This is a genomic window from Streptomyces sp. NPDC006235, from assembly GCF_040613735.1.
Classification (GTDB): Bacteria; Actinomycetota; Actinomycetes; order Streptomycetales; family Streptomycetaceae; genus Streptomyces.
On sequence record NZ_JBEXSR010000040.1, the window covers coordinates 1 to 56,473 of the forward strand.

Below are 56,473 nucleotides of genomic sequence, written 5' to 3' on the forward strand. Positions count from 1 at the left end.
CCGCTACGACAAACAGCCCGACCGCTACCTCGCCGCCATAACCCTGGCCAGCACACTCATCTGGCTCGATGCGTGATCGATAAGACGCTACCTAGCGCCGCCGTACTAGGAGGACGTCCGCAGGTCCAGCAGCTCGACGATCCCCGTGCCGTCCTCGTCGCCGTGCCCCTGGGCGAGGCGCCGCTCCATCAGCGCCATGTACGGCGTCAGCAGCTCCGGGCTCACCCGCTGCTCCTCGGCCGTGCGCAGCAGCGTGGCGTTGCCCGCGACCTGCATGGCGAGGTTGGAGACGACGTTCCGGGTGTAGTCGCCGCTCTCCAGCTGGTCGGCGGTCTGGTGCACGGCCCCGGCCATCGCGGTCAGCCAGTCCACGAGCAGCGGCGCGAAGTCCTTCGGGGCGATGTCCTCCGGGCGGATCAGCGCGAAGGCGTGCGTGACACCCGCGAACATGCCGCTCATCGCGCTGAGCAGCGCCACGTCGTGCAGCGCGGCGAAGCCCGGGTCGGCCCCTGTGTACCGGACGCCGGCCGGGACGGCGAGGGTGGCCCGGTGCTCCTCGAACAGCTCGGGGGAGCCGCTGTAGAAGACGTACCCGCCGGACTCCGGGGCCCCGATCATCGGCGGGACGGCCATGATCCCGCCGTCCAGGAAGCGGGCGCCGCGCGCCTCGGCCCAGGCGGCGCGGCTGCGGCCCTCGCCGGGCGTGCCCGTGGTGAGGTTCACCAGGTCCCGTCCCGCGAGCAAGGCCCCGTCGAGGGCCTCGCCCACGGAGACGTCGTCGAGCAGACAGACGACCACGAGCCGGTTCGCGGCCACCGCCTCCGCGGCGGTCCGGGCGACGGTGGCGCCCTCGGCGGCGAGGGGTTCGGCGCGGGAGGGGGTGCGGTTCCAGACGGTCACCGGGTGTCCGGCGGCGAGCCACGCGCGGGCCAGGGCAGTGCCCATGTCGCCGGTGCCGAGGAGGGTCAGAGGGGTGCGGGGGTCAACTGCGGTGTCAGTCATGGCGTTTAGGCTCGTCCCAGGGGGAGCGCCTGCTCAAGTACGTACTTCGAAGTGGGTGGTTACTCCGGGGGAAGGGTCCAGGCAGCGGAAGGGGAGGGCGCGGGCATGGGGACGACGGGGCGGCGGCCGGGGGCGTACGTCTGCGGGATCGACGCGGCGATGGACGTGATCGGCGGCAAGTGGAAGGTGCTGATCCTCTGGGCGCTGAACGAACGGCCGTGCCGCTTCGGCGAGCTGCGCCGCGAGCTTCCTGGGATCACCGAGAAGGTGCTCGCCTCGCATCTGCGGGAGATGGAGGCCGACGGGCTGGTGCACCGCGAGGCGTACGACGAGGTGCCGCCCCGCGTGGAGTACTCGCTGACACCCCGCGGCGTCTGCCTGAACGAGGCGCTGGAACCGCTGGGGGCCTGGGGGAGGGCCAACGTCCTGGGAGGATCACCGGCTGCCGGTGAGATGCGCGAAGACGACGACGTTCCCCTGGTACCCGGTGCCGCGTGACCAGCCGCCGCCGCAGGTGATGACGCGCAGCTCGGGGCGGCGGGCGGCGCCGTAGACCTTCTCGTCGGGGAAGTCCTTCGCCGCGTACGCCTCGACGGCGTCCACGGTGAACACCGCGACGCTGCCGTCCCGCCGGTCCACCTCGATCGTGCGGCTCTTGGCCAGGGAGCCGAGGCGGTAGAAGACGGCCGGGCCGTCGGCGTTGTCGACGTGGCCGGCGACGATCGCGGTGCCCCGCTCGCCGGGCGTGGTGCCGGCCTCGTACCAGCCGGCGAGGTTCGTCCGCTCGGCGGGCGGTACGTCGAGACTGCCGGTCCTCGTCAGGCCGAGGCCGGTGAGGGGCGCGTCCACTCGGATCGCCGGGATGCGGATGCGGTCGGGCGGCGAGGGCGGCAACGCGGGCACACCGGGTCGCTCACCGGCCCGGCCGTCCTGTCCCGCCCGGCCGTCCTGCCCGGTGCGGGCCTGCGCGGGGGAGGGCTGCGGCGGGGCGTGCGTCTCGGCACCGGTGCGCAGCAGCCAGGTCCCGGAGCACAGGGCGAACACGGTGACGGCCGCCATGGCGGCGTCGGCCGGGTTGCCGAACCTGCCGCCGTACCTGGGGAACCTGCGCATGGCCGACCCTTTCCTGATCCCCGACAGCCGCCCTGTCTCCGGCGCCCCCGGGCCCCTCTGGTCCCGGGACCCGCCCCGTACCCCCCTCCGGGCCGCGAGGGGCGTCGGACCCGGAGGGGGAGGGGACATGCGGTACCGGCGACGGACAGCGGAGGGTGCCCGTCAGATCCCGTCGCCTCTCGCCCGGCGATGCAGGAGCCAGGTACCGCCCGCGGCGGCGACGGCGAGGGCCGCCACACCGGCCGCGGTCTGCACGGGATCGGGGCCCAGGGCGCCGCCGACCCCCGTCTTCACACTCCCTCTGGGATGGACCTCCGGCCGCCCGGAGGTCAGCGTGACCACCAGGTCACCGGTGACCCGCCGGCCGCTCCCGGTGCACGTCGCCGTGATCTCGTACGTCCCCGGCTGCGCGCTCGGCGGCACCCTGAACCGCCCGGTCGCGTCCTGCTCGTGCGAGTCCGGCGCGAGGCTGAGGGAACCGGCCCCGACCGCGCCGGCGTCACCCGTCGCCGAACCACCGTCGCCGCAGGCGGCCGTGCGCACCGTGACCTGTCCGCCCGGGACCACCGAGGACGGGTGCACCTCCACGTCACCGGCGGGCTCGCCGTACGCGGGGCCGGCGGTGAGAGCCGCTGTGGCGACGGCGAGCGCGGTGCCGGCGAGCGCGGTGCCGGTCAACGGCCGGGCGGTACGGCGCATCGGTGCTCCTTCGAGCGGTTCGGTCGGTCGTGCACCTGCCCTTCCGAGGTAACGGGCAGCGGGGCGACCGCGCTCTCTGAGGGAGCGTCAGAATTGGGGTGAATGGGTGTCAGGGCGAGGCGGGCCGACGGGTCTTCATGGGCGTTTAGGCAGGTCACAGGCGATCGGCGGACGGATCGCGGAAAAGAGCCGGGCGGGCGTGTGAACGGGTGACCCGGGCGCCGCACAGGCCGGGCTTGACCTCAAGAAAGGTTGAGGTATGAGGCTGTGCGGCATGAACACAGCCGCTACGCACGCATCCACCCCTGCCCAGTCCGCGACCGAGCCCCTCGAGCCCCTCCGGGTGACCCTCGTCGTCGGCAGCAACCGCCACGGCCGCTTCGGTCCGGTCGTCGCCGACTGGCTCCTCGACCGCCTCCGGGACCGGGACGACCTGGTCGCCGAGGTCGTGGACGTCGCCGACATCGACCTGCCGACGTCCTTCGAACCGACCCCCGAGGCGACCGCCGCGCTGTCCGGCGTCACCCCGAAACTGGCCCGCGCGGACGCCTTCGTGGTCCTCACCCCCGAGTACAACCACTCCTTCCCGGCGGGCCTGAAGAACCTCGTCGACTGGCACTTCGGCGAGTGGCGGGCCAAGCCCGTCGCCCTCGTCTCCTACGGCGGACTGGCCGGTGGCCTGCGCGCCGTCGAGCACCTCCGGCAGGTCTTCGCCGAGCTGCACGCCGTGACGATCCGCGACACCGTCTCCTTCCACAACGCCGGGGCGTCCTTCGGTGACGCGGGCACCCTGCGCGACCCGTCCGGCCCGGAGGCGGCGGCCAAGGTCATGCTGGACCAACTGGTGTGGTGGGGCCGGGCGTTGCGCGAGGCCAGGGCCAAGCGGCCGTACGGGGGCTGAGGCACCGGGCCTGCCCTGCCCGCCCTGTCACCCCCGCGCCCGCCAGTCCCCGCCCGCGACCGGCCTCCCGCGAGTCCGCAGCCGTGCGGCGACGGCGGGCGCGGCCACGTACACCCAGGCCCGGACGACCGCCCCGTCCGCGTCACGTACGACCTTCCGCTCGACGCGTTCGTACAGGCTCCGCGGGTCGCCCGGCACGTAGTCCTCCAGCCGGTCCAGCTCGGCGAGCAGCTCCGCGTACCTCTCCGGTTGCGCGGTGACCAGCTCCCCGCACACCACCCCGCCGCCCGGCTCCTCGACCGCGTAGGGATAGCCCGGCCCCTCGTACAGCACCACGTCGAAGAGGCGCCCCGGTACCTCGGAGCGGGTGCGGCCGCGCAGGAAGAGGTCGTGGTTGACCTCGCCGGGACGGAGGGTGCCGTAGACGAAGAAAGGCAGGGTCACAGGAACGATTCTCCACCCTCACACACCTCCACACCGGGCCTATGGACATGACATGTCCGGGCCGCCTTAACTCGCGGTCAACATCAACGCCGCCCCCGGTCGACCCCACGCGACCGGGTGCGCCCGTATGAGGAGACCGATGAGTCGGATACGTCACGTCCGGGGTTCCCGTCTCGCCCTCGCGGGTGGTGCCGCCACCGGCACCGCCGTCCTGCTGGCCGCCGCGCTCTCGCCGACCGCCCTGGCGGAGGAGCGGCCGACCCGGTCCGACGCGATCGACAGCGCCGAGACGGTCCTCGCCGACCGGGCCGCGCACCTGGGTCTCACCTCGGCCCAGGAGACGAAGGTCCGGGACGTGGTCGTCGACGAGGACGGCACCCGGCACGTCCGCTACGACCGCACGTACCACCGACTCCCGGTCCTGGGCGGTGACTTCGTCCTCCATCTGAACCCGGACGGCACCTACCGCGGCACGAGCCGGGCCACGAAGTCGGCGCTCTCCCTGGAGAGCGTCACCCCGAAGGTGACCGCCCCGAAGGCCGCCGACCTCGCCGCGAGCCTGCTGCGCGCCGCGCACCTCGGCGAGACCCTGAAGAAGCTGACCGCCAAGCCGCGGCTGGTCGTCGACGCCCTGCACGGCGCCCCGAAGCTGGCCTGGCAGACCGACGCGGTGGCGCACGACGGGCTCGGCAACCCGGTCGGGCGCACGGTGCTGACCGACGCGACGACCGGCGACCGGATCGACGCATGGGACACCCTGGAGTCGGCGTCGGGCGACGGCAAGTCCCTGTACGGCGGCACGGTTGCGCTGGAGACGACGAAGTCCGGGTCGTCGTACCGGCTCAAGGACGCCACGCGCGGCGGCACGTACACGGGCGACGCGGCGAACAAGACGGACCAGTGCCTGCTGACGATCTGCCTGACCCGCGCCCCCGCGACGGTCTTCTCGGACGCCGACAACCACTGGGGCACGGGCGCGGCCTCCGACCGCGCGACGGTCGCGGTGGACGCCCAGTACGGTACGGACGTCACCTGGGACTACTTCAAGAACCTGCACGGCCGCAACGGCATCGCCGGCGACGGCAAGGGCTCGTACAACCGCGTCCACTACGGCAAGGACTACAACAACGCCTTCTGGGACGACAACTGCTTCTGCATGACGTACGGCGACGGCGACGGCAAGCAGCTCGGACCGCTGGTGTCGCTGGACGTGGCCGGGCACGAGATGTCCCACGGCGTGACGTCGAAGACGGCGGCGCTGACGTACTCGGGCGAGTCCGGCGGCCTGAACGAGGCCACGTCGGACATCTTCGGCACGCTGGTGGAGTTCTACGCGGACAACGCCGAGGACCGGGGTGACTGGCTGATCGGCGAGAAGGTCGTCCGCTCCGGGCTCGGCCGGGAGGCCCTGCGCCGCATGGACAAGCCGTCCGCGGACGGCAAGTCCGCCGACTGCTGGAGCAAGGAGCTGGGCGACCTCGACGTGCACTACTCCTCGGGCGTCGGCAACCACTTCGCGTACCTGCTCGCCGAGGGCAGCGGCGCGAAGACGATCAACGGCGTCGCCCACACCTCCCCGACCTGCGACGACTCCACGGTCAAGGGCATCGGCCGGGCCAAGCTGGGCAAGATCTGGTACCGCGCCCTGACGGTCTACATGACGTCCTCGACGGACTACGCGGGCGCCCGTACGGCGACCCTGAGCGCGGCGAAGGACCTCTACGGCGGCGGCAGCACGGAGCAGAAGGCCGTGGCGGCGGCCTGGAGCGCGGTCGGCGTGGGCTGAGCCCCACCGGGACACCAGCGGGCGCACCACGGGTGCGCCCGCTGCGCTATTCCCAGACCACCACGTTGCGCCGCACCGGGACGGACGAGGTGCCGGTGGCGAAGAGTTCGGGTGAATGGGCCCGGATGCGCTCGATGTCGCTGAAGACGGCGCGCAGGTGGGTGCGCATGGCGGTCCGGGCCGACGCGAGGTCGCCCCCGACGACCGCGTCGAAGATCTCCCGGTGCTGGTCGGCGAAGACCGCGGGGGAGACGTTCTCGTGCAGGCCCAGGCGGCGGGCCCGGTCCAGGTGGCCCTTGGCCGCGGCGACCGTGGTCCACACGTTGCCGTGGCCGCTCAGCCGTATCAGGCCGTGGTGGAAGGCCTCGTCCAGCTCGAAGAACTCCTCCAGACCGAGGCCCGGGCGCTGCTGACGTGCGAGGTTGTCCCGCAGTTCCGTGATCACCGAGGGGTCCGGATCGGGAGGCAGGGCGTCGAGTGAGGCCAGTTCGACGGCCTCCCGCAGGAACTGCGCGTCCGCGACCTGCGCCGGGTCCACCCGGGACACGAACGAGCCGATCTTGGGGAAGATCTGCACCAGCCCGTCCTGGGCCAGCAGGATCAGGCTCTCCCGCACCGGGGTGCGGCTCACGCCGAGGGATGCGGCCAGCTCGTTCTCCGACAGGGCGGCGCCCGGGGGGAGTTCGAGGGTCAGCACCATCTGACGCAGCTTCAGGTAGATGGAGCGCCGGCTGGTCCGCCGGTTCGTCTGGGCCATGTGCACATCCTACGTATCGCAGCAGAGGTATTGCTCCTCTGCGCGACAGATGCTTGTATACAAGCACTGCACGACAGGGGTGGGGTCCACCGCTCCCGTCGGCCCCGCCCGCTCTCAGCCGCCGTAAGGAGAGCCCCCCGTGAGCAAGATCGAGCGCGTCGAGGTCTTCGTCGCCTCCCCGGGCCGCACGTTCGTCACTCTGCGCATCACCACCACGGACGGGGTCACCGGCCTCGGCGACGCCACCCTCAACGGGCGCGAGCTGGCCGTGGCGAGCTATCTGCGCGACCACCTCGCCCCGCTGCTGATCGGCCGGGACCCGGCGCGGATCGAGGACACCTGGCAGTACCTCTACAAGGGCGCCTACTGGCGGCGCGGCCCGGTCACCATGACGGCCGTCGCCGCCGTGGACACGGCCCTGTGGGACATCAAGGGCAAGACCGCCGGGCTTCCCGTGTACGAGCTGCTCGGCGGCCGGTCCCGGGACGGCGTGCTGGTCTACTCGCACGCCAGCGGCACCGACGTGCCGTCCCTCCTCGACGACGTCGAGCGCTATCTGGAACTCGGTTACAAGGCCGTGCGCGCCCAGGCCGCGGTCCCGGACGTCGGCGGCACCTACGGCGTCCGCAAGGGCAAGCTCTACGAGCCGGCGGCCACCGACCTGCCCGACGAGCAGCCCTGGGACACCGAGGCCTACCTCGGCTTCGCGCCGACGTACCTGGAGGCCGTACGGGAGCGCTTCGGCTTCGGCTTCCACCTGCTGCACGACGTGCACCACCGCCTGACGCCGATCGAGGCGGCCCGCTTCGGCAAGAGCGTCGAGGCCTGCCGGCTGTTCTGGATGGAGGACCCCACCCCGGCCGAGAACCAGGAGGCGTTCCGGCTCGTCCGGCAGCACACGACGACGCCGATCGCCGTCGGCGAGGTGTTCAACTCCATCTGGGACGTCCAGCACCTGATCACCGAGCAGCTCATCGACTACGTGCGCACCACCGTGGTCCACGCCGGCGGCATCACGCACCTGCGCCGGATCTTCGACCTGGCCGCGCTGTACCACGTGCGCACCGGCTCGCACGGCGCCACCGACCTCTCCCCGGTCAGCATGGCCGCCGCCGTGCACCTCGACATCGCCGTACCCAACTTCGGCATCCAGGAGCACATGGGCCATCCCGACGAGGCCCGGCAGGTGTTCCGCACAGGCGTCACCTTCGCCGACGGCATGCTGCACCCCTCGGACGAGCCCGGCCTCGGCGTCGAGTACGACGAGAAGGCCGCCGAACGCTTCCCGTACCAGCGGCGCTACCTCCCCGTGGCGCGCCGTCTCGACGGCTCCGTGCACGACTGGTGAGCGGCGTGCACCGGCTGAACCGCGCCGCGCTCGGCGCACTCCCGCCCGGCTCGCGGCCCCGCGTCGACCCCGCCGGACTGCGCACCCGGATCGTCCACTTCGGCATCGGGGCCTTCCACCGGGCGCACCAGGCCGTCTACACCGAGAACGCCGCCGCGTCCTCCGGCGAGCCCTGGGGCATCGCCGCGGTCGCTCCCCGCTCGGCGGCGACCGCCGACGCCCTGCGAGCCCAGGACTGCCTGTACTCGGTCACCGAGCGCGGCCCCGAGGGCGGCGCTCCCCGTGTCGTCGGCGCGCTCACCGGCGCGTACGCGCTCGGGCGGGACGGCGCCGTCGTCGACGGCCTGCTCACCGACCCCGAGGTGACGGTGGTGACCCTCACCGTCACGGAGAAGGGCTACCGCGCCACCGGTCCGGACACGGTGATCGCACGCCTGGCCGCCGGGCTGGCCGCGCGGATGCGCTCCGGTGCCGCCCCGGTCAGCGTCGTGTCCTGCGACAACATGGCGGACAACGGCGCCGTGCTGCGCACCGCCGTCCAGGACGCCGTACGCGCCTCGGGCGAGCGGGACCGGGAGCGGATCCTGGAACTGATCGACCGGTCCGTGGCCTTTCCCGCCACCGTCGTGGACCGGATCGTCCCCGCCACCACGACGGCCGACCGCGCGGACACCGCCACCCGCCTGGGTGTCCACGACGCGCTGCCCGTCAGCGGCGAACCGTACCGGCAGTGGGTGCTGGAGGACCGCTTCACCGGCCCGCGACCCCCGTGGGAGCTGGACGGAGCCCTCCTCGTCCCGGATGTGGCGCCCTACCAGCTGACCAAGCTGCGGCTGCTCAACGGCTCGCACTCCGCCCTCGCCGTGCTCGGCATCGCGGCGGGCCGCACCACCGTCGCCGACGCGATGGCCGACGGCTGGGGCGAGCGGCTCGTCAAGGCCCTGTGCGCCGAGGTCGCCCCCACGCTGCCCGACGGCGGCCCGGACCCCGGCCGGTACGCCGACGACCTCGTCGCCCGCTTGCGCAACCCGGCCATGCGGCACCTGCTGCGGCAGATCGCCTCCGACAGCTCACTCAAGATCACCGAGCGCTGGCTGCCGGCCCTGCGCCTCCTGCGGGAGCGCGGCGCGGCCACACCCGTCCTCGAACTCGCCCTGGCGGGCTGGGTGAACCTCACCCGGGACCCGGACATCCCGGACCCCGCCCAGGCGGCACTCACCGCCTGCCGGCACACCGCAGCGGACGACACGGCCGTCGTCCGCGCGCTCCTCGCCACCGTCGGCGCGCCCGACCTCGCCGACGACTCCGCGCTCGTCACCGCCGTCGTACGGCATCTCCCGGCCCTGCGCGCCGGACATGTGGACATCTGACCGCCACCCCCCACCCCCGAGGAAGTCCCCGCTCACGAACAACGGAGTTCCCGATGAAGGACACCACGACCACGGCCGAGCCGGCCGGTGCCGTGCGACGCAGTACGCGTGACCTGACCAAGGCGGCCGTGTCCGGCTGGCTGGGCACGGCCATGGAGTTCATGGACTTCCAGCTGTACTCGCTGGCGGCCGCGATCGTCTTCAACAAGATCTTCTTCCCGGACGTCAGCCCCGCCATCGGCCTCATCGCCGCGATGGCCACCTACGGCGTCGGCTACGTCGCCCGTCTCGCCGGCGCGGTCTACTTCGGCAGAATGGGCGACCGGCTCGGCCGCAAGAAGGTCCTGACGATCACCATCCTGCTGATGGGCGCCTCGACCACCCTCATCGGTGCCCTGCCCACCTACGCGACCATCGGCATCATGGCGCCCGTCCTGCTCGTCGTGCTGCGGCTGGCGCAGGGCTTCGGCGCGGGCGCGGAGATCGCCGGCGCGACCGTGATGCTCGCCGAGTACGCCCCGACGCGGCGGCGCGGACTGGTCTCCTCGCTCGTGTCGCTGGGCACCAACTCCGGCACCCTGGCCGCCTCCGGGCTGTGGGCGGTGCTGCTCGCCGTGCTCAGCGAGGAGCAACTGCTCTCCTGGGGCTGGCGGCTGCCCTTCCTGCTGAGCTTCGGCCTGCTGCTGTTCGCGGTGTGGCTGCGGCGCAACCTCAAGGAGAGCCCGGTCTTTGAGGAGCGGCCCGACGTCGTGGACGGCGTGGCCATGAGCCGCCGCGAGGTGGAGTCGGCCGTCACCGAGGGGACGGGCGGCGACACCGGGCTGCTGGAGGCGGGCCTGAAGCAGCGCAAGGGCCGGGCGTTCTTCCTGGCGCTCGGGCTGCGCTTCGGGCAGGCGGGCAACTCCGGGCTGATCCAGACGTTCCTCGTCGGCTACATCGCCACCGAACTCGCCGCCGAGCGCTCCGTCCCCACCGACGCCATCGTCTACGGGTCGCTGCTGGGCTTCCTCACGGTGCCGGCCATCGGACTGCTCGGCGACCGCTTCGGACGCCGCAGGATGTATCTGGCGCTCACCTCGCTCACGGCCGTGGCCGCCTTCCCGCTGATGATGCTGATCACCTCGGGCAGCACGCCCGCGCTCATGGCCGGCATGATCCTGGGGCTGAACATCGGTGTCCTCGGACTGTTCGCGCTGGAGAGCGTGACGATGGCCGAACTCTTCGGCTCCCGCACCCGGTTCACCCAGCTGGCACTGGCCAAGGAGATCGGCGGCGTCCTCGCCACCGCGATCGGGCCGGTGCTCGCGGCGAGCCTCACCGCCGCCACAGGAAGCTGGTGGCCCATCGCGGCGATGCTCGTCGTCTACTCCCTCATCACCCTCGTCAGCGCGCTGTTCTCGCCCGAGACGCGCGGACGCGACCTCGTCCGGCTGGAGGACGCCGTATGACCCCCATGAAAGCCGTCGTCGTGCACGGCGCCGGTGACGTCCGGATCGACGAGCGACCCCGGCCCGAGCCCGCGCGCGACGAGGTGCTGCTCGCCATGGAGTGGGGCGGCATCTGCGGCTCCGACATCGCGTACTGGAGGAAGGGCGCCTCCGGCACCGCGGCCCTCGCCCATCCCCTGGTCCTCGGCCACGAGGTCGCCGGCCGGGTCGCCGCGCTGGGCCCGGGCGTGACCGGCCTCGCCGAGGGGCAGCCCGTCACCGTCCATCCGGCCCAGCTCGTCGGCGAGCTCCCCGAGCGGCTCGCCGGGCGCAGCAACCTCCACGCGCACGTCCGCTACTTCGGCTCGGCGGCCCTCACCCCGCACACCGACGGCGGGTTCAGCGAGTTCCGCACGGTGCCCGCGGCCCAGGTCCGGCCGCTGCCCGACGGAGTGGACACCCAGTCGGGCGCCCTGGCCGAGCCGCTGGCGGTCGCCCTGCACGCCGTCGGCCGGGCGGGCGGACTGCGGGGCCGCACGGTCCTGGTGAACGGGGCCGGACCGATCGGCTCGCTGGTCGTCGCCGCCGCCAAGCACCTCGGCGCGCGGTCGGTGTGCGCCGCCGACCTGTCCTCCGCGTCGCTCGCCGTGGCCCGCACGATGGGCGCCGACGCGACCGTCGACATCTCCCGGGGCGAGGAACTGCCGCGGGACACCGACGTCGTCTTCGAGGCGTCCGGCGCACCCGCCGCACTGGGGGCGGTCCTGCGGGCCACGGCCCGCGGTGGCACCCTCGTGCAGGTCGGCAACCTGCCGGGGACGGCCGAGCCCGCCGTCCTGGGTGACCTCGTCACCCGCGAGATCACCTGGATCGGCTCCTACCGCTTCGTCGACGAGATCGACGACGCCCTGCGCGTCCTGCGCGACGGCCTGGACGTCTCACCGGTCATCAGCCACCGCTTCCCGCTGGACCAGGCCGAGCGGGCCCTCGCGGTCGCGGCGGACCCGGCGAGCGCGAGCAGCAAGGTGATGCTGCGGCTCAGCGGACCGGTCACGGTCTGACCCGATACGGACGCCCCCGGCCCACCCACCAACGGACGCCCCCCCGGCCCACCCGCCAGGAGAACAGGAGAGCACGTTGCCCCACCCGACCGCCGGTTACCGGACCGCCGGACCCGCTCGCGCCGAACCCACCGCGGCGGACGTCGTGTGCCTGGGCGAGACCATGGCCGTCCTCAGCCCGCCGGACGACCGGCCGCTCGCCGACCAGTCCGCTCTCCGCCTCTCCATCGGCGGCGCCGAGTCCAACGTGGCCTGCGGGCTGGCCGCGCTCGGGCACCGCGCGGCCTGGCTGAGCCGGGTGGGTGACGACGCGTTCGGGCGGCGTATCCGCGTGGAACTCGCGGCCCGGGGAGTCCAGGTGGATGCCGTCGGCGTCGATCCGGCGCATCCCACGGGCGTGTACTTCAAGGACCCGGGGCCGGACGCGACCCGGCCGCTGTACTACCGGAGCGGATCGGCCGCGGCCCACATGGGACCGGAACTGGCCCGCGCGCCCGAGCTGCGGGGACCGCGCGTCGTGCACGTGTCGGGCATCACCGCGGCGCTGTCCGGCAGTTGCGCCCGACTGCTGGAGGAGATCGTCGTGCGCCGCACGCCCTGGGGCGCGGCGGCGGACCGGCCGGTCGTCTCCTTCGACGTCAACCACCGCCCGGCCCTGTGGCGGGGGCGGGCCGCCGACGCGGCAGCGGCGTTGCGGGACCTGGCCCGGGCCGCGGACCTGGTGTTCGTGGGGCGCGACGAGGCCGAGGCCCTGTGGGGCACGCGCCACCCCGACGACATCGCGAGCCTGCTCGCCCCGGCACCGCTCGTCGTCGTCAAGGACGCGGAGCACGGCGCGACCTCGTACGCGGCCGGCGGCGAGGTCACCTTCGCCCCCGCCCCGGCCGTCGAGGTGGTCGAACCGGTCGGCGCGGGCGACGCCTTCGCCGCCGGGTATCTGTCCGGTGTCCTGGAGGACGCCGACGAGGAGTCCCGCCTGCGCCGCGCCCATCGCTCGGCGGCGACGGCCCTGCGCAGCCGGGACGACATCCCCGACCTGAGCATCGCGACCTCTACGGCCCTCACGGGGCGGTGCCCTTAGGGCCGCACCGCCTCCAGCCGCACCGCGCACGCCTTGAACTCCGGCATCCGGGAGGTCGGGTCGAGCGCCGGGTTGGTGAGGGAGTTGGCGCGGCCCTCGCCCGGCCAGTGGAACGGCATGAAGACGGTGTCGGGGCGGATCGTGCTGGTGATCCGGGCGGGCGCCACGGCCCGGCCCCGCCGGGACACGACGGCCACGGGATCGCCCTCGGCCGCCCCGAGCCGGGCCGCGAGCCGCGGATGCAGCTCCACGAACGGCCCGGGCGCGGCGGCGTTCAGCTCCGCCACGCGCCGGGTCTGCGCCCCGGACTGGTACTGCGCCACGACCCGCCCCGTGGTGAGAAGCACGGGGTACTCGTCATCCGGTTCCTCGGCGATGGCCCGGTGCGAGACGGGGACGAAGCGGGCGCGTCCGTCGGGCGTGGCGAAACGGTCGAGGAAGAGGCGCGGGGTGCCGGGGTGGGCGACGCCCACCGTCTCCTCCGTCTCGGTGGAGGCCGGGCGGCCCGCCGCGCCCCGTTGCGCGGCAGGGCCACCCGCCCCGTCCTCGGCCCCCGTCGGGCCCTCCGGCTCCACCGCCGGGCACGGCCAGAACACCCCGTTCTCCTCGACGATCCTGCGGTACGTGATCCCGGAGTAGTCCGCGGGGCCGCCCGCGCTCGCCCGGCGGAGCTCCTCGAAGACCTCCTCCGGGTCGGTCGGGAAGCCCTTCTCCACTCCCAGGCGGGCGGCCAGTTCGTGCATGACCTCCAGGTCGCTGCGGACACCGTCGGGCGGGGTGACGGCCCGGCGGCGGAGCAGGACCCTGCCCTCCAGGTTGGTCGTCGTGCCCGTCTCCTCGGCCCACTGGGTGACCGGCAGGACCACGTCCGCGAGGGCCGCCGTCTCCGACAGGACCACGTCGCACACGGCCAGGAAGTCCAGGGACTTGATGCGCTCCTCGACGTGCGCGGCCCGCGGCGCCGACACCACCGGGTTGGACGCCATCAGCAGCAGGGATTTGATGTCCGTGCCCAGCGCGTCCAGCAGCTCGTACGCGCTGCGCCCCGGCCCCGGCAGCGAGTCGGGGTCCACGCCCCACACCTCGGCGACGTACCGCCGCGCCGCCGGGTCGTCGAGCTTGCGGTAGCCCGGCAACTGGTCGGCCTTCTGCCCGTGTTCGCGGCCACCCTGCCCGTTGCCCTGCCCGGTCAGGCAGCCGTACCCGGACAGCGGGCGACCCGCCCGGCCGGTCGCCAGGCACAGATTGATCCACGCGCCCACCGTGTCGGTGCCCTTGGACTGCTGTTCGGGCCCGCGCGCCGTGAGCACCATGGCCGACTCGGGCTCGCAGAACATCCGTACCGTCTCCCGCAGTTCGGGAACGGACACCCCCGTGATCCGCTCCACGTACTCCGGCCAGTGCGCCATCGCGGCGGCCCGGGCGTCCTCCCAGCCCACCGTCCGCTCCCGGACGTACTCCTCGTCCACCCGGCCCTCGGCGATCACCAGGTGCAGCAGGCCCAGGGCGAGCGCCAGGTCCGTGCCCGGCCGGGGCGCCAGGTGCAGGTCCGCCTGCTCGGCGGTCTTCGTGCGGCGCGGGTCGATGACGATCAGCGTGCCGCCGTTCTCCCTCAGCTCGTTGAAGAACCGCAGCGACGGCGGCATGGTCTCCGCGAGGTTCGAGCCGACCAGGATCACGCAGCCGGTCTTCGGGATGTCCTCCAGCGGGAACGGCAGCCCACGGTCGAGACCGAACGCCTTGATCCCGGCCGCCGCGGCCGACGACATGCAGAAACGGCCGTTGTAGTCGATCTGGGACGTGCCGAGCACGACCCGCGCGAACTTGCCGAGCGTGTACGCCTTCTCGTTCGTCAGACCGCCCCCGCCGAACACCCCGACCCCGTCCGGCCCGTACTCGGCGCGCGTGCGGCGCAGTCCCTCGGCGATCCGGTCCAGCGCCTCCTCCCAGGAGGCCGGCACCAGCGCGCCCCCCTCACGCACCAACGGCGAGGTCAGCCGCACGTGAGAGGCCAGCACCGCCGGAGCCGTACGGCCCTTGCCGCACAGCGCGCCCCGGTTCACCGGGAAGTCCGTACGCTCGCTCACCTCGACGGTCCCGTCGGGCGCGGGCGTCAGGTTCATCCCGCACTGCAGGGCGCAGTACGGGCAGTGCGTGGGCGTGGCGGTGGTCTGCATACCGTTCAGCCTGCTTCGGCCGTGTTACACCCGGGACGGTTCCCTGTTACGCGGCAGGGACGGCAACCTCCCCGCCACCACCCCGCCGACGTGAGGCACACGCCTGTCCGCCTTCAGGTCGCCGCCGACCGGCACGGACGTTGCCCATGTGACGAAAAACGTCACATGTGGCTCATTGCTCTCCTTTCTTGGCCGATCCGACCTCGTTGAGAGTTGAAGCAGCGGCACTACGCTCTCGCTACGCGCAGCGCTCGCACGACTCCGTACGGCGTTCGACTCCCACACTCGAAACAGCCAGGAGGCCACCCGACCATGCCTCTGCGCCATCTGACCCCCCAGGACCGAGAGCTGTTCCGGCGATACGGCCGGGGCCCCACCGTCCCCGTCCCCGACCCGCTCCTGCACCACGCCGTCGCCCGGCACGCCGCCACCACCCCGCACGCCGTGGCCGCCGAACACCAGGGCGCGCACGTCACCTACGGCGAGCTCGACCGGTACGCCGGTGCCCTCGCCGCCCGCCTCGTCCGCGAGGGCGTACGCCCCGGCGACCACGTCGGCCTGTTCGTCCGCCGCTCGATCCCGATGCTCGTCGGCCTGCTCGGCATCCTGAAGGCCGGCGCCGCCTACGTCCCGCAGGACATCGGCCTCGCGCCCCCGGCCCAGCTCACCCACGTCATCCGCACCGCCCGGACCCGGGTCGTCCTCACCGTCGCCGAACACGCCCACCGCGTACCGCTGCCGGACGGCCACCTGCTGCTCGCGCTCGACGAGCCGCAGCCGTACGCCCCGGCCCCGCGCCCGCGCGTCACCGGCGACGACGGCGCTTACGTGCTGTTCACCTCCGGCACCACCGGCCGCCCCAACGGCGTGAAGGTCACCCACCGCAACGTCGCCAACCTCCTGCTCACCGAGCCGGGCGGCCTCGGCATCCGCCCCGGCGACCGGGTCGCCCAGCTCCTCAACATCGCCTTCGACATGGCGGCCTGGGAGATCCTGGGCTGCCTCGCCCACGGCGGCACCCTCGTCATCCGCGGCAAGGACATCGCCGCCGCGGCCCGCACCGCCGACGTGCTGATCGCCACCCCGACCGTGCTCTGCGGCCTCGACCCCGCCGCCTGCCCGCGCGTGCGCACGGTCGCCGTCGCGGGGGAGCCCTGCCCGCGCCCGCTGGCCGATCGCTGGGCCCGGCAGGCCGCCTTCCACAACTGCTGCGGCCCGACGGAGACCACGATCGTCAACACCATGAGCCGCCACGACCCGGCCGCCCCGCTGCTCACCATCGGCGGCCCCACCCCCAACAACACGGTCTACGTCCTCGACGCCGACCGGCGCCCGCTGCCCATCGGCGAGCCCGGCGAGATGTGGGCGGGCGGCGACTGCGTCTCCGCGGGCTACCTCGGCGACGACACCCTCAACGCCGAGCGTTACGCCCCCGACCCGTTCCTCGGCGGCGGCCGGCGCATGTTCCGCACCCGGGACCTCGGCCGCTGGACCCCCGGGGGTGAACTGGAACACCTCGGGCGCACCGACGACCAGGTCAAGGTGCGCGGCTTCCGCGTCGAGCTGGACTCCGTCTCCTCCGTCCTGGAGACGGCCGCCGGCTGCACGCGCGCCGTCACCCTGAAACGCGACGCCCGCACCCTGGTCTCCTTCGTCTGCCCCGCCGACGTCGACCCCGGCACGGCCCGCCGCGCGGTCGCGGACGCCCTGCCCTACTACTGCGTCCCCGAGCAGATCCTGCCCCTCGCCTTCCTCCCCGAGACCGACCGCGGCAAAGTCGACAAACAGGCCCTGCTGGGCATGCTCGAACAGCGCCTGGCGGTGGCCCGATGACCACGTCCCCGGCCCGGACCCGCCCGGACACGGGCGAGCTACCACCGCTCCTGCCGGCCCCCCGCCGCCTGCTCAAACACCCCCGCCTGATGCACTACAACCGCCTCGCGGCCCTGGTCCTCCTGGCCAACGCGGCGTTCCTGTGGGCCGCCGGGCCCCCGGCCACGCCCACCCTCGGGCACGCCGCCCTCGCCAACCTCGCCCTCGCCGTCCTGGTACGCCAGCAGTACGTCATCAACCTCCTTTTCAGGCTGGCGACTTCGGCCCCGGTGCACTGGCCGCTGAAGATCCGCTGGACGCTCGGGAAGGTGTACCACTTCGGCGGGCTGCACGTGGGCGGGGCGCTGGCCGCGACGGCCTGGTTCCTGGCCCTGACGGTCGCGCTGACCCGCGCCGGAACGGACCTGCCGCTGATCACGGTGAGCTGGACCCTGGTGGCCCTCCTCGCCCTGATCGTCGCCACCGCCCTGCCACCCTTCCGCTCCCGCCGGCACGACCACTTCGAGAAGATCCACCGCTTCGGCGGCTGGAGCGCCCTCGCACTCCTGTGGACCCACACCCTGCTGTCCGGCCAGGGACCGGTGCCGCTCGCGGTCCTCGCCGTCGTCACGTCCAGCGTGGCCCTGCCCTGGCTGCGCCTGCGCAAGGTGGACGTCCGCACCGAACGCCCCTCCCGGCACGTGACCCTGGCGCACTTCGACTACGGCGAGACCCCCTTCGCCGGCTCCTCGACCGCGATCAGCCGCAGCCCGCTGAAGGAATGGCACTCCTTCGCCAATGTCCCCGCCCCCGGCCGCTCCGGCTTCCGGCTCACCATCTCCCGCGCCGGTGACTGGACCGGCTCCTTCATCGACGACCTGCCCCCTCGCGTGTGGGTGAAGGGCATCACCACGGCCGGAGTCGCCAACATCGAGATCCTGTTCAGCAAGGTCGTCTACGTCGCGACCGGCAGCGGCATCGGCCCCTGCCTGCCCCACCTGCTCGCCGCCGAGGTCCCCTCGCGCCTGGTCTGGGCGACCCGCGATCCCCGCGCCACCTACGGCGACGCCCTCGTCGACGAGATCCTCGCCGTCCAGCCGCACGCCCTGGTCTGGGACACCTCCCGGCACGGCAAGCCCGACATGGTGCGGCTCGCCCACGCCGCGTACCGCGACTTCGGCGCGGAAGCCGTCATCTGCATCTCCAACAAGCGGCTGACCTGGCAGGTCGTGCACGGCCTGGAACGGCGCGGCATTCCGGCGTACGGCGCGATCTGGGACTCGTGACCACCGTCCAGGGAGGAAAGATGAACCACCTGAAAGCCGAACGGGACGGCCGTGTCGTGACCGTCCGCCTGCACCGCCCGCACGCCCTGAACGCGCTCAGCTCCGAACTGCTCGCCGAACTCCTCGGCCTCCTCGGCCCGTTGGACGACGACCCCGACGTCGGCTGCTTCGTCGTCACCGGCTCGGAGAAGGTCTTCGCGGCCGGAGCGGACATCAGGGAGATGGCTGGCCGATCGGCCGTCGAGATGATGTCCGAGGACTACTTCGCGGCCTGGGAGGACTTCGCGGACCTGCGCACCCCGACGATCGCCGCCGTGTCCGGTTACGCGCTCGGCGGCGGCTGCGAACTGGCCATGATGTGCGACCTGGTCGTCGCGGGCGAGTCGGCCCTGTTCGGCCAGCCGGAGATCAAATTGGGCGTGATCCCCGGCATCGGCGGCACCCAGCGGCTGACCCGACTGGTCGGCCGGGCCAAGGCGATGGACCTGATCCTCACCGGCCGCACCATGGACGCCCGGGAGGCCGAGCGCTGCGGCTTGGTCTCCCGCGTGGTCCCCGACGACCGGGTCCTCACCGAGGCCCTGGAAGCGGCGGCGGCCATCGCCTCGTACGGCCGTACGGCGGTCAGGGCGGCCCGCGAGTGCGTCGACCGGGCCCTGGAGACGGGCCTGCGGGACGGCCTGCGCTACGAACGGCGGGTGTTCCACGCCCTGTTCGCCACCGAGGACCAGAAGGAGGGAATGACGGCGTTCCTGGAGAAGCGCCCCCCGCGCTTCCATGGACGTTGACGGCCACAGGCCTTGCCAGGGGCGGGAGCACACCGGGCGACCGGCCGCGCTCCCGCCCCCGGCGGACGGCCCGATCCGCTACTCGGCCGTCGCCAACGCCCGCGCCACACCCGGCTCCCGGGGCCCGAGGAACCGGGGATCCGGCCGGAACACCGCGTCCAGAGCCGCCTTCCCGGCGGCGAGGATCTCCCGGGCACCCCCGTAGTACCAGGTCGCGTCGTGCACGGCGTCCACCCCCACCCCGTACGACTCGACGCCCGCCGCCTGACACAGAGCGACCGCCCGCCGGATGTGGAAGCCCTGGCTGATCAGCACGGCCTCGTCCACCCCGAAGATCTTCTTCGCGCGCACGCACGAATCCCAGGTGTCGAACCCCGCGTAGTCGCTGACGATCCGCCCGTCGGGCACCCCGTGCCGCGTCAGATACACCCGCATCGCGTCCGGCTCGTCGTAGTCCTCGCGGCTGTTGTCCCCGGTGACGAGCACCACCTCGACCCGCCCCGCGCGGTACAGCGAGGCCGCCGCGTCCAGCCGGTGCGCGAGATACGGCGACGGCTCGCGGTCCCACAGCCCGGCACCGAACACCACGGCCACATCGGTCCGCGGCACGTCCGCCGCCGTCCGCAGCCGGTCACCCGCGGCCACGTACATCCAGGTCGCCGGCAGCAACGCGAGCACGCACCCGGCCATCACCGCCTGCACCAGCCGCCGCTGCCCCCGCCGGGTACGCGGCAGCGGCGGTCTGCGGAACGTCACAGGACGCATCGGACGGTCCCTCCCCAGGTCGGCCCCTCGACAGTCAGGGACGTCCACACGGACCGCCCGGTTCATCCGCCTGTGCGTGACCAGCTTCACGCGTTACACGGAACCGCCAGGTCGAGCCGCCTCACACTCCACCCGTCCCACATGGTGAACCGCTGGAAAACACCCGTGACGCCCACGCAACGGGAAGGCAACGTGCGGCGGCGACCATCGATGGCATGTCCAGCCAGCTCAGCCTCGTCCCGCAGCCCGCCACGCGCCGCCCGGCCCCGCCCGCCCTCGTGGTCGTGGCGCACGGCAGCCGCGACCCCCGCGCGCTGAGCACGGTACGCGCGCTCCTGGACCGGGTCCGCGCGCTGCGCCCCGACGTGCCGGTGCACCTCGGGCACATCGAACTGAACGCCCCCCTGCTCCCCGACACGCTCGCCGCCCTGGGCGACACGGAGGCGGTCCTGGTCCCCCTCCTCCTCAGCCGCGGCTACCACGTCAAGCAGGACATCCCCGAGATGGCCGCGGCCTCCAGGGCCCGCACGCACCTGGCGGCCCCCCTGGGCCCGCACCCCCTCCTGGTGGACGCCCTCCAGTCCCGCTTGGAGGAGGCGGGCTGGGGCGGCACGCCCCGCAGCAGCAGCGCGGTGGTACTCGCCGCGGCCGGCTCCCGTGACCCGGACGCCAAGACGGACACCGGCCGCACGGCCCACCTCCTTGCCACCCGCCTGGGCGTCCCCGTCCTCCCGGCCTACGCCTCCGCGGCGACCCCCACGGTGGAATCGGCCGTCCGCACCCTCCTCGCCCGGGGCCGCCGCCACATAGCCCTGGCCTCCTACTTCACGGCCCCCGGCCGCTTCGCCACGGAGTGCGCCCAGTCGGCCCCGTGGATCGCCGCAGCCCCCCTCGGCACGCACCCCGCCATGGCCCACCTCCTCCTCCACCGCTACGACGAGACGCTGGCGGCGGCTTCGCCGGCTGTGCCCGAATTGGCTTCGGCTTAAAACGCGGGTTGGTGCAGGTACTCAGGGGCGCGGGCAACTGCGCGACCAGCCACACCCCACCCGCACACGCCCGAAAACAGAACCCGGCAAACGCTCAGGCACACAGCACACCCATGCCCGTACTGTCGACACATGGCAGGCACCTCACAAACCCCCCCGGCCTACGACCCGGCGTCAGCCGACCGCTGGGCCCCGGAACCAGACAAACGCCCCGGCCGTACCGCCTTCCAACGCGACCGAGCCCGAGTCCTGCACAGCGCCGCCCTGAGAAGACTCGCCGGCAAAACCCAAGTGGTGACGCCCGGCACCATGGGCCCGGCCTGGGACGCCAGCCCCCGCACCCGCCTCACCCACTCCCTCGAATGCGCCCAGGTCGGCCGCGAACTGGGCGCGGCCCTCGGCTGTGACCCGGACCTCGTGGAAGCCGCCTGCCTCTCCCACGACCTCGGCCACCCGCCCTTCGGCCACAACGGCGAACAGGCCCTCAACGAGTTCGCGGCGGACTGCGGCGGCTTCGAGGGCAACGCCCAGTCCCTGAGACTCCTCACCCGCATCGAGCCCAAACGGTTCACCCCCGAAGGCTCCGTCGGCCTCAACCTCACCCGCGCCGCCCTCGACGCCGCCACCAAGTACCCCTGGCCCCGCGGCGCCCACCCCACCGACCCGGCGTCCCGCAAGTTCGGTGTCTACGACGACGACCGTCCGGTCTTCGACTGGGTCCGCAAGGACGCCCCCGGCACCCGCACCTGCTTCGAGGCGCAGGTCATGGACTGGTCCGACGACGTGGCCTACTCGGTGCACGACGTGGAGGACGGCCTGCACGCCGGCCACATCGACCCGAACTGCCTGCACGCCGAACCCGAACGGCAGGACGTCTTCCAGGTCGCCCGGGACCGCTACGTCCCGGCCGACACCGACCCCGCCGAACTCGCCGAGGCCCTGGACCGGCTGCTCGCCCAGGAGTGGTGGCCGCACGGCTACGACGGCACCGCCGTCGCCCAGGCCCGTCTGAAGGACGCCACCAGCCAGCTCATCGGCCGCTTCTGCCTGGCCGCCGAGACCGCGACCCGCACCGCGTACGGGGCCGGACGACTCACCCGGTACGCCGCGGAACTGGTCGTGCCGCGCGAGGCCCGACTGGAGTGCGCCGTCCTCAAGGCCGTCGCCGACCTCTACGTCATGCAGCGCGCCGAGCAGGAACGCCTGCGCGCCGACCAGCGCGTCGTCGTCGCCGAACTGGCCGAGGCGCTCACCGTCCGCGCCCCGGACGGCCTGGACCCTCAGTTCCGCGCCCTGTTCGACCGGGCGCCGGACGACCGGGCCCGCAAACGGGTGATCGTCGACCAGATCGCCTCCCTCACCGACACCTCCGCCCGCTCGCTTCACGCCCGTCTGACAGGGCACGCATGAGACTGGTGGGAACACCCCTGGGACACAGGGGGCAACACCCGGGAAACAAGGGAACACGGCACGCCCGATCGTGACCCTCCGTGGCCTGATCGGGTCACTCCCTCTTCCCGCATCACGCTCCGTGCGGGACGCTCGCAAGTGGCGACATCCTTACGAGGAGGCATCAAGTGGTCGACGCGGATCAGACATTCGTCATCGTCGGAGGCGGACTCGCCGGCGCCAAGGCGGCCGAGACGCTCCGGGCGGAGGGCTTCACCGGCCGGGTGATACTGATCTGCGACGAGCGCGACCACCCCTACGAGCGTCCGCCGCTGTCCAAGGGCTACCTCCTGGGCAAGGAGGAACGCGACAGCGTCTTCGTGCACGAGCCCGCCTGGTACGCGGCGAACGACATCGAGCTGCACCTCGGCCAGACCGTCGACGCGATCGACCGCGCGGCCAGGACGGTGCGCTTCGGCGAGGACGGCACGGTCGTCCGCTACGACAAACTGCTCCTGGCGACCGGTGCCGAGCCCCGCCGCCTGGACATCCCGGGCACGGACCTGGCCGGCGTCCACCACCTGCGCCGACTCGCCCACGCCGAGCGGCTCAAACACGTCCTGACCAACCTCGGGCGGGACAACGGCCACCTCGTGATCGCGGGCGCCGGCTGGATCGGCCTGGAGGTCGCGGCGGCGGCCCGCGAGTACGGCGCGGAGGTCACCGTGGTCCACAGCGGGCCGACCCCGCTGCACCACGTCCTCGGCCCCGAGCTCGGCCAGCTCTTCGCCGACCTGCACCGCGACCACGGCGTCCGCTTCCACTTCGGCAGCCGGCTCACGGAGATCGTCGGCCAGGACGGCATGGTCCTCGCGGCCCGCACAGAGGACGGCGAGGAACACCCGGCGCACGACGTCCTGGCCGCGATCGGCGCGGCCCCCCGGGTCGCTCTCGCGGAGGCGGCCGGGCTGGAGATCGCCGACCGGGCGCGCGGCGGCGGCGTCGTGGTCGACGAGCGGCTGCGCACCTCCGACCCCGACATCTACGCGGCCGGTGACGTGGCCTCCTTCCCCCACCCCCTCTTCGAGACCGGCATGCGGGTGGAGCACTGGGCCAACGCGCTGAACGGCGGACCGGCGGCCGCCCGCTGCATGCTCGGCCGGGACGTGACGTACGACCGGGTGCCCTACTTCTTCTCCGACCAGTACGACCTCGGCATGGAGTACTCGGGCTGGGCGCCGCCGGGGACCTACGACCAGGTGGTGATCCGGGGCGATGCGAGCCGGCGCGAGTTCATCGCCTTCTGGGTGAAGGAGGGCCGGGTGCTGGCCGGGATGAACGTGAACGTGTGGGATGTCACAGACAAGATCCAGCAGCTGATCCGCTCCAAGGCACGGGTGGACACGGAGGCCCTGGCCGACCCGCACGCACCGCTGGACAGCCTCGCCTCCTAGCCGTCAGGGCTGTCACTCCACCACCGTAGAATCGCTGCGTGGCTGGACGGATCAACGACGAGGACGTGAAGGCGGTACGGGACGCGGTCCCGATCGACGCCGTGGTGTCCGAGTACCTCCAGCTGCGCAACGCGGGCGGCGGCAACCTCAAGGGCCTGTGCCCGTTCCACGACGAGAAGTCACCGTCCTTCCAGGTCAGCCCGAGCAAGGGACTCTTCCACTGCTTCGGCTGCCAGGAGGGCGGCGACACCATCACGTTCGTGATGAAGATCGACCACCTCTCCTTCTCGGAGGCGGTCGAGCGCCTGGCCGGCCAGGCGGGCATCACCCTGCGCTACGAGGAGGGCGGGTACAACCCCTCCCACCAGCGCGGCGAACGGATCCGCCTGGTCGAGGCCCACAAGATCGCGGCCGAGTGGTACGCGGAACAGCTCGCGACCTCCCCCGAGGCCGACACCGGCCGGGTCTTCCTCGCCGAGCGCGGCTTCGACCAGGCCGCCGCCGTCCACTTCGGCGTCGGCTACAGCCCCCAGGGCTGGGACCACCTCACGCGCTATCTGCGCGGCAAGGGCTTCACCGACAAGGAGATCCTGCTCTCCGGCCTCGCCCAGGAGGGCCGCCGTGGTCCCATCGACCGCTTCCGGGGCCGGCTGATGTGGCCCATCCGCGACATCGGCGGCGAGGTCGTCGGCTTCGGCGCCCGCAAGCTGTACGAGGCGGACAACGGCCCCAAGTACCTGAACACGCCCGACACGCCGATCTACCGCAAGTCCCAGGTCCTGTACGGCATCGACCTGGCGAAGAAGGAGATCGCGAAGACGAGCCGCGCGGTGGTCGTCGAGGGTTACACGGACGTGATGGCCTGCCACCTGGCCGGGGTGACGACCGCCATCGCCACCTGCGGCACGGCCTTCGGCGGCGACCACATCAAGATCCTCCGCCGGCTGCTGATGGACAACGGCTCGGCCCGCGTCATCTTCACCTTCGACGGCGACGCGGCCGGCCAGAAGGCGGCTCTGCGCGCCTTCGAGGACGACCAGAAGTTCGCCGCCGAGACGTACATCGCCATCGCCCCCGACGGCATGGACCCCTGCGACCTGCGCCTGGCCAAGGGCGACGAGGCGGTGGCGGACCTGGTCGAACCCCGCACCCCCCTCTTCGAGTTCGCCCTGCGCCAGATCGTGAGCCGCTACGACCTCGACACCCCGGCCGGCCGCGCCGCCGCCCTGGACGAGGCCGCCCCGATCGTCGCCCGCATCAAGAACAGCGGCGCCCAGCACGAGGTCGCCGTCCAGCTCGCCGGCATGCTCGGCATCCTCGACACCCAGTTCGTGGTCAAGCGGGTGGCCCAGCTGGCCCGCTGGGCCCGCGACCGCGGCGGCAAGGGCCCGGCCCCGGACCGGCACCAGCACGGACCCCAGCAGTACGCCGCCGCCCAGCCGTCCGCGGGCCCCCGCGGCCCGGCCCTCAACCTCCGCAACCCGGTCTACGCCACCGAACGCGAACTCCTCAAACTCGCCCTCCAGCGCCCCGAGTTGGTCTCCCCGGCCTTCGACGCGTACGGCGTCGACGAGTTCACCGCCCCGCCGTACGCCGCCGTACGCCAGGCCATCATGGACGCCGGCGGCGCCGAACTGGGCGTCGCGGACCCTCAGGACTACCTGGTGAAGGTCCGCGAAGCCGCCCCGGACGACGCGGTCCGCGCGATGGTGACGGAACTCGCCGTCGAGGCGATCCTGCTGCACAAGGGCGTGAAGGGCGTCGACGAGACCTACGCGGGCGCCCAGTTGGTCACCGTCCGCCGCCGCGCCGTCGAACGCCGCATCCGCGACATCACCGGCCAGCTCACCCGCCTGGGCACCCACGGCGACCCGGCCCAGCTGGCCGCCGTACAGAACGAGCTCTGGGTCCTCCAGCAGTACGACCAGGCCCTCCGGGAACACGGCGCCGCCGCGCTCTGAGGTCACCACGCGGTCACGGACCGGAAGCAAAAAGTCATCGCACGCCCCTCGTGGCGACGATGTGTCTTACCCCACACTGGGTTCCGGTGCCTGAGTCCTCGGAGCGCGGCCGATCCGTCCCCGACGGGTCCCAGACCCCCGCGGTTCCGCTCATCGCGTACGGGACGGACAGCGGCGAGGCCGCCGACTCCGCCCCCGAAGTACCGCTGCCGCCCGCCTTGGCAGCGATCATCCTGGAGGTCGCCCCCGTGCAGACCCAGACCCTCACCCAGACCGACGTCAGCGGCGCTGCCATCGGCGCTGACGGCGCCGCACCGGACGGGGAGGACGACGTCCTCCCCGCGGTCCCGGCGCAAGGCCGCGTCGTGCTCCACCCCGAGACGGAACCCGAGACGGAACCGGGGGAGCCGCCCGCCGAGGCCGTCGAGGCGGCCGAGGCTCCCGAGCCCGTCGAACCGCCGCGGGCCCGCCCCGACACCGGCGGCCCCTCCTCCGACCTGTTCCGCCAGTACCTGCGGGAGATCGGCCGCATCCCCCTGCTGACCGCCGCCGAGGAGGTCGAACTCGCCCGCCGCGTCGAGGCCGGCCTGTTCGCCGAGGAGAAGCTGCGGCTCGCCCCCGACCTGGACAGTCAGCTGGCACTGGACCTCGACCGGCTCGTCGTCATGGGCCGGATGGCCAAGCGCCGCCTCATCGAGGCCAACCTGCGCCTGGTCGTCTCCGTCGCCAAGCGCTACGTCGGGCGCGGCCTGACCATGCTCGACCTCGTCCAGGAGGGCAACCTCGGACTCATCCGGGCCGTCGAGAAGTTCGACTACGCCCGCGGCTACAAGTTCTCCACTTACGCCACCTGGTGGATCCGCCAGGCCATGTCCCGCGCCCTGGCCGACCAGGCCCGCACCATCCGGGTCCCCGTGCACGTAGTGGAGCTCATCAACCGGGTCGTCCGCGTCCAGCGCCGCATGCTCCAGGAGCGGGGCTACGAGCCGACACCGGAAGAGGTCGCCGCCCACCTCGACCTGCCGCCGGAGCGCGTCAGCGAAGTGCTGCGCCTCGCCCAGGAGCCGGTGTCGCTGCACGCGCCCGTCGGCGAGGAGGACGACGTCGCCCTGGGCGACCTCATCGAGGACGGCGACGCCACCAGCCCCGTCGAGTCCGCCGCGTTCCTCCTCCTCAAGGAGCACCTGGAAGCGGTCCTGTCGACGCTGGGGGAGCGGGAGCGCAAGGTCGTCCAGCTCCGCTACGGCCTCGCCGACGGCCGCCCCCGCACGCTGGAGGAGATCGGCCGCATCTTCGGCGTCACGAGGGAGCGGATACGGCAGATCGAGTCCAAGACCCTCAACAAGCTGAGGGACCACGCTTTCGCGGACCAGTTGCGGGGTTACCTGGACTGATGCCGTGTGCGGGCCGGCGGGGGCTGGCCGCGAAGTTCCCCGCGCCCCTGAAAGAGCGTCAGCTGCACGTCCCAAGGGGCGCGGGGAACTGCGTGACCAGCCACAACGGGCCCGCAGTCGCCCCACGACACCACATGGCACCCTCGAAGGCGACTCAGTCGACCTCGGCTGCCGCCTGCGCGAACTGCGCCTTGTACAGCTGGGCATAGGCCCCGTCCGCCGCCAGCAGCTCCTCGTGCGCGCCCTGCTCCACGATCGCCCCGTTCTCCATCACCAGAATCGTGTCCGCGTCCCGGATCGTCGACAGCCGGTGCGCGATGACGAAGGACGTCCGCCCATGGGCGAGTTTCGCCATGGCCTTCTGGATCAACACCTCCGTACGCGTGTCGACCGAACTCGTCGCCTCGTCCAGCACCAGGATCACGGGGTCGGACAGAAACGCCCGCGCGATGGTGATCAGCTGCTTCTCACCCGCGCTGACCCCCGTCCCCTCGTCGTCGATCACCGTGTCGTACCCGTCCGGCAGCGTCCGGACGAACCGGTCCGCGTGCGCGGCCCGGGCCGCTTCCTCGATCTCCCCGCGGGTCACCTCCCGGGACGCCCCGTAGGCGATGTTCTCCGCGATCGTGCCGCCGAACAGCCAGGTGTCCTGGAGCACCATGCCGATCCCGGCGCGCAGTTCGTCCCGGGACATCCGCGCGATGTCGACCCCGTCGAGGGTGATGCGCCCGCCCGTGACGTCGTAGAACCGCATCAGCAGGTTCACCAGCGTCGTCTTGCCGGCGCCCGTCGGGCCGACGATGGCCACCGTCTGCCCGGGCTCGACCTTCAGCGACAGGTCCTCGATCAGCGGCTTCTCGGGGTCGTAGCGGAACGACACGTGCTCCAGCGCCACGTGCCCGCGCAGTTCCTCGGGCCGCACGCCCGGCACCGGATCGGCGCTCTGCTCCTCCGCGTCCAGCAGCTCGAAGACCCGCTCCGCCGAGGCGACACCCGACTGCACCAGATTCGCCATGGACGCGACCTGCGTCAGCGGCATGGAGAACTGCCGCGAGTACTGGATGAAGGCCTGCACATCGCCGATGGACAGCGAGCCCGAGGCGACCCGCAGCCCGCCGACGACCGCGACCAGCACGTAGTTGAGGTTCGACACGAACATCATCAGCGGCTGCATCACGCCGCTGTTGAACTGCGCCCGGAACCCGGCCTCGTACAGCGCCTCGTTCTGCTCGGCGAACTGCCGCGCCGACTCCTCCTGACGCCCGAACACCTTCACGAGCGCGTGCCCGGTGTACATCTCCTCGATGTGCGCGTTCAGCTTGCCCGTCGAGCGCCACTGCTGCACGAAGTGCGGCTGCGACCGCTTGCCCACGCGCGTGGCGACGACGAACGACAGCGGCACGGTCACCAGCGCGACCAGCGCCAGGATCCAGGACACGTAGAACATCATCGCGAGGACGCCGATGATGGTCAGCACTGAGTTGATGAGCTGGCCCATCGACTGCTGGAGCGTCTGCCCGATGTTGTCGATGTCGTTCGTCGCCCGGGACAGCACCTCACCGCGCCGGCTCTTGTCGAAGTACGACAGCGGCAGCCGCGACAGCTTCGTCTGCACGTCCTCGCGCATCCGGAACATGGTGCGGTTCACGGTCCGGTTGACCAGCCGCGTCGCCACCGCCATCAGCAGCCCGGCCACCAGGAACACGCCCAGCGCGAGCAGCAGCACATGCCCGACGGCGGTGAAGTCGATGCCCTCGCCGGGTGTGAAGTCGGTGCTGCGCAGCATGTCGGCGACATCACCGTCGCCGCGCTGCCGCATCTGGTCGAGGACCTGCTCCTTGCTCGCCCCCTGAGGCATGTCCCGCCCGACGATGCCCGCGAAGACCAGGTCGGTCGCCTCGCCGAGGATCTTCGGCCCGACGACGTTGAGGCCGACGCTGAGCAGCACGCACAGCAGCAGCACGCCGATGGTCAGCCGCTCCGGCCGGAACCGCGCGACGAGCCGTTTGCCCGACCCCTTGAAGTCCAGCGAGCGCTGGTCGGGACCGCCCCCGGCCATCATCCGCCCCATGGGCCCTGCCATCAGGCAGCCTCCGCTTCCGTGAGCTGGGAGAGCACGATCTCCCGGTAGGTCTCGTTGTCCGCCATCAGCTCGTGGTGCCGTCCGGTGCCCACGACACGGCCCTCGTCGAGGACGACGATCCGGTCGGCGTCCCGGATGGTCGCCACCCGCTGGGCGACGATCACGACGGTCGCTTCGGCCGTCTCCTGCGCCAGCGCGGCTCGCAGGGCGGCGTCCGTGGCGTAGTCGAGCGCGGAGAAGGAGTCGTCGAAGAGGTAGATCTCCGGGCGCTGCACCAGCGTCCGGGCGATCGCGAGCCGCTGCCGCTGACCGCCCGAGACGTTCGCCCCGCCCTGCGCGATCGGCGCGTCGAGCCCGCCCTCCAGCCGCTCCACGAACTCCTGGGCCTGCGCCACCTCCAGCGCGTGCCACAGCTCCTCGTCGGTGGCGTCCGGGTTGCCGTAGCGCAGGTTGGTCGCCACCGTGCCCGCGAACAGGTACGGCCGCTGCGGCACCATCCCGACGGTCTTCGCGAGCAGCACCGGGTCGAGCTCGGCCACCTCGACCCCGTCCACGAGCACCTGTCCCTCGGTCGTGTCGAACAGCCGCGGGACCAGCCCGAGCAGGGTCGATTTGCCGCTGCCGGTCGAGCCGATGACGGCGGTCGTCTCGCCCGGCCGGGCGACCAGGTCCACGCCGCGCAGCACCGGCTCCTCGGCGCCCGGATAGCGGAAGCCGGCCCCGCGCAGCTCCAGATGGCCGTGCCGGCGCAGCTCCCGCACGGGCGCCGACGGCGGCACGACGCTCGACGAGGTGTCCAGCACCTCCCGGATGCGCTCCGCACACACCTCCGCGCGCGGCACCATCATGAACATGAAGGTGGCCATCATCACGGACATGACGATCTGCATCAGATAGGCGAGGAACGCGGTCAGGTCACCGATCTGCATCCCCCCGCTGTCGATCCGGTGCGCGCCGAACCACACCACGGCGATCGACGACACGTTCACCACCGTCATCACGATCGGGAACATCAGCGCGAGCAGGTTGCCGGTGCCCAGCGCGAAGTCCGTGAGATCGGTGTTGGCCTTCCGGAAGCGCTGCTGCTCGTACTCGTCCCGGACGAAGGCCCGGATGACGCGGTTGCCGGTGATCTGCTCGCGCAGCACCCGGTTCACCGCGTCCAGCCGCACCTGCATGGCCCGGAACAGCGGCCGCAGCCGCCGCACGATCAGCGTCACGCAGATGCCCAGCAACGGCACGACCGCCACCAGCACCCCGGACAGCGGCACGTCGAGACCGAGCGCGAGGACGATGCCGCCGACGCACATGATCGGCGCCGACACCATCAGCGTGAACGTCATCAGCGCCAGCATCTGCACCTGCTGGACGTCGTTCGTCGTACGGGTGATCAGCGAGGGCGCTCCGAAGTGACCGACCTCACGCGCGGAGAACGACTGCACCCGGTCGAAGACGGCGGCCCGCACGTCCCGCCCGAGCGCCGACGCCGTGCGGGCGCCGTAGTACACGGCACCGATGTTGCACACGACCTGGACCAGCGAGATGCCGATCATCAGCGCGCCGTAGCCCAGGATGTAGCCGGTGTCGCCGTTCACGACACCCTGGTCGATGATGTCCGCGTTCAGCGTGGGCAGGTAGAGCGTGGCGCAGGTCTGCAGGAACTGCAGCAGCACCAGCAGGGCGATGGTTTTCTTGTAGGGCCTGAGGTGGACCCGCAGAAGTGGTATGAGCACGCTGCTTCTCTCGGGTGGGCGACGGGGCCGGGATGGTTGCCCCTGGCCCCTATCGTCGAACACTCCACCCGCGTTACCTCAACCGAATTAACCCAACAGGCGGTCAAAAGGCCCCGGGGTGCGTCTGCTCCCGCACCGCCACGAACTGCTGCCGGACCGCCTGCCCCACGGCCAGCTCCTCCCCGGCCTCCAGCACCTGCGCGACCGCGCCCTGCCAGGCCGGCGGGGTCCGCGCGTCGAGCGTGCCCTGGGACGCCCCGAGCGCCCACGCCGCCTGCCGGGCGGCGCCGATCGCCGTGTAGTCCGCCGGCTGCGGCACCACGACCTGCGTCCCGAACAGCGAGGGCGCGGCCGCCTGCACGGCGGGCAGTTCGGCGGCCGGCCCGAGCAGGAACACCCGCCGCACCTCCACGCCCCGGGCGCGCAGCACGTCCAGCGCGTCCGCGAGCCCGCACAGCATGCCCTCGAACGCGGCCCGCGCCAGGTGCTCCGCCTTCATCGACTCGCGCCGCAGCCCGGCCAGGGTCCCGGCGGTGTGCGGCAGGTTCGGCGTCCGCTCACCCTCCAGATAGGGCAGCAGCACCAGCCCGTGCGCCCCCGGCGTCGACTTCATCGCCAGCTCGGACAGGCTCTCCAGATCGGGCAGCCCGAGCAGCTCGGCGGTCCCGCGCAGCGTCCGTACGGCGTTCAGCGTGGTGACGACCGGAAGGTGCATGCCGGTCGCGTCGGCCAGCGCGGTGATCATCCCGGAGCCGTCGACCAGGGCCTCGGGATGCACGGCCATCACGGACCCGGACGCGCCCAGCGACACCACGGCGTCCCCGAGCCCGATGCCGAGCCCGAACGCAGCCGCCATGGTCTCGCCGGTCCCCACGGAGATCAGCAGCCCCTCCGGCGTCGTACCGGCCGCGTCCGCCGGGCCGATCACCTCCGGCAGCATCACCTGGTGCCCGAGCGCCAGCTCGACCAGGTCGGGCCGGTAGGCGCCGGTCGCCGCCGACCAGTACCCCGTACTGGACGCTCCGCCCCGGTCGGTGGTCCTGCGGACCGGGCGCCCCAGCAGCTGCCACACCAGCCAGTCGTGCGCCTGCAGGAGGATCGCGGTGCGCTGCGCGTTCTCGGGCTCGGTCCGCGCCAGCCAGCGCAGCTTCGTCACCGGCTGCGCGGCCTGCGGCACACACCCCACCGCCTGCGCCCACGCCTCGCGGCCCCCGAGCGCGTCGATCAGGTCGGCGGCCGCGACCTGCGTCCGCTTGTCGCTGCCGACCATCGCCGGGCGCACGGTGTTGCCCTGCGCGTCCAGCGGCACGACGGCGTTCTGCTGCGCCGAGACGCCGATGGCCTGCACGCCCTCCAGCAGCCCGCCGCCCGCGGCCTCGCCCAGGGACAGCAGCCAGGCCTGCGGGTCGACGTCGGACGGGCGGCCACCGCCGTCGGGGCTCTCCACCGGATGCGGCGCATATCCCTGCCTGAGCACGGCTCCGGAGTCCGTGTCACAGACGACGATACGAGTGAAATCGGGTGAACTGTCCAACCCGGCGACTATCCCCATGGCCAAAATTCTGCCGTACCGCTGCGCTGGCTTGGGCCGTGGGCGCCGCGGGGGCATGGCGCCGGGTTTCGGGCGCGGGTGCGTTGTGGCTGGTCGCGCCGTTCCCCGCGCCCCTGAGGGACATCACCTCGCACGGCGTCGAGAAGGAACTGTTACGTGTTGCTCGTGCCCCAGTCGTCCTCGCCGCCGTTGTGGGTGGCGCGCTCCTTGAGGTGGCGGACCCGGTCGGCCACCGAGTCGGGGACACGGTCGCCGACCTTGTCGCTCACCACGTGGTACGCCTTGCCCGCGAACTCGCGGCCCTGGTGGGCCGCCGACTCCGCGGTGTTGCGGACGGCGGGGTTCTGCGCGAACTGGCGGGCCGACTTCTTCAGCTGTTCGTAGCGCTCGCGTCCGGCCCTCGTGCCCAGCACGTAACCCAGGACGACTCCGGCGACGAACGTGAGCCGGTAACGCATGGCGGTCACCCTTCCCTTGCGTAGGTCTCCGGTACGGCGTGGGGCGCCGGGGAGTACCGATTGGCGAAGCACCCCCCTGCTTGCGCTAATGTATGTGTCGCAGCGAGCGCGCGCCCCCTGGCGAATACCCAGGTAGGTGCGTTCGATGCAAACGAGACCTTCCTCGGTAGCTCAATTGGCAGAGCAGCCGGCTGTTAACCGGCAGGTTACTGGTTCGAGTCCAGTCCGGGGAGCTCGGTCCTCCGTAGCTCAATTGGCAGAGCAGCCGGCTGTTAACCGGCAGGTTACTGGTTCGAGTCCAGTCGGGGGAGCACGCTGAACGAGGACCCCTCAGGGGTCCTTTTTCATGTCCGTTCCGATCTCCCGGGAACCGTGCGGCGCTGGTCGCAGTCCTCATGGTCACGAAGGCCGTGCGCAGCCGCCCAGCCGAAGCAGGAGATCGTATGAGCGGCTATGCTGCGGCAGACGGCGCGCACACATGTACGCGACACGCCGCTATGGGGCGGTAGCTCAGCCGGTTAGAGCAGCGGACTCATAATCCGTCGGCCGTGGGTTCGAGTCCCACCCGCCCCACCGGAAACTTCCAGCGAGGACTGCCACGTCGAGCGTGGTGGTCCTCGTTCGCGTTCGGGTCAGGGTGTGGACGCCGGGGCGGTGCCGTGGCGGCGCTGGCGGTGGGTGTACGTGGTGATCGCCTGCCACAGGTGGCGGCGGTCGGTGTCGGGCCAGAGGTCCGGGGTGAAGTGCAGCTCGGCGTAGGCGGTGTGCCAGGGCAGGAAGTTGGACGTGCGCTGCTCGTTGCCGGTGCGCCACAGCAGGTCGACGTCGGGCATGTCCGGGTGGGGCAGGTGGCGTGCGAAGTCCTCCTCGCCGATCAGGTCGGGATCCAGGTGGCCGGCCCGGGCCCGGCGGGCGAGTGCCGCGGCGGCGCGGGTGAGTTCGTCGCGGCCGCCGTAGTCGATGCACATCGTCAGGGTCAGGCCGGTGCGCGTGCGGGTGGTGCGCTCCCGCAGGTGGAGCAGGTCGGCCAGGTCCGGCGGCAGCCGGCCGGTGCGGCCGTGCCAGCGCAGCCGGACGTCGAGGTCGCGGAAGGGGTCGTCGACCACCTCGCGGCGCACGTGGTCCAGGATCGCGTCGACCTCCCGCGGATCGCGGTGCCAGTTCTCGGTGGAGAAGGTGTAGAGCGTCAGGTGCCGCAGGCCGATGTCCAGGGCGCCGTGCACCACTTCGCGGACGGCGGCGGCGCCGGCCCGGTGTCCCTCGTGCCGGGGCAGGCCGTGCTGCTGGGCCCAGCGGCCGTTGCCGTCCATGATCACCGCGACGTGGGCGGGGAGGCGGCCCGGCGGGATGTGCGGGGGACGGTGGCCGCCGGGGTGCGGTGGCGGGGGCCAAAAGCTCCGGGTGTGGGCCGTCCGTGCGGGCGGGGGCGGGCCGGCGTGCCCGGCGGGCCGTGCGGGAGGCACCGTCGGCGGAGTCAGGCTCCAGGCCAGCGCGGCGCGGGCCCGGGCGGGGACGAGGATGCGGGCCCGGGTGCGCAGCGCGGGCCGGGGCGGGCGCCGCAGGAGGGCCGGGCCGGCGGAGCCGATCGCGTCGAGCTGGGCGCGCAGCAGGGCGGCCATGGTGTGCAGGACGGTGGCGGGCCCCGGGTGCATGCCGCGGCCGAGGCCGTCCTGGGTCACCCACTGGCGGGCCAGGCCGGTCAGCTGCGTGACCAGGGCGGCCACGGCGGGGCTCCAGCGCCGGTGCGCCAGGTCGTCCGCGGCCCCCGGGTAGGGCCGCACGGCCTCGTCGGGCAGCAGGAGGTCGCCCTGGGCGAGGTCGGCGGACAGGTCGGTGAGGATGTCCGTGAGCCGGACGCCGTCGAGGAACTCCTCGTAGCTCTCCCGGGTGTCCAGCCGGAGTGCCACGGGGACGCCGGCCCGGTCGAAGAGCGTGCGGACCTGGCCGAACCAGGGCAACAGGTTGTCCCGGCCCCAGGTGCGCCAGGCGGTCCAGTCGGTGAAGTGCCTGCCGTGGGTGTCGTCCCGGACTTGGACCATGGCGCCGTGCAGGTCGGACAGGTCCAGGCGCCAGCGCGCCGCAGTGTCGACCAGGGCGTGGCGGATCGGGTCCGGGCTGGAGCCGGCGGGCAGTTCACGGTGCAGGGCGGTGATCCACTCCTCGACCCGGGCGGCCCGCTCGGCGGCGGGCGCGGTGCGGTCGTCGCCGAGGTCGTCGAGCGCGCTGGCCGCCGCCCACAGGGCCCAGCAGGCCGGGCGCAGCGCCGCGGGCACCAGCCGGATCAGCGCGTACTCCGCCGGGTCCTGCTGACTGGTCCGGCGCCGGCACAGCGCGTAGGCCGCCCGCAGTGCCGGATCGTCGCCGATCACCGCCCGTGCGGAGGTCGCTCGTCGGTCTGCCGGTCGTGTGTTCGCGCGAGGCACACCGCTCACAACGAGGACGGCACGTCCAGGTTGTGCGACGCGCGAGCGGGCTAGTGCATGTGGGTCGGGGTCGGGGTCCGGCTACGAGCCGGTGTCGTCCTCCTCCGTGGTGGTGTCGTCGCGGTCGCCCTCCGCCTGGGACGGCGTGGGGTGCGCCGGCGTGGTGCGCTCGGGCGCGTCCTGCCCGTCGTCGCGGTCGCCCTCGGCCTGGGACGGGGTGTGGTCGCTCATCGGATTCCTCCTGCCCGTGCCGGTGGAACCGGAGCAGGCGTGCGCCGCGCTCCGGCCGTGCCCGGCCGAGTACCCCGATGGGCCGCGGTGCACCCCGGGTGAGGTTCGGCCCCGGCGGGTGAGGGCTCGCTGCAAGGCCTCGCGCAGCTCGGGGGACGGGCGGGGGCCGTCGGGCTTCGCGCCGGCCGTCACGGCGGCGGCCACGTCGCGGAGCTTGGTGTTGGAGAGCTGGGAGGTCTCGCGCAGGATGTGCCAGGCCTCGTCGGACGTGCAGCCGTGGGTGGCCATGAGGATGCCCCGGGCCTGGTCGATGACCGGGCGGGAGGCGATGGCCTGGCGGAGCTGCTCGACCTCCTCCTGGAGGACGTGCAGGCGCTCCGAGCGTTCCAGGGCGACCGCGGAGGAGGCCGGGGCCGACGGCTGGGCGGGTTCGGGGTCGGGATGGGGGTGGGGCGCCGGACGCAGGGGGTCGGTCGTGTCCAGCCCCGCCAGTTCCAGGATCCGGCGCGGCTGGCCGTTCCAGTTCGTGGTCGTGACCGTCACGAACCGCTGCCCGGCGAAGTCGGCCAGTACGTCGAGGAACTGCAGGCCCGCCGTGTCCATGAAGTGCACGCCCGCCATGTCCAGCTCCACCCGCGTGATCGTGGGCGGCAGCTCGGCCAGGGTCCTGGCCAGTGTTTCCGCGCAGCCGTGAACCAGCTCACCGCACGGGGTGAGCTCGGCCTGTTCCGCGTCCACGCGGCCACTGATGACCAGTGTGTTCAACCCTCCTGTGCGCTGTGGTGATGCCGCAGACGTCATGTCACCGCCTTCTCGGTCCTCTTCGGTCGTGTTCCTCCTCGCGGAACCGCACGACGTCACTCGCCCCCGTGGACGTCGGTGTGAGGTGCGCCTGCCCGCCGTACGGCGTAGTACACACCGCAGCGGGGAATGAGCTTCTCCCGGGCGGGTACGAGCGCTGTGGTCCACAAGCGTGGGGAGAGGGGCTTGAACACTCAGTATCGGGTGCCGGCAGCAGGGTCCAGTGGTCCCGTGCCGGGCCTGGCGGTGTTCCCGTTGTCCGGGCGGCAGGGTGTCCGGGCGGCGGGCGAGGTCGTCCTGACGACACGTGCGATCTGGGAAGGCGTACTGGAGCAGGCCGTTCGCGAGGATGAGGACGTGTACTACCTGGAGTTGTCCGACGTGACGTTCGTCGATGTCGCGGGCGCGGGCGCGCTCGCGGCCGCCGCCGGGCAGCTCGGGTACGGCAAGCGGTTCGTGGTGCGGCAGCCGCCGCCGGCCCTGCGGCGGACGCTGGACCTGCTGTGGCCCGACCACACCGGGATCGAGGTGTCGGTGTCATGACCGCTCCCGTCGCCGAACCCTTCGGCCCCCTCGAGCCCTTCGTCCATCCCGCGCTCTTCTACCGTGACGAGGCCGAGTACCTCGACGTCACCGTGCCCTTCGTGCGCGAGGGCCTGGCGGCCGGCGAGCCCGTGGCCGTCGCGGTGCCCGGCAAGAACCTCGCGCTGATCCGTGACGCGCTGGGCGAGGCCGCCGAGTCGGTGCGGCTGCTGGACATGTGCGAGGCCGGCCGCAATCCCGGGCGGATCATCCCCGGTGTGCTACGCGCGTTCGCCGACGCCCAGCCGCCCGGGCGCCGGGTGCGGATCATCGGCGAGCCCATCTGGGCCGGGCGCTCCGAGACGGAGTACCCCGCCTGCGTCCAGCACGAGGCGCTCATCAACGCGGCCTTCCGGGGCCGTACGGCGACCATCCTGTGCCCGTACGACACCGAGCGGCTCCCCGAGCAGGTCCTAGCCGACGCCTACGCCACCCATCCCACCGTCATCCCCTCCGGCTCCCGGCTGGAGCAGGGCAGCGACGCGTACGCGCCCGGGGACGTCGTCGACCGGTACAACGAGGCGCTGCCGCCCGTGCCGGACGCGCTGACGTATCCCTTCGACTCCGGCTCGCTCTCCCAGGCCCGGCACGTGGCCGTGGCGGAGGGAGCGCGGCTCGGGCTCACCGGCGTCAAGCTGGACGACCTGGCCCTCGCCATGGCCGAGCTCACCACCAACAGCGTGGTGCACGGCGGCGGTTCCGGAGTGCTGCGGGTGTGGACCGAGGACGGGTACGTGGTCTGCGAGGTGCGCGACGAAGGGCGGCTCGCGGACGTCCTGGCCGGGCGTCGGCCCGTGCCCCGGGACCAGCGCGGCGGGCGCGGGCTGCTGCTGGTGAACCTCATCGCCGACCTGGTGCGGGTGCATCGGGGGGACAGCGGGACGACCGTGCGCTGCTGGTTCGCCCGCTGAGGCCGGGCCTGGCACTCCGGCGGCTCAGGAGCCCAGCGGATCCAGCGCCAGCGGTTCGATCCTGCCCTCCAGCATCGCGCCGAGGCCCTGCACGGCGCACACGTCCGGGCGCTCGGCGATGTGCACGGGCATCCCGGTCGCCTCTCGCAGCATCTGGTCCAGGCCCGGCAGCAGCGCGCTGCCGCCGACCATCATGATGCCCCGGTCGGCGAGGTCGGCGACCAGGTCGGGCGGGCAGGAGCGCAGCACCTTGCCGATGCCGTCCAGGACCGCGGTGAGCGGCGTCTGGATGGCGTCCCGTACGGCGGCGGTGTCGACCTGGACGGAGCGGGCCAGGCCGGTGGCGACGTCCCGCCCGTGGATCTCCGTCGAGGCCGGGCCGTGCGGGGTGAGGCCGTTGCCGGCCAGGGCGAGCTGCAACGGCCGTACCGACTGGCTGGGCAGAATCAGTTCGTGCTCGTGGCGCAGGTGCTGCACGATCGCGTGGTCGACGGCCTCACCGCCCACCGGCATGCGCTCGGCGGTGACGATCGACCCGAGGGAGAGCACGGCCACCTGCGTCGCCGCGGCACCGCACACCATGATCATGGTGGCCTCGGGCTGCTCCACGGGTAGTCCGCAGCCTACGGCGGCGGCGATCAGCGTGTCGACCAGCTCCACGCGGCGGACCCCGAGTCCGACCAGCGTCTCGATGGTGGCGCGCCGGGCGAGGGGGTCGGCGTCGTGCGGGGTGCAGGCCGCGGCGCGCAGGATCGGCTTGCGGCGCAGGCTGCGGCGCATCTTGTCGCCGAGCAGGTGCCGCAGCATGCGCTGCGCCATCTCGATGTCGACGACGGTGCCGCCGGAGACCGGATGGACCACCCGGATGTAGTCCGGTGTGCGGCCCGTCATCTTCTCCGCGAGCTCGCCGACCGCGATCAGCCCGCCGGTGCGGGTGTTCACCGCGGCGGCGGACGGCTGGTCGACGACGAGCCCGGCGCCCTTGACGTAGACGCGTGTGCGCGCCGCCCCCAGGTCGACGGCGAAGTGGCAGCGGCGCAACTGCTCCAGACTGGCGGTCATGGCAGGTCCTCCCGAGAGCACAGACCGTGGGAGGCCGCCAGATGGCGGGCCTCGCAGACGTGGGGCCGCCGGGCGGCGGGCCTCCCTCGCATCGTGCGCGGGAGGGGACGGGGGCGCCTTTCGGAGGGGGCCGGGCGGGGCGCCGCCGAACGGGCGGTTCGGCCTCACAGGCGCTCAAGGGAGCGCGCGGCCTCCAGGAGCGGTGCCAGGGAGGTGACGGTGGTGTCGCAGCCCGCCTCGTCGAGCTGCCGGGCGGCGGTGGTGTTGCGGGCGAGGCCGACGAAGCGCACTCCGGCCTGCTGGGCGGCGGTGAGTTCGGCGACCGTGGAGCCGATCAGTACGCCGGTCGCGGCGCCGCAGGAGTCCATCGCGCGCAGGAGGCAGTCGGGGTGCGGGGTCAGCAGGGTGAGGTCCTCGCCACGGGCGTGGACGCCGGCCAGCGGGAGGCCGTACGGGTCGAGGTAGCGGTGTACGGCCGGGGCGCCGGCGTCCGTGACCACGTGGACGCGGCGGCCGGAGTGGTGCAGGGCCCGGACCAGTGGCACGGAGTTGTGGGTCGTGGGCGCGTCGGGGACCGCGCGCAGTTCGAGCGCGTCGAGACGGTCGCGCAGGAGCGGGCCCAGCCGGTCCCGCGCGAAGGCCCGCAGCACGTCCAGCGGATGCGTGAACGTGTCCAGCACCGCTGCGGGCGGGGTGTCCCCGGAGTCGCGGTGCTCGGCGACCAGGGCCAGCAGGTCGAGCGTGGCCTCGCGGGCGGCGGCCGCCGAGAACAGCCGGGCCACGGGGCCGTCGAAGCCGAGCAGCACGGACTCGGCCTCGCCGAGGAGAGCGGGCAGCGGCCGCTCGGAAGGCACCGGCTCCTGCGGTCCGGGCAGGGGCGCGCCCTGAGCGGCCAGCCGCACCGACGCCGCGACCGACAGGCCCGGCACCGGCCACCCGCGCAGCCCGGCGTTGACCGCCCGCTGGGCCGCGCCCGCCCGGCGCAGCGGATGGCGGCGGGTGATCCGGGCCGCCTCTTCCCGCAGATGGCCGAGCAGCGATTCGGACACCCGGGTGACCTCGGCGCGCACGAAGGCGACCGGGTCGTCCACCCGCCAGGACAACTCGACCGCGGCGGTGAAGGCGCCCTTGCCGGAGCTCGGCAGGGAGAGCCGGTGGTGGGACTGGTGGGTGGTGAGGTCCACCTCGTAGTACGTCACGAGCCGCGGCGGTCCGTCGCCGTGCGGCTGGGCGGGGTCGAGGAGGGTGAGCGGGCCGTCGGGCTGGGTGTGCACGACGGCCGTGCGGCCCGCGGCCGGTACCCCGAGCCGGTGCAGGTCGTGCGTGATGAAGGGGCCCCGCACCAGGTCGCGGGCCATGAGTCCGGCGGCGTCCGTGGCAGGGGCCAGCGGGCAGTACCAGGCGACGGGCGGGGTGTCCGTGGCGCCGCCCCGGTAGAGGGGCTGGAAGCGCTGCGGCCCCTGCGCCGCCGAGCTGCCGGCGAACTGCCCGTATACGTCCGGGGAGACGACCACCTGAATGCCGGCGGGCGTGTGCGGTGCCTCCGGCGGCGGGGTGGGCCGGTCCCAGAACGTCACGGTCAGCCGCGGCGGGTCCGCCAGCCCGGTGAGCACCTCGGGCAGCCCGCGCAGGACCGCGACCAGCACCGGGAGCACGTAGGTGCCGGGTTCGGTGTGGACGACGTAGCCGTTGCCGCGGACCCGGACGTCGAACTGGGAAGCGGTGAGGGAGCCGCGGGAGAGCATCTCGTGCACCGCGAACTCGAGGGTGATGCGGGCCTCGGGGTGGCCGGTGAGGTCGTCGGCCTCGAAGAGGATCGTGGGGCGGTCGCGGTGGCCCAGCCGGCGCACCGTCTCCTCGCTCACCGTGGCGAACGCCGCGCTGGAGCCGTCGCGTTCGCCGCTCGTCTGGGCGCGGAACTCGCCGGCCGCGCGTCCCGCCCGTTCGTCGATCAGTCCTCCGATCCGTGCGAGGAACTCACGGGTGCGGCCCCGGGCCGTACGAGGGAGGGAGCGCAGCAGCAACTCCCGCACGCCGGGGCGGAACTCGTAGGAGCCGGGCGGGCCGGGGACGGAGGTGAGCATGCCGCTGAGGATCACCTCGGCCAGGTGCTGGGGGCGCGGGTCGCGGTCCACGGTGCGCTGGACCAGGCGCATCACCGGCACCGAGGGGACCGCCAGGGCGAGGTGGCCGGCGAGGCGGAAGGCCTCCGGGGACGCGGTCGCGCGAAAGCGCAGGACCAGCTCCTCGGGGGTCGACGAGGCGATGTCGGGGGTCGGTTCGGCGGGCGGGGCCGGGGAGGGCGGCAGCCAGGCCGCCGCGCCCGGGGTGCGGGCGCCGCCCGGGCCGGCGACCAGGGCGGCCCAGTGGGCGAGCCAGGGGGCGCCCGGTTCCAGGACCGGAAGGGGGAGGGCCTGGTCGGGGGCCGGCGCGGCTTCGTAGGAGGTGAAGGCGAGGGCCGCCGAAGGCGCCGCCGTGGAGGGGGAGGTGAGCAGGCCCGGCTCGGCGGGGAGCGCGGTGGTGGGCCAGAGGTGTTCGGGGAGGGGCTGGACCACGGCGAGCGGCATGTGCCGGGCCCAGTGGCGCAGGGTGCGGTACCAGCGCTCGCCCGCCTCGCCCGGACGCCACTGCGGGCCCATGCAGTCGCTGACGACGAGGGTGACGGTGCGGCCGTCGGCGGGGACGGGGACGTGGCGGGCGCGGCCGTCCGGGGTCGCCGGGTGCAGGGTGACCGTACGGAAGATGCCCGACTGGGCGAGGGCGGTGTGCAGTTCGCCCACCAGGGGGCGCCAGACCGGCATGGTGGGGCCGGTGTCGTGCACGAGGTTCAGGCGCAGCCAGCGGTCGGGGGCCGGGCGCAGGACCGGGAACCACACGTCGGGGTGGGCACCGAGCCGGGCGATGCGGTCGGCCGTCGCCCGTTCGTCCAGCACCCGGGTGTGCGGGGAGGGAACCTTGCGCTGCAGCGGGCGCAGGGCGCGCTGCAGCGCGAGGGGGTGCGGCAGCATCGGGGGCACGGGGGCCAGGAGGGGGGATCCGCCGCCGGGGGAGTCGTGCCGGTGGTGCGGGGAGCGCGGGGCGGGCAGGGTCAGCGGGACGCGGTCGGGGGTGCGGTGGACCGGCTCCGGCTCCGGCTTGAGTTCCGGCTCCGGCGTCGGTTGAGGGGGCGCGGGGGCGGGGGTTTCCGCCTCCGCGGGGGTGCTTTCCTCGTGTGCGGACGGGGAGTCGCCGTCGCCGGGCTCCGCCGAAGGCTCCCGCTCCTGCCGGTCCGGGTCCAACTGTGCGGCCATCCACAGCAGTTCGGCCAGCTCGCGCGGTGTCGGCGACGCACCGGCCGCGGACAGGGCCGCGGCCAGCCGGGCGACCGGGGACGGCCCGTGGCCGTGGTCAGAAACCATCGCCGTCGGCCGTCGCGCTGAGGTACGGCATCAGCTGCTCGGCGAGGTCGTCGCGGGACTCGGCGTCCAGGCCCGCCACCCCCGTGAGGTAGAGGGCGTTCAGCAGCTGGTCGGTGGCGAGCTCGCCGCCGCCCGCCCGCTCCAGGAAGCGGGTGATCAGACGGTCCGCGTGACCGTCCGGGGTGTCCAGGTGGGCGCGGACGATGTCGGTGAGCTGGTCCCGGTCCGGGCGGCGCAGCTTCAGCCGGACGCAGCGGCGCAGGAACGCGGGCGGGAACTCGCGTTCGCCGTTGCTGGTCAGCACGACGAACGGGAAGGCGCGGCAGCGGACCCGGCCGCGGTGGACGGTGACCGGCGTGTCCGTGCCGTCCGCGAGGACCTCGGCCGCCCCGTCGCCGGAGTGGCGGGCGGCCCGGACCAGTTCCGGGATCTCGTACTGCCCCTCCTCCAGGGCGTTCAGCAGGTCGTTCGGCAGGTCCAGGTCGCTCTTGTCGATCTCGTCGACGAGCAGGGCGCGGGGCCGGTCGTAGGGGAGCAGGGCCGTGCCGAGCGGGCCGAGCCGCAGATGGTCCTCGACGTCGCCGGCGGCGCGGCCCGGGCCGTCCTGCCGCTCCCGGGCCGCGTACAGCCGGGACAGCGGGTCGTACTGGTAGAGGCCGTCGGCGAGGGTGCTGCGGCTGGTGATGTTCCAGCGCAGGACCGGGCCGAGACGCAGCTCGCGTGCCACCGCGTACGCGAGGGAGGACTTGCCGGTGCCGGGCGGGCCCGTGACGAGCAGGGGGCGGCGCAGGCACAGTGCGGCGTTGACGAGCCGGACGGTCTCCGGGGTCGCCACGTACGACTTAGCCCGGTGCACGCGGTCCGGGGAGACGGCCGTCGCGTCGTCGCTGTCGAGGGGCGGCGGAAGGGCGGGCCCGCCGTCGAAGGCACGCCAGGGCGGTGGTGCGGGAAGGTCGTCGATGCCGTCGTGCGGCTCGTTCTCGCCGGTGTAGACGGACCAGTGCGGCATGGGGGATGTACTCCGCTCTCCGTTGTCGAGCTGGTGTTTCCGGGGTGCGCCGGGCCGGGCCCGCGGTGGGTCAGGCCACCGGGGTCCGGGCGTGGGCGGCGGCGACGGCGTGCGGGTCGGCGAAAACGCGAGGGTCGTCCCACAGCAGCTGGATGCCGTGGGCCCAGTGGTCCTCCTCGGCGTCGGCCTCCTCGCGCAGGGCCAGGATCCGGCGGGGCAGTTCGGCGGGCGGTACGGCCTTCAGGCAGGCGTCGAGCGCGTCGAGGAAGGCCTTGCCGGTGCAGCCGTCCGCGCCGGAGCAGTCCTCCTGCCCCGAGCCGCAGCCGTCGCGCGACCACACGATCACCGGGGCCGGCGCCGTGAGCGAGGTGTCGAAGTGCGGCCGGGTGCGGGAGGCGGCCGGGGCGGTGCCGAACCCGGCGAGGCAGGCGCCGGGCTGCCGCAGCCGCATCCGCAGCCGCCCGGGCTCCTCCGGGCCGCCGCACTCCACGCGGTGCATCCGCGCGCCCGGCGAGGAGTCCAGGCGCTTCCAGGCCCGGGTCAGGACATGCCGGGTGCTGGCCTTGCGCCGGGCGTGGTCGGTGACGACCAGCGGGTAGACGCAGCCGAGCGGCGTGGTGTCGTCGGGGGCGCTCTCCCAGCGGTCGACGGGCCAGTCCAGCCAGTCCCGGGGCAGCGCGAACGCGACCAACTCGTCGGCGCCGGGCGTCAGGTACCGGAAGGCCGCCTCGATACGGTCCTGCACGTAGGCGCGCAGCCGGTGCTGCTCGACCGTGCCGGAGTCCACCGGGTGCCGCCGCCCCTCGCTGTACGCGGACACCTCGACACGGACCAGGTCGTCGCCCGCGCCGCTGTGCCCGAGTTCGACGAGGATGGGTGACCAGTCGGGCGCGGACGGCTCAGCGGCCGGGGTGTGCAGCAGGGCGTCGAGCCGGTCGGCGAACCGGGTCACCGTGCGCGCGGCGCCCGGGCCGTCGAGTTCGCACAGCACGAACAGGGCCGCCGACCACAGCGAGTCGAACCCGTCCTCGGGCGGCGGCGGGTCGAACGGGTCGGCCGCCGCGGTGTAGAGCCGGACCGGGTCGCAGTCCACGCCCGCCCGGGCCGCCTTCTCGATCAGGGCGCGCAGTCGGGCCCGGTCGGCGGTGGTGTGGTCCGAGGTGGGGACCAGGCTCTGCAGCGCGGGCCAGTAGCGGGCCATGACCTGGGTGGGCATCATCCGGCCGGTGCGCACGTCCCGGCTGCCGGCCGCCGCCGTGACCATGCCGACGACCTCGCCGGTGTCGGCCAGGGTGACGGCGGCTCCGCTGAAGCCGGGGGCCAAGGGCTGGCCGCCCGGGTGCCAGGCCTCCAGCTGGAGCCACTCCCGTTTGATCAACTGGGGTGCGGTGACGCGGTATTCGGCGAGGGTGCCCTCGTCGAAGCCGGCCGGGAAGCCGTAGACGACGAGCTTGCGCGGTGCCGGGCCGTGCGCGGCGTCGACCGGGGCCAGCGCGGCCGGGGCGACGGGCACCTCCTGGTCGAGTGCCAGCACGGCGAGGTCCCCGGGGTCGGTGCCGGCGCCGCCCCAGCCACCGTGGGCGACCACCCGGGCGGGCACGGGCGGGGAGCCGGGCCGCTCCGTGAAGGTCACGGTCAGGTCCTCGCCGTCCCCCACGACATGGGCGCACGTCAGCACCGTGCCGGGCGCGACGAGGAAGCCGGCTCCTGCCACCTGCCCCCGTAACTCGATCCGGGCGTGCCACTCGGCGCTGTTCATGAGACGGGGGGGCTTGCCTCCGGGCCGGCCGGAGACCAGGTCAGTCTCACCACCAGGTGGCCCTCGGCGGTGCCCTTGGCGATGAACGCGCCCGTCTCGGCGGACAGTTTGACCCCGAACTCGATCTCCACGCCGTCCGGCTTCAGGGACCCGTCGCGGAACACCCGCAGCGCGGACTCGGCGGCGGCCCGGACTCCGTCCAGGGCGCCCTCGAAGGTGCGGGTCGCCTGGACCGTGCCGTCGCCCCGGGAGACCAGGCGGGAGCCGGACCGCTCCTCCACCGCCTCGACCGCGACCACGGCACCGTCACCGGTTCTGAACTCGACCAACCCGTCCATGACACCCCCGTGGTTCCGTCGCGTTGGGCATATCCATTGTGACGGAAGGTACTTGATGGTGCGTGGGGGCCACCACCTGACTCACGGTCCCACGGTCCCCCGGATCACCCCCAGCTCCACCAGGTCCTGCGGCCGGATGCGGAGCTGGTCCGCCGTCGCCTCCACCTCGCGCGGCGGCCGCTTGAGGATGGCCGCCGCGAGCTCCGGCGCGATCACCGAGAAATAACTGTCCGGGGTGGCCCAGGTGTTGCCGGGCGCGGCCAGCGCCAGCGCGCCGCCGGAGCCGCCCTCGCCGATCACCAGCGTCGTCACCGGGGTGCGGGCGCCGGCCACCGCGCCGAACAGGTCCGCGATCGCGGCGCCCGCACCCTGCCGCTCCGCCGCCGCGTCGTTGGCGGCGCCCGGGGTGTCCACGAGGGTCAGCACCGGGGTGCCCAGCCGGTCCGCGAGGCGGATCAGACGGGCGGCGGTGCGGTAGCCGGCGGGGCGGGTCGCGGTCCCGGTCTGCGCGGCGTACGCGACCGTACGGCCCTCGTGCGTACCGAAGCCGCACAGCATGCCGTCCGGATCCGTGCCGCCGCAGCGGTCGCCGCTGATCGCGACGCGGTCGGAGAAGTAGGCGTCCAGATAGGCGGCGGCGCGCGGGCGCCGGGGCGAGCGGGCGCGCCGGACGGCGTCCCAGCCGGTGGCGGGCAGGCCCGTGTCGTCGCCGAGCGGTTCGGGTGGCGGGGCCGGTGTGCCGGACGGGCACGTCAGCAGCCGCAGCCACCGGCCCAGCGTCTCGCGCAGTTCCTCCGGCCGTACGACCGCGTCCGCCGCGCCCGCCGCGACCTGCGCCTCGGCCGTGTACGCCGCCGCATCCGCGTCCGCCGGGCGCACCCGGGAGCCGGCGAAGCCGACCTGGGCCCCGGGCAGCGCGAGGACCACGTCGGCGCCCGCGCCCAGGGTGGCCCACCCGCCCCCGGTGGTCGGATCGCGCAGCACGGCGATCTGCGCGAGCCCCGCTTCCCGGGTGAGCGCCGACTGCCGGGCCACGCGCTGGAGTTGCGTCAGGGCGAGCATGCCCTCCTGCATCCGGCTGCCGCCCGTGGCGACCAGCGGCACGACCGGGAGGCGGTGCTCCCGGGCGTAGGTGTACGCCGCCTCCAGCCGGTCGCCGGTGCGTTCGCCGAGCGAGCCGCCGAGGAAGCCGAACTCGAACGCGATCAGCACGGCCCGGGTGCCGCCGACGCGGGCGGTGCCGCAGACCACGGACTCCTGCTCGCCGGTGCGCTCGGCGGCACGGGCGCGCAGGGCGTCGTAGCCGGGCCAGCCGAGCGGGCCGTCGGGCCTGGAGTCCCTTATGGGCGCGGGCAGTTCGGTGAAGGTGGCGTCGTCGGCGAGGGCGTCGGCGATCGCGCGGGCCGAGAGGCGCTCGGTCGCGGGGAGCCGCTCGGTCGCGGGGAGCCGCTCGGTCGCGGGGCGCTCAGTCATGGGGGAGCGCCCGCTTCATGATCTTCCCCATGTCGTTGCGGGGCAGGGCGCCGAGGTGGTGGACGACCCGTGGGCGCTTGTGCGGGGCGAGCCGCTTGGCCACGTGGTCCGCCAACTCGTCGAGCGAGGGCGGGGACTGGGGATCCGCCGGGACGATCCACGCCACGATCCGCTCGCCCAGGTCGGCGTCCGGCTCCCCGGTGACGGCGGCCTCCCGCACCCCCGGGTGCTCCAGGAGCGCGTTCTCGATCTCCCCCGCTCCGATCTTGTAACCGCCGCTCTTGATCAGGTCGGTGGCCTTGCGGCCGACGATCCGGACGTAGCCGTCGGGGTCGCGCACCGCCATGTCGCCGGTGCGGAACCAGCCGTCGGCGGTGAAGGCGGCGGCGGTGGCGTCGGGCCGGTTGAGGTACTCCGTGAACAGGTTCGGGCCGCGCACCTGGATCTCGCCCACCGTCTCCCCGTCGTACGCGGTGACCTCCGAGCCGTCCTCCTCGACCAGCCGCAGCTCCACGCCCGGCAGCGGCACGCCGACCGTGCCCGGGCGGGCCTCGCCGTCGGCACGGACGCTGGTGTTCATCAGCGTCTCCGTCATGCCGTACCGCTCGATCACCCGCCGCCCCGTCGCCGTCGCGATCCGCCCGTGGTCGTGCACGGGCAGCGCGGCGGAACCGGACACCAGCAGCCGCGCGCCGGTCAGCGCCTTCACCAGCTCCGGGTCGCCGGTCACCGCCTCCGCGATCCGGTGGTACATCGTCGGCACGCCGAACAGCATGGTCGCGCCCGCGTTCAACTCCCGGGCCACGCCCTGCGTGCTGAAGCGGCCCAGGTGCCGCACCGAGCCGCCGCGCCGCAGCGGGCCGAGGGTGCCCAGGACCAGGCCGTGCACATGGAACAGCGGCAGTCCGTGGACGAGGACGTCGTCGCCCGTCCACTGCCACGCGTCGGCCAGCGCGTCCAGGGTCGAGGCGATCGCCCGGCGCGGGATGACGGCGCCCTTGGGCGGGCCGGTGGTGCCGGAGGTGTAGACGACCAGCGCCGGGTCCTCGTCGTCCGCGTGGCCCTCGGGGACCGGGCCGGTGCCGTGCACGTCGACGTCGAGGCGGGGCAAGTCCTGTACGGGAGAGGGAAGTTGGTCGTCGGGTGCCGTGAGCACCAGGTCGGGTGCGCTGTCGGACAGGATGTGCGCGAGTTCCTTCTCGCCCGACTTCGGGTTGAGCGGTACGGCGGGGACGCCGGCCAGCAGGGCGGCGACGACGGCGACGGCGGTCTCCATGGTGGGCGTCGCCCATACGGCGACCCGCGTGGCCTCGCCGATGCGGCCCGTGAGGGCGCCGGCCGCTGCGGCGAGCTGCGCGTAGGTCAGGGAGCGCTCGCCGAAGCGGAGGGCGGGGCGGTCGGCCGCTGCGTCGGCCGATCCGTCGGCCGGGGCTTCGGTCAGGGCCGGGAAGAGAGGGGTCACGCGTCACATCTCCTTAGCTGTTTTCTGTCGGACCGGTCAGCGGTCGGCTATCCCCAGCCGGGCACGACCATGACCAGCCACGCCGCCGCCGGTACGACCGCCACCACGATTCCTCCGTACACCATCAGCTGCCGGAAGAAACGCTCGCGGTCGACGTCCGGGGCGGCGGCCAGGACCAGTGCGCCGTTCGTGGAGAACGGGCTCACGTCCACGACCGTCGCCGACACGGCCAGTGCGGCCACCATGCCGATCGCGCCGATCTCGCCCCGTTCCAGGAACGGCACGGCCAGGGGGATCAGGGCGCCCATGATTCCCACGGAGGAGGCGAACGCGGAGACGAGTGCGCCGATGTAGCAGAGCAGGACGGCCGCCAGCAGGGGGATGCCGATGTTTCCTACGCCCTCGCCGGCCCAGGTGATGGTGCCCATCTCGTCGAGGACGCCGATGTAGGTGAGGACGCCGCAGATGAGGAGGACGGTCGGCCAGGCGATCTGGCCTGTTGCCTTGCGGCTGTCTTCCGGCCACAGCGTGCTGAGGATGACGGCGAGGGTGATGGCGGTGAGGCCGGCGTCCAGGTCGAAGACGAGGACGGCGATCACCAGAGCGAGGAGGGAGGTGAGGGTGGCTGTGCGGGCCGGGGTGAGGCTGGTCGTTTCCGGGCTCGGCGTGCCGGTTGCTGGGGCCGGGGCGGTCCGCAGCTCGGCGGGGCGAGGTGCCGCTTTCTGTGGGACGGGCGCCGCCCCAGCGGCACGACTGCCCGCAGCGGCGGAAGGACTGCCCGCAGCGGCGGCGGGATTGTCCGCAGCCGGGGCGGGGCTGCCGCCGCCGTCCCCCGTGCCGTCGTCCACCGCGCCTTGGGCCCACAGCTTCAAGCCGCCGCAGACGACGAACACCACCCCCGCGATGACCAGGTTCGCCGCGAGGGACGACAGGAACAGGATCAGCTCGTTGCCGGGGAGCTTCTCGCGTTCCACGATGCCGTTGACGATCGAGCCGTAGATGCTGATGGGGGAGAAGCCGCCGGCCTGGGCGCCGTGGACGACCATCGCGCCCATCAGCAGCGGGCTGATCCCGTACCGGGCGGCGAAGCTCAGGGCGATCGGGGCGACGATCGCCACCGCGGCCGGGCTGACCGCGCCGATCGCCGTGAGCGCGCCGGTCAGCGCGAACATCACCCAGGGGATGAGCGCGACCCGCCCCCGCACGAGCCGGACGGCGGCGTGCACCAGCCAGTCGGTGGTGCCGTTGGCGCGGGCGATCGCGAAGAGGTACGTGACGCCGACCAGGACGACGAACAGGTCGCCGGGGAAGCCGGCGAAGATGCCGTCCGCGTCGAGATCGGCGACGAGCCCGCCCACCCCGAAGGCGGCGGCGAAGGCGAGCGCGCCCATGTTGACGGAACGGGTGGTGGCGATGACGAACACCACGACGAGGACGAGGATCGAGATGAGTTCGGGGGACATACGGGCTCCCGTCGTTGGGCCCCGGAGCGGCTGGGAGCACCCAGAAGAGTGGCCGAGTGGCTGAACCACTTGAGGTGCGTTGGCTGAACAGCGTGGGTGCGGCCCGGGCGTCCGTCAAGGGGGTGCGCAAGAATTGGTTCAGCCACTCGGCCACCGAGAGGGGCCGGTGTTACGCTCCCGGCGAGAGGGGGACTCCATGACCGACGCCCTGCGCCCCATGGCCAAACAGCGCCTCTACGAGCAGGTGCTGGAGCGGCTGCGGCAGTACGTCGCCGAGGGCGGCCTGCGCGCCGGCGACCGGCTGCCGCCCGAGCGGGATCTGGCCCAGCGGCTCGGGGTGAGCCGCGCCTCGGTGAAGCAGGCGATCGTGGTGCTGGAGGTCCAGGGCCTGGTGGAGGCCCGGCACGGGGGCGGCACGTACCTCGTGCGGGACAGCCTCGACACCGAGCCGGTCGAGCGGATGGTGGAACGCCGCCGGCGCCTGCCCGATGTCCTGGAGGCCCGGGAGGCGCTGGAGACGAAGCTCGCCGAACTGGCCGCGGAGCGGCGCTCGGAGGAGGACCTGGACGCGATGCGCTCGGCGCTCGCGCGCATGTCGGAGGAGATCGCGGCGGGCGGTCACGGCGTGGAGGGCGACCGGCTGTTCCACGCCGCCGTGACGGCGGCGGCCCACAGCGCTCTGCTCGCGGAGTTCATGCGCTCCATCACCGAGCAGATCGCCGAGAGCCGCACCGAGTCCCTCCGCCAGCCCGGCCGCCCCTCCCGCTCCCTCTCCCAGCACCAGGCCATCCTCGACGCGATCGCCGCACAGCAGCCCCGCCAGGCGGCCGCGGCCATGCGGCGCCACGTGCGCACGGTGGCGAAGGTGCGGTTGCTGGACTGGGAGCCGGGCGAGGAGGGGTAGCCCGGGTCGGGTGTCAGGCGAACCCGGTGGTACCGGGCGCCACGAACCGCCGGTGTACCGGCGCGAAGCGGACCTCGGGCTCACCGGGGAGACCGACCTTCGGCACGGCCGGGGCGAGACGCTCGGCGAAGAAGCGCCGGAAGTCCGCCTCGGCGTTCCACACGTCGGTCACGTGCAGGTCGCCCGCCTCGAACCAGGCCACGTGCAGGACGAGCCCGTCCGGCACCTGCTCCTCCCAGCGCACCTCGGCCTTCATCGCGTCGTACTGCTCGGGCGTCACCCCGGCCCAGCGCAAGGACAGCACAGCAGCCATGGAGATCCCTTCCTGTGATGGGTGTCCTCGCCCAGTAGACCGGCCGGGGTGGGGCACGGCCCGTGGTCCTGGGCCGTCCGGGTCACGCCGCCACGACGTCCGCCACCACACAGCTGACGTTGTCCGGACCGCCGGCCTCGTTCGCCGCCGTGACCAGGGCCCGGACCGTCTCGTCGGGGGCGGTGGGCGGGGTGAGGAGCTCCCGGATCCGGTCCTCGGGGACCACGCTCGACAGGCCGTCGGAGCACAGCAGATAGCGGTCGCCCGGGAGGGCGTCGTGCAGGCGGAGGTCCGGGATCGTGGGAGTGCCGTCGCCCGTCAGGGCCTTGAGGAGGAAAGCTCGCTGGGGGTGGGAGACGGCCTCCTCGGGTGTCAGGCGCCCCTCGTCGATCATCGACTGGACGACCGTGTGGTCGTGGGTGATGAGGAACAGTTCGCCGTCGCGCAGCAGGTAGGCGCGCGAGTCGCCGATGTGCACCAGGGCCAGTCGCGAGCCGGTCCACAGCGCGGCGGTCAGGGTCGTGCCGATGTCGTCGGCGCCGTCGGCCACGTCCTGGACGGCCTGGGCCGCGCCCCGCACGGCGTCCTCCAGGTGGTTGAGGACCCCGCCGGCCGGGATCTCCTGCGTGTCCAGGAAGCGCAGTGCCTCCACGGCGGCGCTGCTCGCGGGCGCGCCCGCCGGTCCGAAGCCGTCGGCGACGGCGAGCAGCCGGGTGCCCGCGTACGCGGTGTCCTGGTTGGCGGGCCGGACGCGACCGGTGTCGGAGTGGGCGGAGTAACGCAGTTCCAGCATGGCGGTGTCCTTTCGGGACTCCGGTGAGTCCGCTGTCAGGTGAGCGACGAGGAACGCGGCGAGGTCCCGCCGTACCGCCGTCTCCGCCTCGACACGCGCCCAGTAGGCGCGGATCTCCCGGGCGGCGGCCGTGCAGTCGCGGTCGTGGAGCCGGCACACCTGGCGGATCTCCGCCAGCGGCATGCCCAGCCGCCGCAGCCACGCCACCAGCCGGGCCTGCTCCAGCTGCCCGACCGCGTAGTACCGGTATCCCGTGTCCGGGTCCACCCGGGCGGGCCGCAGCAGGTCCAGTTCGTCGTACAGGCGCAGTGCCTTGGGTGAGAGCCGGCACGCCTTCGCGAACGCGCCGATCGTCAGCATGTCCCTCTGCACCTCGCCACCTCCTCCGGTTCCGCCACCGATGCTGGGGCTTCACCGAAGGTGAAGGTCAAGCGGGCTGTTCTGGTTCCGCCGGCGGTTGTTAGCCTGCCGGTCGATCACCCGATCACCCGATCGCACGATCAGCCGATCGCACGAAGAGGGAGCCCTCGGTGCCCCGTGTCGCACTCGTCACCTACGACTCCGGTCCTGAGCCCAGCAAGGACCAGGACCTTCCCTTGCTGGTACGGGCGCTGAGGGACGCCGGTGCCGAGGCCGTCGCGGTGCCGTGGGACGCCTCCGGCACCGACTGGGGCGGCTTCGACCTCGCCGTGATCCGGTCGACCTGGGACTACAGCTGGCGGACGGAGGAGTTCGCGGCGTGGGTGGAGCGCTGCGGGACGCTGACGCGGCTCGCCAACCCGCCCGCGGTCGTGCGGTGGAACACGGACAAGCGGTACCTCGGGGATCTGGCGGCCGCCGGCGTGCCCGCCGTCCCCACCCGGTACATCGAGCCCGGCGAGCCCGCCGACCTCCCCGACCACCAGGAGTACGTCGTCAAGCCCACCTCCGGCGCCGGCGCCCGCTTCGCCGCCCGCTACACCCACGACGAGCACGAAACGGCCGTACGACACCTCAAGCGGATGCACGCCGAGGGCTTCACGGCGATGGTGCAGCCGTACATGCGCAGCATCGACTCCGCCGGCGAGCGGGCCCTGCAGTTCTTCGGCGGACGCCTGCTGCACGCCAGCCGCAAGGGCGCGGTCCTCGCGCCGGGCACACCGTACGACGCCGACAAGGTTGCCCACCCCGACCTCGAACCCTGGGAGCCGACCGCCGCCGAACTCGACGTCGCCGAGCGGGCCCTGGCCGCCGTCCCCGGGCAGCAGGATCTGCTGTACGCGCGCGTGGACCTCGTCACCGGGCCGGACGGTCAGCCGTGCGTGATGGAACTGGAGCTGGTCGAGCCGAACCTGTTCCTGTGGCTGCACCCGGAGTCCGTGCCGAGGGTGGTCGAGGCGGTCCTGGCCGCCGCCGGCTGATCACGCGCGGACATACGTCCCTCGGTGAGGCTCTTGGTGTAGTGGTAGGGCCATGCCCTCCGAGCGACGGTCCTGGGCACCGCTGCTCGCGGTGTGCGCCGGGTACTTCATGGTGATCCTGGACGTGACGGTCATCAACGTCGCCGTGCCGGTGATCGGGCGGGAGCTGTCGGCCTCGCTGACCGGCATCCAGTGGATCACCGACGGGTACACCCTGGTCCTCGCCGGCTTCCTGCTGACGGGCGGGGCGCTGGGGGACCGGCTGGGCAACCGCCGGGTGTTCTGCTCGGGCGTGGCGGTGTTCACCGTGTCCTCCGCCGCGTGCGCGCTCGCACCCACCGCGCCCTTCCTGGTGGCGGCCCGGCTGGTGGAGGGGCTCGGCGCGGCGCTGATCGTGCCCGGTTCCCTGGCCCTGCTCCAGCAGGCCTATCCCGAGCGGGCCGCACGCTCCCGGGCCTTCGGGCTGTGGGGTTCCATGGCGGGCATCGCGGCCTCGGCCGGGCCGCTCCTGGGCGGGCTGCTCGTCTCCACGGTCGGCTGGCGCTGGGTGTTCCTCATCAACCTGCCCGTCGGCGTGGCCTGCCTGGTGCTGACACTGCGGCACGTGGCCCGCTCGCCCCGGCGCGCCGACCGGGCGCTGGACTGGCCGGCGCAGTGCGCGATCGTGGCGGCGGTGGCGCTGCTGACCGGGGCGCTCAACGAGGCCGGACGGCGGGGCTGGACCGATCCGGCCGTGCTCGCCGGTGCGGGACTGGCCGTGGCGGCCGCCGTGGTGTTCGTGGCGCGCGAGCGGCTCGCCCGGCCCCCGGTCCTCCCGCTCGCCCTGCTGCGCTCCCGTGCCATGAGCGGCGGAGCCGGCATCGGCCTGTTGTTCAACTTCGGCTTCTACGGCGTGGTGTTCACCGCCAGCCTGGAGTTCCAGCACCAGCGCGGCTACAGCGCCCTCGGCACCGGCCTCGCGCTGTTCCCGGCGGTGGCGATGACCATGTTCGCCTCCCTCCTGTCCGGGCGGCTGGCCCGTCGCACCGGCGACCGTCCGCTGGTGGTCTCCGGGATGCTGCTGGCCGCGCTGGGACTGGCCGGCTGGGCCGCGGCCGGCGCCGACCCCGCCTACGCGCTGCTGGTGGTCCCGATGATGGCCGCGGGATTCGGTACGGCCTTCGCCCTCACCGGCACGACCGCCACCGTCATGGGCGCCGCCCCGGAGGCGTACTCGGGGGCCGCCTCCGCCCTGTTCAACACCACCCGCCAGATCGGCAGCGCCACCGGCGTCGCCCTCGGCGGCAGCCTGCTCGCCTCCGCCGCCGACTTCGGTACAGGGCTCCGCAGCAGCATGCTCATCGGCGCACTCGCGTACCTGGCCGCCGCGGGCCTGGCCTGGCGCTGCGTACCCACGAAGCCCCGGCGGTCCGACGGGGCCGCGGAGCCCCTCAGTCCTGACGGCCGGTGACGGCCACCCGCTGCAACAGCCCCCACGTGAACTCCGCGACGGCCTCCCACCGCACGCCCTGCCCGTCCGGCGCGGTGAACGCCAGTCCCCAGCGGGTCGGGGCCGTGCCCTGAAGGGGACGGGCCGGGGCGAAGGCGCGGGCCGCCTCGTCGACCGTGCAGGACCAGGGGGTGAGGTCGTCGAGCGTGCGCAGGTCGGGCCCCTCGGCGCCCGGGGCGCGGACCAGCCACTCGTTCCACACCGCGCCGTTCGGGGCGGTCAGCACCTCGAAGCGCAGGTCGGGCCAGAGGGGGAGGGGCCATAGCCAGGACTCGCAGTCGAGGTCGCCGATCCGGCGGGGTGTACGGGACTCGGGTTCGCCCAGCACCGAGCGGTAGCGGGACAGGGGCGAGCGGGAGCGCGGGGAGCGGACCATCGCCTGCCAGCGCTTGTTGGCCTCGCGCATGTCCGCGAGGGAGGCGCCCAGCTCGCGACGGGCGTCCTCCACCGGACCGGGGTTGTGGTCGGCCATGCGGCGCAGCAGCACCAGCTGGAAGTCGAGCGGTGTGAAGGGGCTAGCGGGGCGCTTTCCGGAGGGCATGGGCACCATCGTCACCCACCGGCGCGGTGCCCGGGCGTCGGCCGGCCGGCAGGAAGAGCACCGAGTTGACGTAGCGCGGGCCGCGCAGGGCGTCGTACGGCAGGACGCGGCGCAGCAGGCCGTGCGAGACGACGTAGGAGGCGTCCGCCTGGTGCTCCTCCAGGGGGAACTTCGCCAGCGGCACCCAGCTGTCGCCGGGCAGGACCCAGCCGTCGTAGCCCAGCAGGGACAGGTAGGTCACCACCGGGGCGATCGGCTGGATGCGGGACTCCAGCTCCACGAACAGGGCGGGCCGGTCGCGGGCCAGCAGGCCCGTCGCCCCGCGCAGGACCGCCGGTTCGTTGCCGTCCACGTCGATCTTGATGAAGCCGACGTCGCGCAGCCCCAGCTCGTCCAGCGTGACGCACGGGACGTCCAGCGCCCGGCCGTGGATGTCGCGCCGGACCAGCGACGACACGCCCCGGTCGCCCGAGTCGTCCGACGGCAGCCACAGGCGGGCGATGCCCGGCCGGTCCGAGGCCGCCGCACGGATCACCCGCACGTTCGGCGGCACGGCGGCGGTCAGCAGACGGGCCAGGTGGGGCACCGGTTCGATCGTCACCACGTGCTCGGCCAGGCCGGACAGCCGGTGCGTCCAGGGTCCGTACCAGCCGCCGACGTCCACCGCCGTACCGCAGCCCGGCGGGCACAGCTCGGCGAGCCGGGCCAGCTCCGGTTCGAACCGGGGGTAGAGCGCCCGGGCCGTCGCGGCCACTAGGCGGGCGGGCAGGAGGGGAGCGAGCCGGGCGGCCAGGCTGGTCATGGGGTCATCCTCTGGAGAAGTTCCTCGTGTTCGTCGTCCGAGACCTGCTCGCCCGAGGACGGCAGCAACTGCGGAATGCCGTCGACGATCGGATAGCGGCGGCGCAGACGCGGGTTGTACAGCGCCCCCTCCTGCCCGGCCTCCTCGGCCAGCAGATGCAGCGGTCCCTTGTCGAGCGGGCACGCCAGGATCTTCAGCAGCGGGTCGTCGGGCTTCATGGGGATGCCAACTCCTTGGCTGGTGCGGCAGGTTGGGGAGCGGGGTCGTGTTTCGGCATGGTCAGGAGCACGGCGACCGCCAGGGCCGTGCCCGCCACCCGCAGCGTGAGCCGCAGCGGCTCGTCCGGCAGGGCCTCGCCGAACGACAGCGTGCCGAGCACCGCCGTGAACAGGGACGTCACGGTCGTGCACACCGGCACGATCAGCGAGGCCCGACAGCGCTGGAGCGCCGCCTGCGACATCACCAGGCCGAACACACCGGTGAACAGCA

At 73.3% G+C, this 56,473-nt stretch carries 47 protein-coding genes, 3 tRNA genes and 1 pseudogene (1 of these 51 cut by a window edge); 24 read left to right on the plus strand and 27 right to left on the minus strand.

What is annotated here, in order from left to right:
• Positions 1-105 precede the first annotated feature (105 nt).
• Positions 106-1,002, minus strand: coding sequence for an NAD(P)-binding domain-containing protein (locus tag ABZ192_RS33710; RefSeq protein WP_356928279.1), 897 nt, complete (start codon positions 1,000-1,002; stop codon positions 106-108).
• Between the two features lie 105 nt (positions 1,003-1,107).
• On the opposite strand from ABZ192_RS33710, the gene ABZ192_RS33715 reads away from it, so the two are divergent.
• Positions 1,108-1,500: a helix-turn-helix domain-containing protein gene (locus ABZ192_RS33715; RefSeq protein WP_356928280.1), complete on the plus strand. Its 393-nt coding sequence runs from the start codon at positions 1,108-1,110 to the stop codon at positions 1,498-1,500.
• Here ABZ192_RS33715 and ABZ192_RS33720 read toward each other — a convergent pair.
• Together ABZ192_RS33720 and ABZ192_RS33725 are read right to left on the minus strand one after the other, a co-directional pair.
• A complete protein-coding gene (locus ABZ192_RS33720) occupies positions 1,438-2,115 on the minus strand; it encodes a class F sortase (protein ID WP_356928281.1) in 678 nt (225 codons plus the stop codon). The two genes, ABZ192_RS33715 and ABZ192_RS33720, sit on opposite strands and share 63 nt — an antisense overlap.
• A 162-nt stretch (positions 2,116-2,277) precedes the next feature.
• Positions 2,278-2,814 (minus strand): hypothetical protein, encoded by a 537-nt coding sequence (locus ABZ192_RS33725; protein WP_356928282.1) that lies wholly within the window; start codon positions 2,812-2,814, stop codon positions 2,278-2,280.
• Between the two features lie 274 nt (positions 2,815-3,088).
• Here ABZ192_RS33725 and ABZ192_RS33730 point away from each other — a divergent pair, with 274 nt between their 5' ends.
• Positions 3,089-3,715: an NAD(P)H-dependent oxidoreductase gene (locus ABZ192_RS33730; protein WP_356928283.1), complete on the plus strand. Its 627-nt coding sequence runs from the start codon at positions 3,089-3,091 to the stop codon at positions 3,713-3,715.
• A 27-nt stretch (positions 3,716-3,742) separates the two neighbouring features.
• On the opposite strand, the gene ABZ192_RS33735 is transcribed toward ABZ192_RS33730, so the two are convergent.
• Positions 3,743-4,159, minus strand: coding sequence for a gamma-glutamylcyclotransferase family protein (locus ABZ192_RS33735; RefSeq protein WP_356928284.1), 417 nt, complete (start codon positions 4,157-4,159; stop codon positions 3,743-3,745).
• Between the two features lie 139 nt (positions 4,160-4,298).
• On the opposite strand from ABZ192_RS33735, the gene ABZ192_RS33740 reads away from it, so the two are divergent.
• Positions 4,299-5,945 carry a M4 family metallopeptidase gene (locus ABZ192_RS33740; protein WP_356928286.1) on the plus strand — a complete coding sequence of 549 codons (1,647 nt, stop codon included), beginning with the start codon at positions 4,299-4,301 and terminating at the stop codon, positions 5,943-5,945.
• 46 nt (positions 5,946-5,991) lie between these two features.
• Here the strand turns inward: ABZ192_RS33740 and ABZ192_RS33745 are convergent, their stop codons facing one another.
• A complete protein-coding gene (locus ABZ192_RS33745) occupies positions 5,992-6,702 on the minus strand; it encodes a GntR family transcriptional regulator (protein WP_356928287.1) in 711 nt (236 codons plus the stop codon).
• 139 nt (positions 6,703-6,841) lie between these two features.
• Here ABZ192_RS33745 and manD point away from each other — a divergent pair, with 139 nt between their 5' ends.
• From manD to ABZ192_RS33770, 5 genes are all read left to right on the plus strand, one after another.
• Positions 6,842-8,050 carry a D-mannonate dehydratase ManD gene (gene manD / locus ABZ192_RS33750; protein WP_356928288.1) on the plus strand — a complete coding sequence of 403 codons (1,209 nt, stop codon included), beginning with the start codon at positions 6,842-6,844 and terminating at the stop codon, positions 8,048-8,050.
• Positions 8,051-8,055: 5 nt separating this feature from the next.
• Positions 8,056-9,420 (plus strand): mannitol dehydrogenase family protein, encoded by a 1,365-nt coding sequence (locus ABZ192_RS33755; RefSeq protein WP_356928289.1) that lies wholly within the window; start codon positions 8,056-8,058, stop codon positions 9,418-9,420.
• Between the two features lie 53 nt (positions 9,421-9,473).
• The gene (locus ABZ192_RS33760; protein ID WP_355840815.1) at positions 9,474-10,868 is read left to right on the plus strand and encodes an MFS transporter; all 1,395 of its coding nucleotides are present in this window, start codon (positions 9,474-9,476) and stop codon (positions 10,866-10,868) included.
• The gene (locus ABZ192_RS33765) at positions 10,865-11,908 is read left to right on the plus strand and encodes an L-idonate 5-dehydrogenase (protein WP_356928290.1); all 1,044 of its coding nucleotides are present in this window, start codon (positions 10,865-10,867) and stop codon (positions 11,906-11,908) included. Before ABZ192_RS33760 ends, ABZ192_RS33765 begins: the two co-directional genes overlap by 4 nt.
• Before the next feature lie 76 nt (positions 11,909-11,984).
• Entirely contained in the window at positions 11,985-12,989 is a 1,005-nt protein-coding gene (locus tag ABZ192_RS33770) for a sugar kinase (RefSeq protein WP_356928291.1), read from the plus strand.
• Here the strand turns inward: ABZ192_RS33770 and ABZ192_RS33775 are convergent.
• A complete protein-coding gene (locus ABZ192_RS33775) occupies positions 12,986-15,166 on the minus strand; it encodes a molybdopterin-dependent oxidoreductase (protein ID WP_356928292.1) in 2,181 nt (726 codons plus the stop codon). The two genes, ABZ192_RS33770 and ABZ192_RS33775, sit on opposite strands and share 4 nt — an antisense overlap.
• 312 nt (positions 15,167-15,478) lie before the next feature.
• Between ABZ192_RS33775 and ABZ192_RS33780 the strand changes: the two genes are divergently transcribed.
• Genes ABZ192_RS33780 through ABZ192_RS33790 form a run of 3 tightly spaced genes read left to right on the plus strand, consistent with a single transcriptional unit; the run spans position 15,479 to position 19,052 of the window.
• Positions 15,479-16,999 carry an amino acid adenylation domain-containing protein gene (locus ABZ192_RS33780; RefSeq protein WP_356928293.1) on the plus strand — a complete coding sequence of 507 codons (1,521 nt, stop codon included), beginning with the start codon at positions 15,479-15,481 and terminating at the stop codon, positions 16,997-16,999.
• On the plus strand, positions 16,996-18,264 hold the full coding sequence (locus ABZ192_RS33785; RefSeq protein WP_356928294.1) for a hypothetical protein: 1,269 nt from the start codon (positions 16,996-16,998) through the stop codon (positions 18,262-18,264). The genes ABZ192_RS33780 and ABZ192_RS33785 overlap by 4 nt, the downstream gene beginning before the upstream one ends.
• Positions 18,265-18,284: 20 nt before the next feature.
• Complete coding sequence (locus ABZ192_RS33790) at positions 18,285-19,052, plus strand: enoyl-CoA hydratase-related protein (protein ID WP_356928295.1); 768 nt, start codon at positions 18,285-18,287, stop codon at positions 19,050-19,052.
• 78 nt (positions 19,053-19,130) lie between these two features.
• On the opposite strand, the gene ABZ192_RS33795 is transcribed toward ABZ192_RS33790, so the two are convergent.
• Positions 19,131-19,817 (minus strand): ElyC/SanA/YdcF family protein, encoded by a 687-nt coding sequence (locus tag ABZ192_RS33795; RefSeq protein WP_356928296.1) that lies wholly within the window; start codon positions 19,815-19,817, stop codon positions 19,131-19,133.
• Between the two features lie 215 nt (positions 19,818-20,032).
• Between ABZ192_RS33795 and ABZ192_RS33800 the strand changes: the two genes are divergently transcribed.
• From ABZ192_RS33800 to ABZ192_RS33820, 5 genes are all read left to right on the plus strand, one after another.
• Positions 20,033-20,806: a sirohydrochlorin chelatase gene (locus ABZ192_RS33800; RefSeq protein ID WP_356928297.1), complete on the plus strand. Its 774-nt coding sequence runs from the start codon at positions 20,033-20,035 to the stop codon at positions 20,804-20,806.
• 132 nt (positions 20,807-20,938) lie between these two features.
• On the plus strand, positions 20,939-22,216 hold the full coding sequence (locus ABZ192_RS33805; RefSeq protein ID WP_356928298.1) for a deoxyguanosinetriphosphate triphosphohydrolase: 1,278 nt from the start codon (positions 20,939-20,941) through the stop codon (positions 22,214-22,216).
• A 167-nt stretch (positions 22,217-22,383) separates the two neighbouring features.
• Complete coding sequence (locus tag ABZ192_RS33810; protein ID WP_356928299.1) at positions 22,384-23,649, plus strand: FAD-dependent oxidoreductase; 1,266 nt, start codon at positions 22,384-22,386, stop codon at positions 23,647-23,649.
• Between the two features lie 38 nt (positions 23,650-23,687).
• Complete coding sequence (gene dnaG, locus ABZ192_RS33815; RefSeq protein WP_356928300.1) at positions 23,688-25,610, plus strand: DNA primase; 1,923 nt, start codon at positions 23,688-23,690, stop codon at positions 25,608-25,610.
• 86 nt (positions 25,611-25,696) lie between these two features.
• Positions 25,697-27,004 (plus strand): RNA polymerase sigma factor, encoded by a 1,308-nt coding sequence (locus ABZ192_RS33820; protein WP_356928301.1) that lies wholly within the window; start codon positions 25,697-25,699, stop codon positions 27,002-27,004.
• 154 nt (positions 27,005-27,158) lie between these two features.
• On the opposite strand, the gene ABZ192_RS33825 is transcribed toward ABZ192_RS33820, so the two are convergent.
• The 4 genes from ABZ192_RS33825 to ABZ192_RS33840 all read right to left on the minus strand — a co-directional run bounded on the left by ABZ192_RS33825 (position 27,159) and on the right by ABZ192_RS33840 (position 32,830).
• Complete coding sequence (locus ABZ192_RS33825) at positions 27,159-29,087, minus strand: ABC transporter ATP-binding protein (protein WP_356928302.1); 1,929 nt, start codon at positions 29,085-29,087, stop codon at positions 27,159-27,161.
• Positions 29,087-30,820, minus strand: a complete 1,734-nt coding sequence (locus ABZ192_RS33830) for an ABC transporter ATP-binding protein (protein ID WP_356928303.1) — start codon at positions 30,818-30,820, stop codon at positions 29,087-29,089. Before ABZ192_RS33830 ends, ABZ192_RS33825 begins: the two co-directional genes overlap by 1 nt.
• A gap of 103 nt (positions 30,821-30,923) precedes the next feature.
• Positions 30,924-32,372: an FGGY family carbohydrate kinase gene (locus ABZ192_RS33835; protein WP_356928304.1), complete on the minus strand. Its 1,449-nt coding sequence runs from the start codon at positions 32,370-32,372 to the stop codon at positions 30,924-30,926.
• 152 nt (positions 32,373-32,524) lie between these two features.
• The gene (locus ABZ192_RS33840; protein ID WP_086560002.1) at positions 32,525-32,830 is read right to left on the minus strand and encodes a YtxH domain-containing protein; all 306 of its coding nucleotides are present in this window, start codon (positions 32,828-32,830) and stop codon (positions 32,525-32,527) included.
• A 160-nt stretch (positions 32,831-32,990) separates the two neighbouring features.
• Between ABZ192_RS33840 and ABZ192_RS33845 the strand changes: the two genes are divergently transcribed.
• The 3 genes from ABZ192_RS33845 to ABZ192_RS33855 all read left to right on the plus strand — a co-directional run bounded on the left by ABZ192_RS33845 (position 32,991) and on the right by ABZ192_RS33855 (position 33,403).
• A tRNA-Asn gene (locus ABZ192_RS33845) sits at positions 32,991-33,063 on the plus strand.
• A 5-nt stretch (positions 33,064-33,068) separates the two neighbouring features.
• Positions 33,069-33,141, plus strand: a tRNA-Asn gene (locus ABZ192_RS33850).
• A gap of 188 nt (positions 33,142-33,329) precedes the next feature.
• Positions 33,330-33,403: transfer RNA gene (locus tag ABZ192_RS33855), tRNA-Ile, on the plus strand.
• 59 nt (positions 33,404-33,462) lie between these two features.
• On the opposite strand, the gene uppS is transcribed toward ABZ192_RS33855, so the two are convergent.
• Both uppS and ABZ192_RS33865 read right to left on the minus strand, forming a co-directional pair.
• Positions 33,463-35,199 carry a polyprenyl diphosphate synthase gene (uppS, locus tag ABZ192_RS33860; protein WP_356928305.1) on the minus strand — a complete coding sequence of 579 codons (1,737 nt, stop codon included), beginning with the start codon at positions 35,197-35,199 and terminating at the stop codon, positions 33,463-33,465.
• A 396-nt stretch (positions 35,200-35,595) separates the two neighbouring features.
• Positions 35,596-36,285, minus strand: a pseudogene (locus tag ABZ192_RS33865) (ANTAR domain-containing protein); the annotation flags it as partial.
• Positions 36,286-36,471: 186 nt separating this feature from the next.
• Here ABZ192_RS33865 and ABZ192_RS33870 point away from each other — a divergent pair.
• Both ABZ192_RS33870 and ABZ192_RS33875 read left to right on the plus strand, forming a co-directional pair.
• The gene (locus tag ABZ192_RS33870; RefSeq protein WP_356928306.1) at positions 36,472-36,828 is read left to right on the plus strand and encodes an STAS domain-containing protein; all 357 of its coding nucleotides are present in this window, start codon (positions 36,472-36,474) and stop codon (positions 36,826-36,828) included.
• Entirely contained in the window at positions 36,825-37,778 is a 954-nt protein-coding gene (locus ABZ192_RS33875; RefSeq protein ID WP_356928307.1) for a sensor histidine kinase, read from the plus strand. The genes ABZ192_RS33870 and ABZ192_RS33875 overlap by 4 nt, the downstream gene beginning before the upstream one ends.
• Positions 37,779-37,802: 24 nt before the next feature.
• Here ABZ192_RS33875 and ABZ192_RS33880 read toward each other — a convergent pair whose 3' ends face one another.
• From ABZ192_RS33880 to ABZ192_RS33915, 8 genes are all read right to left on the minus strand, one after another.
• Positions 37,803-38,840 carry a rod shape-determining protein gene (locus ABZ192_RS33880; protein WP_356928308.1) on the minus strand — a complete coding sequence of 346 codons (1,038 nt, stop codon included), beginning with the start codon at positions 38,838-38,840 and terminating at the stop codon, positions 37,803-37,805.
• Positions 38,841-39,004: 164 nt separating this feature from the next.
• Positions 39,005-42,238 carry an SAV_2336 N-terminal domain-related protein gene (locus tag ABZ192_RS33885; RefSeq protein ID WP_356928309.1) on the minus strand — a complete coding sequence of 1,078 codons (3,234 nt, stop codon included), beginning with the start codon at positions 42,236-42,238 and terminating at the stop codon, positions 39,005-39,007.
• Complete coding sequence (locus tag ABZ192_RS33890) at positions 42,228-43,247, minus strand: MoxR family ATPase (protein WP_356928310.1); 1,020 nt, start codon at positions 43,245-43,247, stop codon at positions 42,228-42,230. The genes ABZ192_RS33885 and ABZ192_RS33890 overlap by 11 nt, the downstream gene beginning before the upstream one ends.
• 70 nt (positions 43,248-43,317) lie before the next feature.
• On the minus strand, positions 43,318-45,006 hold the full coding sequence (locus ABZ192_RS33895) for a trypsin-like peptidase domain-containing protein (protein WP_356928311.1): 1,689 nt from the start codon (positions 45,004-45,006) through the stop codon (positions 43,318-43,320).
• Positions 45,003-45,344 (minus strand): CU044_2847 family protein, encoded by a 342-nt coding sequence (locus ABZ192_RS33900; RefSeq protein WP_356928312.1) that lies wholly within the window; start codon positions 45,342-45,344, stop codon positions 45,003-45,005. Before ABZ192_RS33900 ends, ABZ192_RS33895 begins: the two co-directional genes overlap by 4 nt.
• A gap of 81 nt (positions 45,345-45,425) precedes the next feature.
• Positions 45,426-46,817 (minus strand): carboxyl transferase domain-containing protein, encoded by a 1,392-nt coding sequence (locus ABZ192_RS33905; protein WP_356928313.1) that lies wholly within the window; start codon positions 46,815-46,817, stop codon positions 45,426-45,428.
• Positions 46,810-48,279: an acyl-CoA synthetase gene (locus ABZ192_RS33910; protein ID WP_356928314.1), complete on the minus strand. Its 1,470-nt coding sequence runs from the start codon at positions 48,277-48,279 to the stop codon at positions 46,810-46,812. Before ABZ192_RS33910 ends, ABZ192_RS33905 begins: the two co-directional genes overlap by 8 nt.
• A 47-nt stretch (positions 48,280-48,326) precedes the next feature.
• Complete coding sequence (locus tag ABZ192_RS33915; RefSeq protein ID WP_356928315.1) at positions 48,327-49,742, minus strand: SLC13 family permease; 1,416 nt, start codon at positions 49,740-49,742, stop codon at positions 48,327-48,329.
• Positions 49,743-49,938: 196 nt separating this feature from the next.
• Here ABZ192_RS33915 and ABZ192_RS33920 point away from each other — a divergent pair, with 196 nt between their 5' ends.
• Positions 49,939-50,646 (plus strand): FCD domain-containing protein, encoded by a 708-nt coding sequence (locus ABZ192_RS33920; RefSeq protein WP_356928316.1) that lies wholly within the window; start codon positions 49,939-49,941, stop codon positions 50,644-50,646.
• 13 nt (positions 50,647-50,659) lie between these two features.
• Here the strand turns inward: ABZ192_RS33920 and ABZ192_RS33925 are convergent, their stop codons facing one another.
• The gene (locus ABZ192_RS33925) at positions 50,660-50,959 is read right to left on the minus strand and encodes a hypothetical protein (RefSeq protein WP_356928317.1); all 300 of its coding nucleotides are present in this window, start codon (positions 50,957-50,959) and stop codon (positions 50,660-50,662) included.
• A gap of 82 nt (positions 50,960-51,041) precedes the next feature.
• Positions 51,042-52,112, minus strand: coding sequence for a MerR family transcriptional regulator (locus ABZ192_RS33930; protein WP_356928345.1), 1,071 nt, complete (start codon positions 52,110-52,112; stop codon positions 51,042-51,044).
• Positions 52,113-52,282: 170 nt separating this feature from the next.
• Here ABZ192_RS33930 and ABZ192_RS33935 point away from each other — a divergent pair, with 170 nt between their 5' ends.
• Both ABZ192_RS33935 and ABZ192_RS33940 read left to right on the plus strand, forming a co-directional pair.
• Positions 52,283-53,152, plus strand: a complete 870-nt coding sequence (locus ABZ192_RS33935) for a hypothetical protein (RefSeq protein ID WP_356928318.1) — start codon at positions 52,283-52,285, stop codon at positions 53,150-53,152.
• 52 nt (positions 53,153-53,204) lie between these two features.
• Entirely contained in the window at positions 53,205-54,602 is a 1,398-nt protein-coding gene (locus ABZ192_RS33940) for an MFS transporter (protein WP_356928319.1), read from the plus strand.
• Here the strand turns inward: ABZ192_RS33940 and ABZ192_RS33945 are convergent.
• The 4 genes in view from ABZ192_RS33945 to ABZ192_RS33960 are tightly spaced (each overlapping or abutting the next) and all read right to left on the minus strand, a layout consistent with a single transcriptional unit that may run on beyond the window.
• Positions 54,583-55,191, minus strand: coding sequence for a hypothetical protein (locus tag ABZ192_RS33945; protein WP_356928320.1), 609 nt, complete (start codon positions 55,189-55,191; stop codon positions 54,583-54,585). The two genes, ABZ192_RS33940 and ABZ192_RS33945, sit on opposite strands and share 20 nt — an antisense overlap.
• Positions 55,157-55,984 (minus strand): FkbM family methyltransferase, encoded by an 828-nt coding sequence (locus ABZ192_RS33950; RefSeq protein WP_356928321.1) that lies wholly within the window; start codon positions 55,982-55,984, stop codon positions 55,157-55,159. The genes ABZ192_RS33945 and ABZ192_RS33950 overlap by 35 nt, the downstream gene beginning before the upstream one ends.
• Positions 55,981-56,202 (minus strand): Trm112 family protein, encoded by a 222-nt coding sequence (locus tag ABZ192_RS33955; RefSeq protein ID WP_356928322.1) that lies wholly within the window; start codon positions 56,200-56,202, stop codon positions 55,981-55,983. The genes ABZ192_RS33950 and ABZ192_RS33955 overlap by 4 nt, the downstream gene beginning before the upstream one ends.
• Positions 56,199-56,473: the final stretch of a hypothetical protein gene (locus tag ABZ192_RS33960; protein WP_356928346.1), read on the minus strand. 631 nt of this gene lie beyond the right edge of the window; 275 of the gene's 906 nt are visible here — the last part of the coding sequence; its start codon lies off the right edge, out of view; it ends in the stop codon at positions 56,199-56,201. Before ABZ192_RS33960 ends, ABZ192_RS33955 begins: the two co-directional genes overlap by 4 nt.

What these genes read in the sequence shown, in the direction of transcription:
- ABZ192_RS33900 (WP_356928312.1), bottom strand. Translation starts at nt 45,344, where the DNA reads ATGGACGGGTTGGTCGAGTTCAGAACCGGTGACGGTGCCGTGGTCGCG.
- ABZ192_RS33950 (WP_356928321.1), bottom strand. Translation starts at nt 55,984, where the DNA reads ATGACCAGCCTGGCCGCCCGGCTCGCTCCCCTCCTGCCCGCCCGCCTA.
- ABZ192_RS33840 (WP_086560002.1), bottom strand. Translation starts at nt 32,830, where the DNA reads ATGCGTTACCGGCTCACGTTCGTCGCCGGAGTCGTCCTGGGTTACGTG.
- ABZ192_RS33955 (WP_356928322.1), bottom strand. Translation starts at nt 56,202, where the DNA reads ATGAAGCCCGACGACCCGCTGCTGAAGATCCTGGCGTGCCCGCTCGAC.
- ABZ192_RS33725 (WP_356928282.1), bottom strand. Translation starts at nt 2,814, where the DNA reads ATGCGCCGTACCGCCCGGCCGTTGACCGGCACCGCGCTCGCCGGCACC.
- ABZ192_RS33720 (WP_356928281.1), bottom strand. Translation starts at nt 2,115, where the DNA reads ATGCGCAGGTTCCCCAGGTACGGCGGCAGGTTCGGCAACCCGGCCGAC.
- ABZ192_RS33785 (WP_356928294.1), top strand. Translation starts at nt 16,996, where the DNA reads ATGACCACGTCCCCGGCCCGGACCCGCCCGGACACGGGCGAGCTACCA.
- ABZ192_RS33940 (WP_356928319.1), top strand. Translation starts at nt 53,205, where the DNA reads ATGCCCTCCGAGCGACGGTCCTGGGCACCGCTGCTCGCGGTGTGCGCC.
- ABZ192_RS33780 (WP_356928293.1), top strand. Translation starts at nt 15,479, where the DNA reads ATGCCTCTGCGCCATCTGACCCCCCAGGACCGAGAGCTGTTCCGGCGA.
- ABZ192_RS33885 (WP_356928309.1), bottom strand. Translation starts at nt 42,238, where the DNA reads ATGGTTTCTGACCACGGCCACGGGCCGTCCCCGGTCGCCCGGCTGGCC.
- ABZ192_RS33920 (WP_356928316.1), top strand. Translation starts at nt 49,939, where the DNA reads ATGACCGACGCCCTGCGCCCCATGGCCAAACAGCGCCTCTACGAGCAG.
- ABZ192_RS33730 (WP_356928283.1), top strand. Translation starts at nt 3,089, where the DNA reads ATGAACACAGCCGCTACGCACGCATCCACCCCTGCCCAGTCCGCGACC.
- ABZ192_RS33915 (WP_356928315.1), bottom strand. Translation starts at nt 49,742, where the DNA reads ATGTCCCCCGAACTCATCTCGATCCTCGTCCTCGTCGTGGTGTTCGTC.
- ABZ192_RS33895 (WP_356928311.1), bottom strand. Translation starts at nt 45,006, where the DNA reads ATGAACAGCGCCGAGTGGCACGCCCGGATCGAGTTACGGGGGCAGGTG.
- ABZ192_RS33825 (WP_356928302.1), bottom strand. Translation starts at nt 29,087, where the DNA reads ATGGCAGGGCCCATGGGGCGGATGATGGCCGGGGGCGGTCCCGACCAG.
- ABZ192_RS33875 (WP_356928307.1), top strand. Translation starts at nt 36,825, where the DNA reads ATGACCGCTCCCGTCGCCGAACCCTTCGGCCCCCTCGAGCCCTTCGTC.
- ABZ192_RS33760 (WP_355840815.1), top strand. Translation starts at nt 9,474, where the DNA reads ATGAAGGACACCACGACCACGGCCGAGCCGGCCGGTGCCGTGCGACGC.
- ABZ192_RS33930 (WP_356928345.1), bottom strand. Translation starts at nt 52,112, where the DNA reads ATGCTGACGATCGGCGCGTTCGCGAAGGCGTGCCGGCTCTCACCCAAG.
- ABZ192_RS33925 (WP_356928317.1), bottom strand. Translation starts at nt 50,959, where the DNA reads ATGGCTGCTGTGCTGTCCTTGCGCTGGGCCGGGGTGACGCCCGAGCAG.
- ABZ192_RS33765 (WP_356928290.1), top strand. Translation starts at nt 10,865, where the DNA reads ATGACCCCCATGAAAGCCGTCGTCGTGCACGGCGCCGGTGACGTCCGG.
- ABZ192_RS33800 (WP_356928297.1), top strand. Translation starts at nt 20,033, where the DNA reads ATGTCCAGCCAGCTCAGCCTCGTCCCGCAGCCCGCCACGCGCCGCCCG.
- ABZ192_RS33905 (WP_356928313.1), bottom strand. Translation starts at nt 46,817, where the DNA reads ATGACTGAGCGCCCCGCGACCGAGCGGCTCCCCGCGACCGAGCGGCTC.
- ABZ192_RS33790 (WP_356928295.1), top strand. Translation starts at nt 18,285, where the DNA reads ATGAACCACCTGAAAGCCGAACGGGACGGCCGTGTCGTGACCGTCCGC.
- ABZ192_RS33775 (WP_356928292.1), bottom strand. Translation starts at nt 15,166, where the DNA reads ATGCAGACCACCGCCACGCCCACGCACTGCCCGTACTGCGCCCTGCAG.
- ABZ192_RS33745 (WP_356928287.1), bottom strand. Translation starts at nt 6,702, where the DNA reads ATGGCCCAGACGAACCGGCGGACCAGCCGGCGCTCCATCTACCTGAAG.
- ABZ192_RS33880 (WP_356928308.1), bottom strand. Translation starts at nt 38,840, where the DNA reads ATGACCGCCAGTCTGGAGCAGTTGCGCCGCTGCCACTTCGCCGTCGAC.
- ABZ192_RS33715 (WP_356928280.1), top strand. Translation starts at nt 1,108, where the DNA reads ATGGGGACGACGGGGCGGCGGCCGGGGGCGTACGTCTGCGGGATCGAC.
- ABZ192_RS33710 (WP_356928279.1), bottom strand. Translation starts at nt 1,002, where the DNA reads ATGACTGACACCGCAGTTGACCCCCGCACCCCTCTGACCCTCCTCGGC.
- ABZ192_RS33795 (WP_356928296.1), bottom strand. Translation starts at nt 19,817, where the DNA reads ATGCGTCCTGTGACGTTCCGCAGACCGCCGCTGCCGCGTACCCGGCGG.
- ABZ192_RS33805 (WP_356928298.1), top strand. Translation starts at nt 20,939, where the DNA reads ATGGCAGGCACCTCACAAACCCCCCCGGCCTACGACCCGGCGTCAGCC.
- ABZ192_RS33835 (WP_356928304.1), bottom strand. Translation starts at nt 32,372, where the DNA reads ATGGGGATAGTCGCCGGGTTGGACAGTTCACCCGATTTCACTCGTATC.
- ABZ192_RS33740 (WP_356928286.1), top strand. Translation starts at nt 4,299, where the DNA reads ATGAGTCGGATACGTCACGTCCGGGGTTCCCGTCTCGCCCTCGCGGGT.
- ABZ192_RS33890 (WP_356928310.1), bottom strand. Translation starts at nt 43,247, where the DNA reads ATGCCGCACTGGTCCGTCTACACCGGCGAGAACGAGCCGCACGACGGC.
- ABZ192_RS33945 (WP_356928320.1), bottom strand. Translation starts at nt 55,191, where the DNA reads ATGGTGCCCATGCCCTCCGGAAAGCGCCCCGCTAGCCCCTTCACACCG.